Annotated in this window: 62 protein-coding genes and 3 tRNA genes (2 of these 65 only partly in view); 35 read left to right on the forward strand and 30 right to left on the reverse strand. The window is 58.3% G+C overall.

Going from position 1 to position 54763, the window contains the following annotated elements; genetic code table 11:
• Positions 1–976: the 5' portion of a glutathione-disulfide reductase gene (gene gor, locus ACXAH8_RS09550; protein ID WP_475218091.1), read on the reverse strand. Its footprint begins 383 nt before the window's first position; 976 of the gene's 1359 nt are visible here — the first part of the coding sequence; the start codon lies at positions 974–976; its stop codon lies beyond the left edge, outside the window.
• A gap of 124 nt (positions 977–1100) precedes the next feature.
• Positions 1101–1889: a ribose-5-phosphate isomerase RpiA gene (gene rpiA / locus ACXAH8_RS09555; protein ID WP_475217852.1), complete on the reverse strand. Its 789-nt coding sequence runs from the start codon at positions 1887–1889 to the stop codon at positions 1101–1103.
• A 169-nt stretch (positions 1890–2058) separates the two neighbouring features.
• Here rpiA and ACXAH8_RS09560 point away from each other — a divergent pair, with 169 nt between their 5' ends.
• Genes ACXAH8_RS09560 through ACXAH8_RS09575 form a run of 4 tightly spaced genes read left to right on the forward strand, consistent with a single transcriptional unit; the run spans position 2059 to position 5533 of the window.
• A complete protein-coding gene (locus tag ACXAH8_RS09560; protein WP_475218093.1) occupies positions 2059–2760 on the forward strand; it encodes a glutathione S-transferase family protein in 702 nt (233 codons plus the stop codon).
• A gap of 1 nt (position 2761) precedes the next feature.
• On the forward strand, positions 2762–4135 hold the full coding sequence (locus tag ACXAH8_RS09565; protein WP_170665369.1) for an L-serine ammonia-lyase: 1374 nt from the start codon (positions 2762–2764) through the stop codon (positions 4133–4135).
• A 21-nt stretch (positions 4136–4156) separates the two neighbouring features.
• Positions 4157–4573, forward strand: a complete 417-nt coding sequence (locus tag ACXAH8_RS09570) for a GFA family protein (protein WP_475217855.1) — start codon at positions 4157–4159, stop codon at positions 4571–4573.
• A gap of 45 nt (positions 4574–4618) precedes the next feature.
• Complete coding sequence (locus ACXAH8_RS09575) at positions 4619–5533, forward strand: DMT family transporter (RefSeq protein ID WP_475217857.1); 915 nt, start codon at positions 4619–4621, stop codon at positions 5531–5533.
• Here ACXAH8_RS09575 and ACXAH8_RS09580 read toward each other — a convergent pair.
• Positions 5478–6185, reverse strand: coding sequence for a thiamine diphosphokinase (locus tag ACXAH8_RS09580; RefSeq protein WP_475217859.1), 708 nt, complete (start codon positions 6183–6185; stop codon positions 5478–5480). The two genes, ACXAH8_RS09575 and ACXAH8_RS09580, sit on opposite strands and share 56 nt — an antisense overlap.
• Positions 6186–6308: 123 nt before the next feature.
• On the opposite strand from ACXAH8_RS09580, the gene ACXAH8_RS09585 reads away from it, so the two are divergent.
• Together ACXAH8_RS09585 and ACXAH8_RS09590 are read left to right on the forward strand one after the other, a co-directional pair.
• Positions 6309–7922 (forward strand): hypothetical protein, encoded by a 1614-nt coding sequence (locus ACXAH8_RS09585; protein WP_475217861.1) that lies wholly within the window; start codon positions 6309–6311, stop codon positions 7920–7922.
• Between the two features lie 176 nt (positions 7923–8098).
• Positions 8099–8659: an N-acetyltransferase family protein gene (locus tag ACXAH8_RS09590; protein ID WP_475217863.1), complete on the forward strand. Its 561-nt coding sequence runs from the start codon at positions 8099–8101 to the stop codon at positions 8657–8659.
• 151 nt (positions 8660–8810) lie between these two features.
• Here ACXAH8_RS09590 and ACXAH8_RS09595 read toward each other — a convergent pair whose 3' ends face one another.
• The 5 genes from ACXAH8_RS09595 to nthA form a co-directional block, all read right to left on the reverse strand.
• Positions 8811–9053, reverse strand: a complete 243-nt coding sequence (locus ACXAH8_RS09595) for a DUF2842 domain-containing protein (protein WP_170718223.1) — start codon at positions 9051–9053, stop codon at positions 8811–8813.
• Positions 9053–10348 (reverse strand): adenylosuccinate synthase, encoded by a 1296-nt coding sequence (locus tag ACXAH8_RS09600; RefSeq protein ID WP_475217865.1) that lies wholly within the window; start codon positions 10346–10348, stop codon positions 9053–9055. The genes ACXAH8_RS09595 and ACXAH8_RS09600 overlap by 1 nt, the downstream gene beginning before the upstream one ends.
• A gap of 219 nt (positions 10349–10567) precedes the next feature.
• Positions 10568–10897: a nitrile hydratase accessory protein gene (locus tag ACXAH8_RS09605; RefSeq protein WP_475217867.1), complete on the reverse strand. Its 330-nt coding sequence runs from the start codon at positions 10895–10897 to the stop codon at positions 10568–10570.
• Positions 10894–11571: a nitrile hydratase subunit beta gene (gene nthB / locus ACXAH8_RS09610; RefSeq protein WP_475217868.1), complete on the reverse strand. Its 678-nt coding sequence runs from the start codon at positions 11569–11571 to the stop codon at positions 10894–10896. The genes ACXAH8_RS09605 and nthB overlap by 4 nt, the downstream gene beginning before the upstream one ends.
• A complete protein-coding gene (nthA, locus tag ACXAH8_RS09615; RefSeq protein WP_475217870.1) occupies positions 11568–12182 on the reverse strand; it encodes a nitrile hydratase subunit alpha in 615 nt (204 codons plus the stop codon). Before nthA ends, nthB begins: the two co-directional genes overlap by 4 nt.
• 150 nt (positions 12183–12332) lie before the next feature.
• Here nthA and secG point away from each other — a divergent pair, with 150 nt between their 5' ends.
• From secG to ACXAH8_RS09670, 11 genes are all read left to right on the forward strand, one after another.
• Positions 12333–12698: a preprotein translocase subunit SecG gene (gene secG / locus ACXAH8_RS09620; RefSeq protein WP_170376300.1), complete on the forward strand. Its 366-nt coding sequence runs from the start codon at positions 12333–12335 to the stop codon at positions 12696–12698.
• 160 nt (positions 12699–12858) lie between these two features.
• Positions 12859–14502: a CTP synthase gene (locus tag ACXAH8_RS09625; RefSeq protein ID WP_170487733.1), complete on the forward strand. Its 1644-nt coding sequence runs from the start codon at positions 12859–12861 to the stop codon at positions 14500–14502.
• 97 nt (positions 14503–14599) lie between these two features.
• Positions 14600–15376: an isocitrate lyase/PEP mutase family protein gene (locus ACXAH8_RS09630; protein WP_475217874.1), complete on the forward strand. Its 777-nt coding sequence runs from the start codon at positions 14600–14602 to the stop codon at positions 15374–15376.
• Between the two features lie 62 nt (positions 15377–15438).
• Complete coding sequence (locus ACXAH8_RS09635; RefSeq protein WP_475217876.1) at positions 15439–15732, forward strand: DUF1330 domain-containing protein; 294 nt, start codon at positions 15439–15441, stop codon at positions 15730–15732.
• 42 nt (positions 15733–15774) lie between these two features.
• Positions 15775–16224, forward strand: a complete 450-nt coding sequence (locus ACXAH8_RS09640) for a tellurite resistance TerB family protein (RefSeq protein WP_170470193.1) — start codon at positions 15775–15777, stop codon at positions 16222–16224.
• 20 nt (positions 16225–16244) lie between these two features.
• On the forward strand, positions 16245–16682 hold the full coding sequence (locus ACXAH8_RS09645; protein ID WP_170487737.1) for a tellurite resistance TerB family protein: 438 nt from the start codon (positions 16245–16247) through the stop codon (positions 16680–16682).
• Between the two features lie 5 nt (positions 16683–16687).
• Entirely contained in the window at positions 16688–17431 is a 744-nt protein-coding gene (locus ACXAH8_RS09650; RefSeq protein ID WP_475218095.1) for a phosphate/phosphite/phosphonate ABC transporter substrate-binding protein, read from the forward strand.
• Between the two features lie 125 nt (positions 17432–17556).
• Entirely contained in the window at positions 17557–18333 is a 777-nt protein-coding gene (locus ACXAH8_RS09655; RefSeq protein WP_475217879.1) for an ABC transporter ATP-binding protein, read from the forward strand.
• A gap of 34 nt (positions 18334–18367) precedes the next feature.
• Entirely contained in the window at positions 18368–19117 is a 750-nt protein-coding gene (locus tag ACXAH8_RS09660) for a transporter substrate-binding domain-containing protein (protein WP_170551634.1), read from the forward strand.
• A gap of 81 nt (positions 19118–19198) precedes the next feature.
• Entirely contained in the window at positions 19199–20086 is an 888-nt protein-coding gene (locus ACXAH8_RS09665) for an ABC transporter permease (protein WP_170376284.1), read from the forward strand.
• Positions 20083–20889, forward strand: a complete 807-nt coding sequence (locus ACXAH8_RS09670) for an ABC transporter permease (RefSeq protein ID WP_475217886.1) — start codon at positions 20083–20085, stop codon at positions 20887–20889. Before ACXAH8_RS09665 ends, ACXAH8_RS09670 begins: the two co-directional genes overlap by 4 nt.
• A gap of 80 nt (positions 20890–20969) precedes the next feature.
• Here the strand turns inward: ACXAH8_RS09670 and ACXAH8_RS09675 are convergent.
• Both ACXAH8_RS09675 and ACXAH8_RS09680 read right to left on the reverse strand, forming a co-directional pair.
• Positions 20970–21046 (reverse strand) — tRNA-His (locus ACXAH8_RS09675).
• 47 nt (positions 21047–21093) lie between these two features.
• Entirely contained in the window at positions 21094–21576 is a 483-nt protein-coding gene (locus ACXAH8_RS09680) for an N-acetyltransferase family protein (protein WP_475217890.1), read from the reverse strand.
• Between the two features lie 78 nt (positions 21577–21654).
• Here ACXAH8_RS09680 and ACXAH8_RS09685 point away from each other — a divergent pair, with 78 nt between their 5' ends.
• Positions 21655–21843, forward strand: coding sequence for a DUF6324 family protein (locus ACXAH8_RS09685; RefSeq protein ID WP_170376278.1), 189 nt, complete (start codon positions 21655–21657; stop codon positions 21841–21843).
• Between the two features lie 6 nt (positions 21844–21849).
• Here the strand turns inward: ACXAH8_RS09685 and ACXAH8_RS09690 are convergent, their stop codons facing one another.
• Positions 21850–22281, reverse strand: a complete 432-nt coding sequence (locus tag ACXAH8_RS09690) for an MmcB family DNA repair protein (protein ID WP_475217892.1) — start codon at positions 22279–22281, stop codon at positions 21850–21852.
• A 115-nt stretch (positions 22282–22396) separates the two neighbouring features.
• Between ACXAH8_RS09690 and ACXAH8_RS09695 the strand changes: the two genes are divergently transcribed.
• Both ACXAH8_RS09695 and ACXAH8_RS09700 read left to right on the forward strand, forming a co-directional pair.
• The gene (locus tag ACXAH8_RS09695) at positions 22397–22717 is read left to right on the forward strand and encodes an ArsR/SmtB family transcription factor (protein ID WP_170376274.1); all 321 of its coding nucleotides are present in this window, start codon (positions 22397–22399) and stop codon (positions 22715–22717) included.
• Complete coding sequence (locus ACXAH8_RS09700; RefSeq protein WP_170639002.1) at positions 22714–23139, forward strand: SRPBCC family protein; 426 nt, start codon at positions 22714–22716, stop codon at positions 23137–23139. Before ACXAH8_RS09695 ends, ACXAH8_RS09700 begins: the two co-directional genes overlap by 4 nt.
• A gap of 213 nt (positions 23140–23352) precedes the next feature.
• Here the strand turns inward: ACXAH8_RS09700 and ACXAH8_RS09705 are convergent, their stop codons facing one another.
• The 5 genes from ACXAH8_RS09705 to ACXAH8_RS09725 form a co-directional block, all read right to left on the reverse strand.
• The gene (locus ACXAH8_RS09705; protein WP_170470220.1) at positions 23353–23658 is read right to left on the reverse strand and encodes a hypothetical protein; all 306 of its coding nucleotides are present in this window, start codon (positions 23656–23658) and stop codon (positions 23353–23355) included.
• 59 nt (positions 23659–23717) lie between these two features.
• Positions 23718–24200 (reverse strand): transcription antitermination factor NusB, encoded by a 483-nt coding sequence (gene nusB, locus ACXAH8_RS09710; RefSeq protein ID WP_170478264.1) that lies wholly within the window; start codon positions 24198–24200, stop codon positions 23718–23720.
• Positions 24197–24748 (reverse strand): 6,7-dimethyl-8-ribityllumazine synthase, encoded by a 552-nt coding sequence (locus tag ACXAH8_RS09715; RefSeq protein ID WP_170551662.1) that lies wholly within the window; start codon positions 24746–24748, stop codon positions 24197–24199. Before ACXAH8_RS09715 ends, nusB begins: the two co-directional genes overlap by 4 nt.
• Before the next feature lie 2 nt (positions 24749–24750).
• Entirely contained in the window at positions 24751–25872 is a 1122-nt protein-coding gene (gene ribB, locus ACXAH8_RS09720; protein ID WP_475217896.1) for a 3,4-dihydroxy-2-butanone-4-phosphate synthase, read from the reverse strand.
• Positions 25873–25981: 109 nt separating this feature from the next.
• On the reverse strand, positions 25982–26569 hold the full coding sequence (locus tag ACXAH8_RS09725) for a riboflavin synthase (protein WP_475217898.1): 588 nt from the start codon (positions 26567–26569) through the stop codon (positions 25982–25984).
• Between the two features lie 140 nt (positions 26570–26709).
• Here ACXAH8_RS09725 and ACXAH8_RS09730 point away from each other — a divergent pair, with 140 nt between their 5' ends.
• The 3 genes from ACXAH8_RS09730 (at position 26710) to ACXAH8_RS09740 (ending at position 31228) form a co-directional block, all read left to right on the forward strand.
• On the forward strand, positions 26710–28008 hold the full coding sequence (locus tag ACXAH8_RS09730; RefSeq protein ID WP_475217900.1) for a capsule biosynthesis protein: 1299 nt from the start codon (positions 26710–26712) through the stop codon (positions 28006–28008).
• A 79-nt stretch (positions 28009–28087) separates the two neighbouring features.
• On the forward strand, positions 28088–29221 hold the full coding sequence (locus ACXAH8_RS09735) for a polysaccharide biosynthesis/export family protein (protein WP_475217902.1): 1134 nt from the start codon (positions 28088–28090) through the stop codon (positions 29219–29221).
• 3 nt (positions 29222–29224) lie between these two features.
• Positions 29225–31228 carry a capsular polysaccharide biosynthesis protein gene (locus ACXAH8_RS09740; RefSeq protein ID WP_475217904.1) on the forward strand — a complete coding sequence of 668 codons (2004 nt, stop codon included), beginning with the start codon at positions 29225–29227 and terminating at the stop codon, positions 31226–31228.
• Here ACXAH8_RS09740 and ribD read toward each other — a convergent pair.
• From ribD to ACXAH8_RS09775, 7 genes are all read right to left on the reverse strand, one after another.
• Positions 31225–32325: a bifunctional diaminohydroxyphosphoribosylaminopyrimidine deaminase/5-amino-6-(5-phosphoribosylamino)uracil reductase RibD gene (gene ribD / locus ACXAH8_RS09745; RefSeq protein ID WP_475217906.1), complete on the reverse strand. Its 1101-nt coding sequence runs from the start codon at positions 32323–32325 to the stop codon at positions 31225–31227. The genes ACXAH8_RS09740 and ribD overlap by 4 nt on opposite strands.
• Complete coding sequence (gene nrdR / locus ACXAH8_RS09750; RefSeq protein ID WP_170376254.1) at positions 32322–32792, reverse strand: transcriptional regulator NrdR; 471 nt, start codon at positions 32790–32792, stop codon at positions 32322–32324. Before nrdR ends, ribD begins: the two co-directional genes overlap by 4 nt.
• Positions 32793–32910: 118 nt before the next feature.
• Positions 32911–33324, reverse strand: coding sequence for a secondary thiamine-phosphate synthase enzyme YjbQ (locus ACXAH8_RS09755; RefSeq protein WP_475217909.1), 414 nt, complete (start codon positions 33322–33324; stop codon positions 32911–32913).
• Between the two features lie 25 nt (positions 33325–33349).
• Entirely contained in the window at positions 33350–33748 is a 399-nt protein-coding gene (locus ACXAH8_RS09760) for a hypothetical protein (RefSeq protein ID WP_475217911.1), read from the reverse strand.
• 76 nt (positions 33749–33824) lie between these two features.
• Positions 33825–34166 carry a DUF4166 domain-containing protein gene (locus ACXAH8_RS09765; RefSeq protein WP_475217913.1) on the reverse strand — a complete coding sequence of 114 codons (342 nt, stop codon included), beginning with the start codon at positions 34164–34166 and terminating at the stop codon, positions 33825–33827.
• Positions 34102–34371 (reverse strand): DUF4166 domain-containing protein, encoded by a 270-nt coding sequence (locus ACXAH8_RS09770; protein WP_475217915.1) that lies wholly within the window; start codon positions 34369–34371, stop codon positions 34102–34104. The genes ACXAH8_RS09765 and ACXAH8_RS09770 overlap by 65 nt, the downstream gene beginning before the upstream one ends.
• Positions 34368–34811 carry a thiol-disulfide oxidoreductase DCC family protein gene (locus tag ACXAH8_RS09775; protein WP_475217918.1) on the reverse strand — a complete coding sequence of 148 codons (444 nt, stop codon included), beginning with the start codon at positions 34809–34811 and terminating at the stop codon, positions 34368–34370. Before ACXAH8_RS09775 ends, ACXAH8_RS09770 begins: the two co-directional genes overlap by 4 nt.
• A gap of 282 nt (positions 34812–35093) precedes the next feature.
• Between ACXAH8_RS09775 and ACXAH8_RS09780 the strand changes: the two genes are divergently transcribed.
• Complete coding sequence (locus ACXAH8_RS09780) at positions 35094–36131, forward strand: helix-turn-helix domain-containing protein (RefSeq protein WP_475217920.1); 1038 nt, start codon at positions 35094–35096, stop codon at positions 36129–36131.
• 153 nt (positions 36132–36284) lie between these two features.
• Here ACXAH8_RS09780 and rpoD read toward each other — a convergent pair whose 3' ends face one another.
• The 4 genes from rpoD to ACXAH8_RS09800 all read right to left on the reverse strand — a co-directional run bounded on the left by rpoD (position 36285) and on the right by ACXAH8_RS09800 (position 42262).
• On the reverse strand, positions 36285–38273 hold the full coding sequence (gene rpoD / locus ACXAH8_RS09785; protein WP_170470263.1) for an RNA polymerase sigma factor RpoD: 1989 nt from the start codon (positions 38271–38273) through the stop codon (positions 36285–36287).
• Between the two features lie 114 nt (positions 38274–38387).
• Positions 38388–40337, reverse strand: a complete 1950-nt coding sequence (dnaG, locus tag ACXAH8_RS09790; RefSeq protein ID WP_475217923.1) for a DNA primase — start codon at positions 40335–40337, stop codon at positions 38388–38390.
• Positions 40338–40417: 80 nt separating this feature from the next.
• The gene (locus tag ACXAH8_RS09795) at positions 40418–40714 is read right to left on the reverse strand and encodes a hypothetical protein (protein WP_475217925.1); all 297 of its coding nucleotides are present in this window, start codon (positions 40712–40714) and stop codon (positions 40418–40420) included.
• A 117-nt stretch (positions 40715–40831) separates the two neighbouring features.
• Positions 40832–42262 carry a Glu/Leu/Phe/Val family dehydrogenase gene (locus ACXAH8_RS09800; RefSeq protein WP_170376235.1) on the reverse strand — a complete coding sequence of 477 codons (1431 nt, stop codon included), beginning with the start codon at positions 42260–42262 and terminating at the stop codon, positions 40832–40834.
• A 426-nt stretch (positions 42263–42688) separates the two neighbouring features.
• Here ACXAH8_RS09800 and ACXAH8_RS09805 point away from each other — a divergent pair, with 426 nt between their 5' ends.
• Genes ACXAH8_RS09805 through ACXAH8_RS09815 form a run of 3 tightly spaced genes read left to right on the forward strand, consistent with a single transcriptional unit; the run spans position 42689 to position 45625 of the window.
• Positions 42689–44377 carry a Tad domain-containing protein gene (locus ACXAH8_RS09805; protein WP_475217927.1) on the forward strand — a complete coding sequence of 563 codons (1689 nt, stop codon included), beginning with the start codon at positions 42689–42691 and terminating at the stop codon, positions 44375–44377.
• Positions 44374–44943: a TadE/TadG family type IV pilus assembly protein gene (locus ACXAH8_RS09810; RefSeq protein WP_170639018.1), complete on the forward strand. Its 570-nt coding sequence runs from the start codon at positions 44374–44376 to the stop codon at positions 44941–44943. Before ACXAH8_RS09805 ends, ACXAH8_RS09810 begins: the two co-directional genes overlap by 4 nt.
• A complete protein-coding gene (locus tag ACXAH8_RS09815) occupies positions 44933–45625 on the forward strand; it encodes a TadE/TadG family type IV pilus assembly protein (protein WP_475217929.1) in 693 nt (230 codons plus the stop codon). The genes ACXAH8_RS09810 and ACXAH8_RS09815 overlap by 11 nt, the downstream gene beginning before the upstream one ends.
• Here ACXAH8_RS09815 and ACXAH8_RS09820 read toward each other — a convergent pair.
• Complete coding sequence (locus tag ACXAH8_RS09820) at positions 45614–46081, reverse strand: hypothetical protein (RefSeq protein ID WP_170376227.1); 468 nt, start codon at positions 46079–46081, stop codon at positions 45614–45616. The two genes, ACXAH8_RS09815 and ACXAH8_RS09820, sit on opposite strands and share 12 nt — an antisense overlap.
• A 158-nt stretch (positions 46082–46239) precedes the next feature.
• On the opposite strand from ACXAH8_RS09820, the gene ACXAH8_RS09825 reads away from it, so the two are divergent.
• Positions 46240–47151 (forward strand): pirin family protein, encoded by a 912-nt coding sequence (locus ACXAH8_RS09825; protein ID WP_475217932.1) that lies wholly within the window; start codon positions 46240–46242, stop codon positions 47149–47151.
• Positions 47152–47175: 24 nt separating this feature from the next.
• Here the strand turns inward: ACXAH8_RS09825 and ACXAH8_RS09830 are convergent, their stop codons facing one another.
• Positions 47176–47763, reverse strand: coding sequence for a TetR/AcrR family transcriptional regulator (locus tag ACXAH8_RS09830; protein ID WP_170487785.1), 588 nt, complete (start codon positions 47761–47763; stop codon positions 47176–47178).
• 84 nt (positions 47764–47847) lie between these two features.
• Between ACXAH8_RS09830 and ACXAH8_RS09835 the strand changes: the two genes are divergently transcribed.
• From ACXAH8_RS09835 to ACXAH8_RS09860, 6 genes are all read left to right on the forward strand, one after another.
• A complete protein-coding gene (locus tag ACXAH8_RS09835) occupies positions 47848–48111 on the forward strand; it encodes a hypothetical protein (RefSeq protein ID WP_425083384.1) in 264 nt (87 codons plus the stop codon).
• Positions 48112–48237: 126 nt separating this feature from the next.
• A complete protein-coding gene (locus ACXAH8_RS09840) occupies positions 48238–49524 on the forward strand; it encodes a homoserine dehydrogenase (protein WP_170376220.1) in 1287 nt (428 codons plus the stop codon).
• Between the two features lie 71 nt (positions 49525–49595).
• Entirely contained in the window at positions 49596–50579 is a 984-nt protein-coding gene (glpX, locus tag ACXAH8_RS09845) for a class II fructose-bisphosphatase (protein WP_170642301.1), read from the forward strand.
• A gap of 92 nt (positions 50580–50671) precedes the next feature.
• Entirely contained in the window at positions 50672–52414 is a 1743-nt protein-coding gene (recJ, locus tag ACXAH8_RS09850; protein ID WP_475217936.1) for a single-stranded-DNA-specific exonuclease RecJ, read from the forward strand.
• Positions 52415–52522: 108 nt separating this feature from the next.
• Positions 52523–52597 (forward strand) — tRNA-Glu (locus ACXAH8_RS09855).
• 26 nt (positions 52598–52623) lie between these two features.
• Positions 52624–52698 (forward strand) — tRNA-Glu (locus ACXAH8_RS09860).
• Between the two features lie 270 nt (positions 52699–52968).
• Here ACXAH8_RS09860 and ACXAH8_RS09865 read toward each other — a convergent pair.
• On the reverse strand, positions 52969–54372 hold the full coding sequence (locus tag ACXAH8_RS09865) for an MATE family efflux transporter (RefSeq protein WP_475217938.1): 1404 nt from the start codon (positions 54370–54372) through the stop codon (positions 52969–52971).
• 314 nt (positions 54373–54686) lie between these two features.
• On the opposite strand from ACXAH8_RS09865, the gene ACXAH8_RS09870 reads away from it, so the two are divergent.
• On the forward strand, positions 54687–54763 hold the start of the coding sequence (locus tag ACXAH8_RS09870; RefSeq protein WP_170376848.1) for a TRAP transporter small permease subunit. The gene runs 484 nt beyond the window's last position; the window shows 77 of its 561 coding nt (coding positions 1–77); the start codon lies at positions 54687–54689; its stop codon lies off the right edge, out of view.

The following is a 54763-nucleotide window of genomic DNA, read 5'->3' on the forward strand; positions in this document are numbered from 1 at the left end:
AGACGGTCTCAACAAAGGCCATGCCTTCGCGGATCGCAACCGGGGTCAGGTTCACGCGGTCGGTCACATCACCAATCGCGTAGATCGAGGGCACGCCAGTCTGACTGTACTCATCCACAACGATCTCACCCTTGCGGCCACGCGAGACGCCCACGTCCTCAAGCCCCAAGTTATCCGCATTCGGAGTGCGCCCGGTGGCATACATGACCACGTCGAAATGATCCTCGGTCCCGTCTGTGGCTTTCACGCGGATCTTGTCACCCTCTTTCGTCATCTCAAGCACATTGGTGCCCAGACGTACGTCGATGCCGTTCTGGCGCATCTCTTCACAGATCAGGCCCCGCGCTTCTTCATCAAAGCCACGCAGGATCTGCGCCCCGCGGTAGAACTGAGTGGTCTTGACGCCCAGCCCGTTCATGATCCCGGCGAATTCACTGGCGATATAGCCACCACCGACGATCAGGATGCTTTCGGGCAGTTTCTCAAGGTGGAAGATTTCATTCGAGGTGATCGCCAGATCCGAACCGGGGAAGTCCGGCACAACCGGACGGCCACCCGTCGCAATCAGGATATGCTTTGCGGTTTTGCGCGTACCGTCGGCCAGTTCAACCGTATGCGGATCGACCATATGGGCACGCTGATCAAAGCTTTCGACACCGTTGTTTTTCAGGATGTTGCGGTAGATACCTTCCAGCCGATCAAGTTCCGTCACCAGCTTGCCATGAAAGGTGTTCCAGTTGAACGCTCCGGGCTGAATGTCCCAACCATAGGCTTGCGCGTCACCGACCATCCCCGAATATTCGCTGGCGAAGACCATAAGTTTCTTTGGAACGCAGCCGCGGATAACGCATGTGCCGCCGTATCGATCCTCTTCCGCCAGAGCCACTTTGGCACCGTTTTCACCCGCCGCTACGCGCGCCGCGCGGACCCCACCCGAGCCTCCGCCGATTACGAAGAGATCATAGTCAAAGCTCATGCTGGGTTCCTTCATTCAGCTTGCAAAATTCTTTGGATATCTGGGCGCGAAAACCGCCCTGCCAACCCCCAAAGGCGTAAATTTCCAGTATATTCCAACACGTCCTTGGGATGGCGCCTTCCACTCAGTCCGAAAAATCCGAAAACAGGTTGTCCTTGGCGCCATCAAGGAACTGGTCCAATTCAACGGTTCCGGCATTGATATCGCGCAGCTCGACCCGACCGTCGCCGTAGCCCACAACGACCTTGTCGCAGATATCTATGAACAGCCCGTTCTCGACGACACCCGGCACCTGGTTCAAAACCAGCGCCATCTGCCGGGCATTGCCGATCCGCTGCAGATGCAGGTCGAGGATATGGTTACCCTCATCGGTCACAAATGGGGCCTCACCATTCATGCGAAGGGCTGAATTGGTGCCAAGCACATCCATCGTATCCAGAACTTCTTCGATCAGCGTTCGAGTGGTCTGCCAGCCAAATGGGATCACCTCGACCGGCAGCGGGAATGCGCCGAGCGTTTCGACCTCTTTCCCGGCATCAGCGATCACCACCATCTGGTCGCTGGCAGTTGCCACGATTTTTTCCTGTAGATGCGCGCCGCCACCGCCTTTGATCAGGTTCAGATCACCGTCGAACTCATCCGCGCCGTCAATCGTCAGGTCCAACCATCCGGCCTGATCCAGCGACACGACCTCGATCCCGACTTCACGCGCCAGTTGCGCGGTTCGGGTTGAGGTTGGTACGCCCTTGATGCGCAGGCCTTCTTGCTGGACACGCTCGCCCAGACGGCGAACAAGCCAGGCGGCGGTCGAGCCGGTGCCCAGCCCCACCCGCATTCCGCCTTCGACCATGTCGGCCGCGCGGTACGCCGCAACGTATTTGGCTGTGTCGATTGGCGACAAATCCGCGGTCATTGGCAGTCTTCCCCAAATAGTCTGCAAGACTTATATGCAATGCTCCACCCAACTTCGAGACCCAATTCACGTCGCCCGGATGCGAAAGATGTCGCTCAATTGCGCGTTTCCTATCGGAAACGTCGCAAACAAGGCTTTTCAGGTTTCGGTTGCTGTATATCTAGTCCGTATGATGACGCCCTATCGCCTGCACTATGCCCCTGATAACGCCTCGCTGGTGATCCGGCTGGTGCTGGACGAAATGAGCCAGCCCTATGAGACAGTGCTGGTTGATCGTAGTCAGAACGCGCAAGACAGCGCAGCCTACCGAGCGTTGAACCCGAACGGGCTGATCCCGGTTCTCGAAACCCCTCATGGGCCGGTATTCGAAACGGCTGCCATTCTGCTGTGGCTGTCCGACAGCCATGGGCAACTTGCACCCGCGTCGTCCAGCCCTGACCGGGCCGCCTTTCTGAAATGGCTGTTTTTCGCGTCAAACACGCTCCATGCCGATCTGCGCATCCTGTTTTATGCCGAGAAATACATAGCCACGGAACAGGCCGAGACCCTGCGGGTCGGAATACGCCCAAGGCTGCGCACTCATCTGCAAAATCTGGACGCGGTCGCCGCGCAGGCACCGGAATGGCTCAGCGCTGATCAGCCGTCAGTACTGACATATTATATCGGCTGCATGATGCGATGGATGGCGCTTTACCCATCCAACGCGGACCGCAGCTGGTACCAACTCGCCGATACGCCCTATCTTCAGCGCATCCTAACACAGCTAGAGATGCGTCCCGCAACGCGAACGGCCATCGCCGCCGAAGGTCTTGGGGCCACGCCGTTCACATCACCCATTTATGCCAACCCTCCTGAAGGCTCAGCTATCTGACATGTTCCTCTCTGTCTTCGATATGTTCAAAGTGGGCATCGGCCCGTCCTCCTCCCACACCATGGGCCCCATGGTGGCCGCCGCGCGTTTTCTGGACATGATGCGCGCGTCGCCATTTGAATTTGCCGGGCTGCGCGGCTCACTACACGGCTCACTGGCCTTTACTGGGGTCGGTCACGCCACCGACCGCGCCACCATTCTTGGCCTCGCTGGGTTCGTGCCGGACACATATGACAACGACAAGGCCGAGGCCGCGCTGGCAGCGATTGCTGAGACGCACACCGTAACGCCCGAGGGGCTGCCGACTCTGGCCTTCAACCCCAAGACCGATCTGGTCTTTGACTACGACCACAATCTGCCCGGCCATGCCAACGGTATGATCCTGATGGCAACCGACGCGCAGGGCGATGTGATACTGCGGCAGGTCTTCTACTCGATCGGCGGCGGCTTTGTTCTGACCGAAGAGGAACTGGCCGCTGGCAAGGCCACAGACGAAGGCGCTCCAGTGCCCTTCCCCTTCAAATCGGCTGTCGAGATGTTGGAGATGGCCAAGTCCAGCGGCAAGTCCATTGCCGAAATGAAACGTGCCAACGAAATCGCACGTGGCTGCGCGGATAGCTTTGCCAAAGGCTCTGCCCGGCTGTGGCAGGTGATGAACGACTGTATCGAGCGTGGTCTGACCACCGACGGCATCCTGCCCGGCGGCCTCAGCGTGCGTCGCCGCGCAAAGGGTATCTATGATGCGCTGATGGCCGAGCGCGGTATGAACTTGACCGCGCCGCACACCATCAACGATTGGATGAGCGTCTATGCCATGGCCGTGAACGAGGAAAATGCGGCCGGAGGCCAGGTGGTCACCGCGCCAACCAACGGCGCGGCAGGTGTTCTGCCTGCAGTGCTGCGCTATTACCTCGATCACGTGCCCGGCGCATCCGAAAGCCATATTGAGGATTTCCTTCTGACCGCAGCTGCCATTGGGGGGTTGGTGAAATTCAACGCCTCGATCTCAGGGGCTGAGGCTGGATGTCAGGCCGAAGTTGGCAGTGCCTCGGCGATGGCTGCGGCTGGACTTTGCGCCGTGATGGGTGGCACGCCCGAGCAGGTCGAGAACGCCGCAGAAATCGCGCTGGAGCATCATCTGGGCATGACCTGCGATCCGGTTGCAGGGCTGGTTCAGGTGCCGTGCATCGAGCGCAATGGTCTTGGCGCGATCAAGGCGGTTTCGGCCGCGTCTCTTGCATTGCGCGGGGATGGGCAGCATTTTGTACCTCTGGACGCAGTGATCGAAACCATGCGTCAGACCGGGCATGATATGCATGAAAAGTACAAAGAAACCTCATTAGGTGGTTTGGCCGTAAACGTCCCGAACTGCTGAAGTCAGACAGGAGGTAGCGAAATGCGAGGACATTGTTTGTGTGGCAAGGTTGCGTATGAAGTTAATCCTCCGGTCTTGTCCTGTGTCTCCTGTCATTGCGACAGTTGCCGCCGCCAGTGTGCCGCTCCGATGACGACCTATTTCGGGGTGCGCGACGGCCAATGGCGCTGGACCGGAGAAGAACCGAAGCGCTTCAACTCTTCGCCAGGAGTTGAGCGGAGCTTCTGCCCACATTGCGGAACACCGATCTCATTTCGGTCAACCAAGATGTCGGACGTTCTTCACCTCTATGTCGCGACTCTAGAGAACCCTGAAGCCTTGGAGCCAACTCTTCATGTGTCACACGAAGAAAAGCTGACCTGGCTGAAACTGGGCGATGATTTGCCCACCTGCATCGGCCCGGACTACACCAAGGTTCAACCCCTTCCGGAGGCTTGAGAACAGAGCTTTTCTCGGCCCCGGGAAACCGCTAGCGTCGCGGCCATGACTCAGGATCGTCCCGTATTCGGCATCGTGTTGATGCTTGGTTTCTGTGTGCTCGCCCCGATGGGGGATGCGCTGGCAAAGCTGTTGGGGGAAACAACCCCACTGGCGCTGTTGGTCTTCGTGCGTTTTGCCATTCAGGCGGCGATCCTTGTGCCCTTGGTCGCGATGACCGGCAGGCCATGGCGCATGCGGGGTCGTATTCTGCGACTGACCGTGATCCGCACGCTTTTGCACATCGCAGGCATCACCGCGATGTTCTCGGCATTGCAGTTCCTGCCCTTAGCGGACGCGGTCGCCATCGCCTTCGTGATGCCCTTCATCATGCTGCTGCTCGGGAAATACATACTGAACGAAGAGGTCGGGCACCGCCGCATTGCGGCCTGTATCGTCGGGTTCGCCGGAACCCTTCTGGTCATTCAGCCCAGCTTTGCCGAAGTCGGGCTCCCCGCGCTTTTGCCCCTGATCGTCGCAGTTGTCTTTGCCTTATTCATGCTGGTCACGCGCCAGATCGCCAAAGAGACCGACCCGATGTCGCTACAGGCCGTCTCGGGCGTGTTTGCCACGATCATGCTTCTGCCGCTTCTGATCTGGGGAATGCAGTCTGATATCTGGGAGTTGTCGTTCACCCTCCCCTCGGGTAGCGAACACTGGCTGCTTCTGTCGATCGGGATATTGGGTACTGTCGCCCATCTGCTGATGACATGGTCGCTGCGCTATGCGCCCTCGGCCACGCTGGCACCGATGCAGTATCTTGAGATCCCCGTCGCCACCCTGATCGGCTGGCTGATCTTTCACGACCTGCCGAACGGTCTGGCTGCGTTTGGCATCCTGATCACGATCGCCGCAGGGCTCTATGTTATTCTGCGTGAGAGGGCCACGGCGCGCTCTGCCCCGACAGAAACGCCTGCATGACCTGATCCAGAGCGCTACGAGGCACCATCACCAACATGCCCGGGCCGTCCATCTGAAGCTCAAGCCTTGAAATGACACGGTTCGAGGTGCCCACCTGCCCGCTCGGATCAAATTGAAGTCCCTCGATCGGCCACTCCAACCCGCGGCTGCGCCCGGTGACTTGTTTCAGAGGAAAGAGAGAAACAACCGCGCCCGGCGTCAGATCCAACACGATGCGGGGCGGTACGTGGAACACGACCTCATGCGCGCCGATCAGAACGCAGGCCTTGTCCGGATACCGGACCAGAGTGTTCAAGACCGCCAATTGATGGTCTAGCCGCCCTCCCAGAAATCCAGCCCCCAACACGAAAGGAGACTGCACGTTCCGCAGCGCCTTGTCGAAATCCGTGCTGTCCTGTTCCGCAATCGGAAAAAGGCGATCCCGGGGAATACGAGCTCTGATTTCAGGGGACAACGAATCGAAGTCACCAATCACGGCATCCGGAATCCGCCCCGAATCGACCAGCACCGAGGCTCCGCCGTCTGCTGCGACTGCAATTGTGACGCTATTCAGCACCAAATTCAGGTCTTCAGGACCAATCTGCCCCCCTCCAAACAGCCCGATTGGGCCATCTGAACGTACAATAGCCCCATTTTTTCTAAGATTGATCATTTTTCCCGGATTTGGACACATTGAGACCACAAAATGATAGGTTCATGCAGTTAGTTCCGAGTCGATCGGGTTGCCCCTGTCCGGGCGGATCGGCTCAGTTAGTTTGTAAAGGACGCATGTCTGATGGTACAGAACAACAAGGTATTGACCGTTTCCTATGGGACTTTCTCGTGCACTTTGGAAGGGTTCGATGACTCTTTCGAGACTATGAAAGCCATAGCAGAATACTTCCGCGATCTTGCGGCGGAAGACAGATACTTTGGGTCTGAACCCCCGCAACCTGACGCCGAAATGCTGACGCGAATTGCACAGCGCGACAACGCGCAACAGGTAGAAGCGCGCCCAAGCGATACCGGCCTGCTCCTGCGCGCCACGGAAACACCCCCCCGTACTGAAACGCCCCCCTCCCCTGAAGCGACCCCGCCACAGGATAACGCCATGCCCCAATCGCCCGATCTGAATGTTGTCCAGCCGACCCCCTCTGCGACACCTGAAACAGACACTGCCGCGTCGTTCTTTTCCAAGGCTGCGCCGGTCGATGCCGACGCGGACCCGGCGCCCGATAGCCTGGCCGCCAAGCTGCAACGCATCCGCGCGGTTGTTTCCCATTCGGACGTGGATACGGACAACTATGCCGAGGAAGAGGTCGCCCCCCTAACGGCCGACGCCCCCGCGCCGATGGACGCTGTCTCAGCCGCCTTTGCAGCAGGTTCGCTGAGCCCCGAAGATCTGGCCCCTCAGGCCCCGGCCCCTACCGAGGCACCTGCAGTAGAAGCTATTGAAGAGGCACACGCGCCGGAACTGCGGGATGCGCCAGCCATGGAATCGGCGCCGCTCGATTTGCTAGATGAGACCCCAATGCAAATCGAGTTTAAAGACGCAGAGGAAGAAGAGACCCCCGAGGTGATCTTTGACGAAGATGCCGAGATGGCGACCAATGACAGCGATGAGGTTGAGAATATCCTCAGCCCTGCAGACGAAGCAGAAGACGACCAGCAAGGTGTTCTGACCGCTGAGGATGAAGAAAGCCTGCTCCTCGAGATTGACGAGATCGAAAAGGAAATGGATGCGCAAGAGACCATGGCGTCCTCGGATCTGGATCAGGATGTCTCGCGCCTGATGGCAAAAGCAGATGAGCAGATGGACGACCCGGCCGCTAGCGGCACGCGTGAGGCCTATTCCCATCTGCGTACGGCCGTTGCTGCAACCTCGGCGGAAGACGTGGCCAATCAGGCTGCGACTGATGAAGAGTATCGTGGCGATTTGGCCTCGGTCGTCAGCCCCCGCCGTCCGGATGATGTTCACGTTACCAGCAAACGCCCTGATACAGACATGGCGGCCCCTCTGAAACTGGTCGCCGAGCAGCGTATTGACACCCCCAACGCAGATACAGGCCCGGTGACCCCCCGCCGTGTCACCTCGGATCAGTCCGAGGACGCGTCAGAAGAAAGCGGCTTTGCACAATTCGCACAGGATCAGGGCGCGCAGTCTCTGTCCGACCTTCTCGAAGCGGCTGCGGCGTACTTGTCCTTCATCGAAGGGCAGGAACAGTTCTCGCGCCCGCAATTGATGAACAAGGTCCGCTCGCTGAAACAGGATGAGTTCAATCGCGAAGAAAGCCTGAAGTCCTTCGGGCAGCTTCTACGCGACGGCAAAATCGAAAAAGCTGGCGGAGGGCGCTTTGCGGCCTCAAGTGACATCGGTTTTCGCCCGGAAGGTGAACGCGCCGTAGGCTGATATCCTCTATTTCGCTACCGAGAGTGGGTCGGAGATTTCTTCGACCCATTTTTCTTGCACTAACGCTATGGAATCTCGATGCGGACATGATGTCGCTATGCTGCATTGCAGAAAAATGATATTATCTGAGTAAAGGTAACAAATCTTTCAGTTCGTGTTCAAATCAAGGCTCCGCCATGTATGAACTACCTATTCGACGCCTCAGAGCATTCGACAAGCCCAAAATAGAAAGCCATTTCAAGAGCCTCGATGCAGAAGCACTGACATCTCGATTTGGCGTACCGGTCAGCCCGGCCTTTGTTGAGAAGTACCTCTCAGGCATATTCAAAAATTCTGCGCTGGTATTTGGCGCGTTCCCCGATTCCTGCCTGCGCGGTGTCGGTGAATTACGCGCCGTTCCGGACAGCCCTAGCCATGTGGCTGAACTGGCCTTTACCGTTGAAACAGTCTGGCAGGACTTGGGGATCGGCGATGCACTGCTGTCGCGGATAGTCACTGCAGCCCGCAATCGTGGATTTCGCGAAATACATATGTTGTGCCTTGCCACCAATCAAAAAATGCGTCGGCTGGCTGCAAAACATGAGGCCGAGCTGAAACTGACGACAGGACAGATCGAGGCGACCCTGACGGCGCCCTGGCCCACCCCCTTCAGTGTCGCCGAAGAAATCTCGGGCGAGTATCATGCCATGGCCCGAGCGATACTAAGTTGGTCGGGAAACGATCGACGAACCGGCTAAGAACAGACCTAGACGCGCAGCGCCTATGACGGCCAACTGCACTCGTAGAACCGGACAGCCCGAAGCTGAAACTTCGGACTTGCCCTCATCTCACTGTCTCGGTGTTGCGCAGGGAAATGAAGCAAGCCTGTGACCCAAGCAGAGATACTGATCAGTCGGGCTTCTGGTCAGGATCTTCTTTCCCGACGCCCTTGAACACGAACTTGAAGGGCAAAGCCCACAGAATGCCCAGCGCCACGTAAACCAACAGCTCAAGCCAGATCGGAGGACGGTCCAGCCAGTTCACTACCGTGACCACGGCGACAATATAGACAGGCAGGCCGATCACAAGAATGAACAGAGACCAACGCCTGCGCGCCTTGTAGCTGAGGCCGGGTGTCTTACCGTCCGACATCAGTCTTCAAACGGGTCGGTCACCAGGATGGTGTCGTCCCGCTCCGGGCTGGTGGACAGCAGCGCCACTGGGCATTCGATCAGCTCTTCGACCCGGCGCACGTATTTGATCGCGTTTGCGGGCAGATCCGCCCAGCTACGCGCGCCTTCGGTGGATTCGCTCCAACCGGGCATCTCTTCGTAGATGGGCGTGCAGCGCGCCTGCTGATCGGCTGCGGTCGGCAGATAGTCCAGACGCTCGCCATCCAACTCGTAGCCGGTGCAGATCTTCAGCGTTTCGAACCCGTCCAACACATCCAGCTTGGTCAGAGAGATCCCATTCACTCCGCTCGTCGCGCAGGTCTGGCGCACCAGACAGGCATCAAACCAGCCGCAGCGACGCTGACGACCCGTGGTCGTTCCGAATTCGTGGCCACGCTCGCCCAGTCGCTGACCATCAGCGTCCTCAAGCTCGGTCGGGAACGGCCCCTCTCCTACACGGGTGGTGTAGGCTTTGACGATCCCCAGCACGAAGTCGATCGAGCCCGGCCCGATCCCCACGCCTGTCGCCGCTTGACCGGCAATCACGTTCGAGGACGTCACGAAAGGATAGGTACCAAAGTCAATATCCAGCAGCGCACCTTGCGCGCCTTCGAACAGGATACGTTTGCCCGCCTTGCGCTTTTCGTTGAGAACCTTCCAAACCGGAGCCGCAAAAGGCAAAATTTCTGACGCAATTTCTTTCAGTTGCGCCAAGAGAGCATCGCGGTCAACAGGTTCAATCCCCAGACCTTTGCGCAAAGGATCGTGATGCTGCAACGCGCGATCAACACGGGCTTCCAGCGTCGCCTCGTCGGCAAGATCGGCAACACGCACCGAACGTCGTCCGACCTTGTCTTCGTATGCGGGGCCAATCCCGCGCCCCGTGGTACCAATCTTTGTCCCTTTGCTCGCTGCTTCCTCGCGCGCGCGGTCCAGCTCACCATGGATCGGCAGAATCAGAGGGGTGTTCTCGGCAATCATCAGCGTCTCGGGCGTGATCTCAACGCCCTGAGCGCGGACAGTCGCGATTTCTTTGACCAGATGCCACGGGTCCAGCACCACGCCATTGCCGATCACGCTGAGCTTACCGCCGCGTACTACGCCCGAGGGCAACGCATGCAGTTTGTAAACCTCGCCATCAACAACCAGAGTGTGGCCGGCATTGTGCCCGCCCTGAAAACGCGCGATCACGTCTGCCCGCTCGCTGAGCCAGTCGACGATCTTGCCTTTTCCTTCGTCACCCCATTGGGCGCCGACAACAACCACGTTGGCCATATCCGGTCCTTTTCGCGAAAAGATATCAAACTCGGCTGATATAACGAGGCTCAGACGGTAGGGAAACCGATATTTCGCCGCATCTGCAAATCGCGCTGTGCGCGATGCCTCCGGCGGGGATATTTTTAGCCAGATGAAGTACGGATCCCCTGCTTCATCTGGCCGAAAATATCCCGGGGGAGTCGCCACAGGCGACGGGGGCAGCGCCCCCAACTCGCTTTACGGCAAACGGACCGGATTACCATGAGGCGTGGTCAGATAAGCCTCTTCCCAAGCTCCCTGCAGCAAGGTGACCTCATCCGAGCGTGCATCTCCTTGTTCAGCCAACAGGGCTTCAAGGGTTTCAAGCCATGCGTGGAAGTAGTCATCCCCGCCATCCAGTTCTTTGTTCAGACCGTTCCGTTTCAACGTGTTCGAAAACCGGGCGGCCCAGTCGGGCCAGTCAAAACGCCCAGCCTCGTTCAAGGCGACAGTTACCGCAAAGACCTGCGCATGCCAGGGTTCCGAGAACACAGGCTCTGGCGCGGTGACTGTGATGCAGTTGCTCATGCAGGCTCCAGATAGGATTGCCACAGGTCCAGTACCACTTCGTCCTTGGGGTGTTCCGGATTGACCCATAGCTCGGACGCCAGGAAAGATACGGCATAGAGAGGTTCTGGGGCCTCTCCCAGCCCGTGGGCATTGGAATCGGGTAGAACATGCGTTCCGTGCAGGCGTACGATCCGCCCTCGGGCCCCAGCGGCATAGTTCGGCAAACGTGTGTGCCCACCATCCACCAAACGGTTCGCGGAGGGTCGCACTGTTTTCACCATCTGCCCGACCTCGAACTGCGCCGCGATGTTCGAGTTGCGGTCCGCAGGTCCGCCTTTGGACAACGCAGCTGCGACGGCTTGCGCTTTCAACATGCGGTCCGCCAGTGAATGATCCCCGACCGAGGTTCCCCCGCGCAGGTCTTCGAAGGTCAGCACCCCTTTGGCGACCAACAGATCGGCCAGCCCAGAGATCCATTTCTCATAGTAGGAAAACCGGGTGTAGTCCTTCGGCGACAGCTGCTCACGCGCATGGCGCGATGTATCAATGTTCCATTGCCCCAAAAAGCCCGAGGCCAGCGTTACGGCCAAGGCCCGCGCGTGCCAGTCCTCGGCAAAGATGGGTGCGTCTTCAGCTTCCGGGTTGATCGGGCCGTCGCCGAACCGCCCTCCCATATCGTGAACGCGCGTCATGACGCCTCCTTGGGCAGGCCAGTACCGATCATGCTATCGCGCGTGACTAAAGCCGCGAGTTCCTCTTCGCCCAACCCTTCTGTCCCCTCGGGGCGCATGGGCAGCACAAGGTAGCGAATCTCGGCCGTAGAGTCCCAGACGCGTACCGCTGTACCTTCGGTTAGCGTCACACCAAACTCGGCCAGAACCTTGCGCGGCTCGCGCACGGCGCGTGCGCGGTAGGCGTCAGATTTATACCAGCCCGGCGGAATGCCCAGCAGCGGCCACGGGTAGCAACTGCACAGCGTACAAACGACCATGTTGTGTTGCTCCGGCGTATTTTCGACCACCACCATATGTTCGCCCTGACGACCATAGTAGCCAAGCTCAGCCACGACTGGTGTCGCATCTTCTAGCAATGCAGCCTTAAACGCAGGATCGCTCCAAGCCTTGGCGACAACGTGCGCGCCGTTCTGCGGGCCGATCTTGTTCTGGTAGGTGTCGATGATTTCATCCAGCGCCGCCGGGTCAATCAAACCTTTCCGAGTCAGAATCGTTTCGAGAGCTTTGACGCGCAGCGCGGGTTCGGGGGGCAACAAGGCGTGCGGGTGGTCAGAATGGTCATGAGGCATGGCCGCAGGGTGCGCCAAGCTTGACCGATCTGTCCAGTCCCTTTGGCGTGATGTGCAACATCATCAACTGTGATGCCAACTCGTGACTTGCCCCCAGAACCAAACTTGCATAAGTACCACGCGATACACGCCACGCTGTACAGGACCACCATGGAAAACGTCGTTCTCATCATCCATCTTCTTCTGGCTCTGGGCCTGATCGCCGTCGTTCTGATGCAGCGGTCCGAGGGTGGCGGTCTTGGCATGGGTGGCGGTGGCGGCGGCGCCATGACAGGCCGCGCGGCTGCGACGGCCCTGGGCAAAGTGACCTGGATCCTGGCCGCCTGCTTTATCGTCACCTCGATCACCTTGACGATTCTGGCAGCGCAGAAGTCCTCGGGCAGCTCGGTCATCGACCGTTTGGGCGTTCCGGCCCCGGCCGCGACTGAAGAAAGCGCACCTGCGGTTCCGTCTGCAGATGACCTGCTGCCTCCGGCGCAGGGCGACAACGCTCCGCTGATCCCGCAGGCCGACTAAGCCACAAAACCTAGAAACCTGAAAGAGAACTGCAACAGCATCTTGCGGTTCTCTTGCGCTATTGGCGCGAATCCTTTATATGTAAAGTCCCGTGATGCAGCGGTTTTTCGGAACCGTCGGGCAGCTGATTTTGACGTCTCACGGGAGCAGCCGAAAAAACATGGCGCGTTTTATTTTCATCACTGGTGGTGTGGTTTCGTCCTTGGGTAAAGGGCTGGCCTCGGCGGCTCTGGGATCGCTTTTGCAGGCCCGGGGATACTCGGTGCGTCTGCGCAAGCTGGACCCCTATCTGAACGTCGATCCTGGCACAATGTCGCCTTTCGAGCATGGCGAAGTTTTCGTCACTGATGATGGCGCCGAAACCGATCTGGACCTTGGTCACTATGAACGCTTCACCGGTGTGGCCGCACGCAAGACCGACTCGGTCAGCTCGGGGCGGATCTATTCCAACGTGTTGGAGAAAGAACGCCGCGGAGACTACCTCGGCAAGACCATTCAGGTGATCCCACACGTCACCAATGAGATCAAAGATTTCATCGCGATCGGTGAGGATGAGGTCGATTTCATGCTGTGTGAGATCGGCGGCACCGTGGGCGATATCGAAGGCTTGCCCTTCTTTGAAGCCATCCGTCAGTTCAGCCAGGACAAGCCCCGCGGTCAGTGTATCTTTATGCACCTGACGCTCCTGCCCTACATCAAGGCCTCGGGTGAGCTGAAAACCAAGCCGACCCAGCACTCGGTGAAAGAGCTGCGCTCGATCGGCCTGGCCCCCGATATTCTGGTTTGCCGGTCCGAAGGGCCGATCCCCACGAAAGAACGTGAAAAGCTGGCCCTGTTCTGCAATGTGCGCCCTGATAGCGTGATCGCGGCGCAGGACCTGTCCACCATCTACGACGCGCCTCTGGCCTATCATAAGGAAGGTTTGGATCAGGCGGTTCTAGACGCGTTCCAGATCAGCCCTGCCCCCAAGCCCGATCTGGCCAAATGGGAGGACGTCAGCGACCGTATCCACAACGCCGAAGGCGAGGTGAAGGTTGCGATTGTAGGTAAATACACCCAGCTTGAAGACGCCTATAAGTCGATTGCCGAGGCGCTGACCCATGGCGGCATGGCGAACCGCGTCAGAGTCAAGATCGAATGGGTCGATGCTGAGGTGTTCGACCACGAAGATGCCGCCCCCTATCTGGAGGGCTACCACGCAATCCTCGTTCCCGGCGGTTTCGGCGAACGTGGCACCGAAGGCAAGATCAAGGCCGCGCAATACGCGCGCGAGCACAAGGTGCCCTATCTGGGCATCTGTCTTGGAATGCAGATGGCTGTGATCGAAGCCGCGCGCAATGCGGCTGGTATCACCGAGGCGGGCTCGGAAGAGTTCGACCACGAGGCAGGTAAGAAACGGTTTGAACCGGTGGTCTATCATCTCAAGGAATGGGTGCAGGGCAACCACAAGGTCGAACGCAAAGTGGGCGACGACAAGGGCGGCACCATGCGCCTTGGCGCCTACAACGCGGTTCTCGCCGAAGGGTCGAAAGTTGCGAATGTCTATGGCGGCACCCAGATCGAGGAACGCCACCGCCATCGCTATGAGGTCGACATCAAATATCGCGAGCAGCTTGAAAAAGCGGGTCTAAACTTCTCGGGCATGTCCCCCGATGGCCGCCTGCCCGAGATTGTCGAATGGTCGGATCACCCGTGGTTCATCGGCGTTCAGTATCACCCCGAGCTAAAATCCAAGCCGTTCGACCCGCATCCCCTGTTCCGCGACTTCGTACGCGCGGCCAAGGACAGCTCTCGACTGGTCTGATCCGGTCGCTGCAACGTGATGTACCGACACAATTAAGCGCTTAGGATTCTGGCGTCATGGGATTAACTGTTGAACGAGTTTCGACAGGAGATACCCCATGACGACCCAAGCCCAACGTGCTGAAACCTTCACGCGCCTGCATGTCAAAGGCGACCCGGTCATCCTGTTCAACATCTGGGACGCGGGCAGCGCCGCCGCGGTGCGCGATGCAGGCGCGCAGGCGATCGCAACGGGCAGCGCTCCGGTCGCGATGGCGCAAGGCTATGCGGACGGGCAGCACATCCCGCTGGAAGCCGCGCTGGACAACGCAAAGCGCATCGTCAGCGCTGTTGATCTGCCCGTCACCCTGGACTTTGAAGGCGCCTATGCCGTCGATCCTACTGGCATCACCGACAATACGGCACGGGCGTTGGATTGCGGTGTTGTTGGCTTCAACTTCGAAGATCAGATCGTCGGCGGAGACGGCCTTCACACCATTCCCGATCAAGCCGCGCGAATCGAGGCGATGCGCAAGGCCTGCGACGCGGCCGGTATTCCCGCCTATATCAACGCCCGCACGGACATCTTCCTGAAAGCACCGGCCGACACGCATGATTCTACGATGCTTGAAGATGCCATAGCCCGCGCTTCGGCCTTCCAATCCGCAGGAGCCAGCGGGTTCTTTGCCCCGGGCCTGAAAGATGAGGCCATGATCCGACGGCTCTGTGAGGCCACCGAGTTACCGGTCAACATCATCGCTCTGCCAGGCACGCCTGATTCAGCGACTCTCGCCAAGCTCGGCGTGGCGCGTATCAGCTACGGCCCGGTGCCCTATCGCCAGATGATCGCATGGCTAACCGAACAGGCGCGAAAGGCCATCGGCTACGCCGAATAAGCGCAGCTTGCAATTTAGAAGCAAACTTCGCACCTTGCCCTAAACCAAAACGAGAGAGTTCCATGAGCAAAGGCTACTGGGTGGCCCATGTCGATGTCGACGATATGGAAACATACAAGAACTACATCACAGCGAATGCTGAACCTTTCTCCGCCTATGGCGCCCGCTTTCTGGTGCGCGGTGGCTCGCGAGAGGTCAGAGAGGGCGCAGCGCGAGCAAGAACGGTTGTGATCGAGTTTCCCAGCTACGAACAAGCCCTCGCCTGTTACGAAAGCGAAGGCTACCAAAAGGCCAAAGCGCTGCGCGATCCTGTCGCGCTCGGCGATCTTGTGATCATTGAGGGCTATGACGGGTAGTCTCAACTTGGCGCGCCACAAAATATGGATTAGATTGGCCTCATGTTGAAAAAATTCTTCCAAGCGTTTCGACCGCCACAGACAGAACACCTGCCCGACCCCGACGCCGAACTGGCGCTGGGTGCATTGATGGTGCGTGTTGCGCAAGCGGACCGGGACTACAAACTGGAAGAGATCAGCCTGATTGATCGCATTCTGGCCCGCCTCTATCAGCACAACGCGATCGAGGCCGCCAAAGTCCGCGCCACCTGCGAGAAACTGCATGCAGCAGCACCGGAGACCGATACGTTTGGCAAACTGATCCGCGAAACCACCGACCTGAACGAACGCCTCGCCGCGCTGGACGCGCTGTGGGAAGTTGTGTTGGCCGATGGTGACACGGATGAGGGTGAGATCAAGATCGTTGAAGAGGCCCGCATGGCGATGGGGCTCAGCTTCAACGACAGCAAATCCGCCCGTGAACGCGTGCAAAGCCGCTTGGAAGCTCACTAACCTGCCTCTATATCTGTCTCATGTTTCGTGATTTTCTGTCCCGGCTGACACAGCCTGACCCCGACCCTCTGGCCGAAGACGATGCCCGTCTTGCGCTGACGGCGCTTTTGGTGCGCATCGCCCGGTCCGACAATGACTACGCCGACTCGGAAATGGCCCGAATCGACAAGGTCTCGGTCGAACGCTATGGCCTTTCGCCTTTTGAGGCCGCAGGCCTGCGCGCCCGCGCTGAAGACCTTGAGGCCGAAGCGCCCGATACCGTCCGCTTCACCCGCGCCATCAAAGAAGCCGTCGCGTACGATGATCGCCTGGCCGTTGTGCAGGCCATGTGGTCGGTCGCCCTCGCAGATGGGCAAAGAACCGGCGAGGAGGATTCGCTGCTACGCCTTGTGGTCAGCCTGCTGGGTGTCAGCGATGTGGATTCGGCCCTTGCCCGTCAGAAGGCAGCCAAAGCGTGACAGCGATGCTGGGCATGTATGACATGCCCGCCCTGTACGGCTCCAACGATCGCTTCTGGGATTTGATCAGGACGCATTTGGGGTTCGGTCCCGCAAGTCTGGAGCGGTCGCGCGATTTCTGGGCAATTTGGCACGATCCCGATCTGATCTTTGCCCAAACCTGCGGCATGCCCTACCGAACGCAGCTTCATGAAGTTGTGCAACTGATCGGCACGCCGGACTATGGTCTGCCCGGCTGTCCAGAGGGTTACTACAGATCTGTCTTTGTCGCCCGCGCCGATGATCCGCGCAGTCTGGCGGAGCTGACGGACGGGGTCTTTGCCTATAACGAAGCGCTGTCTCAATCCGGCTGGTCCGCTCCGATCACGCATTTGTCCCGGATGGGGCTTGCACCGAAGCACCTGCAGCAGACCGGAGCGCATGCCAATTCGGCCCAATCCGTGGCCGAGGGCATTAGCGATTTCGCCGCGCTCGACGCGCTGACCTGGGAGCTTCTTAAGGAGCATACCGATCTGGGAGACGCATTGCGCGACGTTGCCGAAACGGAACCGACCCCCGGGCTGCCCTACATCACTTCGAAATCGCAGGATGCGCCTCGGATCGCACGCGCGGTTCAGGCCGCCATTGATGATCTGGCGGATGAAGATAGAGGCAACCTGCGCATCCGTGGGTTGATCAAACTTCCCGCAAGCGCGTACCTCGCTATTCCAACTGCGCCTTCGCCCGAAGCACAGTTGCGCAGCAGCTAACCAATTTGATCACGACCTTTGGTCATTTTGATTGATTCCCCGCTCGAATCTGTGTTTTGCGCATTGCATTGCGCCGGATTTTCCGCCCTATTACCGCACCAACACCACTCATGACTGGAGCTTCCGTGACAGACGCCTCTGCCGTAATCGAGATCAAGGACCTTCACAAAAGCTTCGGTAATCTCGAGGTGCTCAAGGGCGTGGATATCACTGCGAGACGTGGCGATGTGGTCTCGCTTATCGGGTCTTCTGGCTCGGGAAAATCCACTTTACTGCGGTGCTGCAACCTTCTGGAAGACAGCCAGCAGGGGGAAATCACGTTCAAGGGTGAACCTGTGAAATGGAACGGTTCGGGCAGCGCTCGCCGACCTGCTGATCCCAAACAGGTCCTACGCATTCGCACCAATCTGTCCATGGTGTTCCAGCAATTCAATTTGTGGGCACATATGACCATTTTGCAAAATGTCATGGAGGCCCCGGTAACCGTTTTGGGCCGTGACAAGGCCGAAGTGGAAGACAGCGCGCGCAAATACCTGGAAAAGGTCGGCATCGGCGACAAATGCGATGTCTACCCAGCGCAGCTGTCCGGTGGTCAGCAACAACGCGCCGCCATCGCGCGCGGCCTGTGCATGGAGCCCGAAGCTCTGCTCTTCGACGAACCCACCTCGGCGCTCGACCCCGAGCTGGAGCAGGAAGTGATCAAGGTGATCAAGGATCTCGCCGCCGAGGGCAGGACGATGATCATCGTGACCCATGACATGAAGATGGCCGCCGATATCTCAAGCCACGTGGTGTTCCTGCATCAGGGCCGGATCGAAGAGGAAGGCAGCGCCGAGGATATCTTTACCGCGCCTGAATCCGAACGGCTTCGGGGCTTTCTTTCCGCCACTCAGGCGGCATAAGTTTCAGAAACAGAACCAAACTGGGGAGTAACCAATGAAAAACCTGATTCTATCCACCGCAGCACTGGCGCTGACCGCCGGTATCGCCATGGCCGACACCGTCCGCATGGGCACCGAGGGCGCCTACCCTCCGTACAACTTCATCAATGACGCCGGCGAAATCGACGGGTTCGAGCGTGAAGTGGGCGACGAGCTGTGTAAGCGCGCAAACCTGGAATGCGAGTGGGTCAAGAACGACTGGGACTCGATCATTCCGAACCTGGTCTCGGGTAACTACGATACCATCATCGCAGGCATGTCGATCACCGACGAGCGTGATGAAGTTATTGATTTCACTCAAAACTACTTCCCTCCTGCGGCGTCGGCCTATGTTGGCGCATCGGACGGAGTTGACGTAGGCGGCGGCATCGTTGCGGCTCAGACTGCAACCATTCAAGCTGGTCACGTAGCTGAATCCGGCGCGACTCTGGTCGAGTTCGCGACCCCCGAAGAAACCATCGCAGCCGTGCGCAACGGTGAAGCAGACGCCGTGTTTGCCGACAAGGACTTCCTTGTGCCGATCGTCGAAGAATCGGCTGGTGAGCTGGTCTTCGTAGGCGATGACGTTCCGTTGGGCGGCGGTATCGGCCTTGGTATCCGTGAATCCGACGGCGAACTGCGCGGCAAGTTCGACGAAGCGATCACTTCAATGAAAGCAGATGGTTCGCTGAACGAACTGATCGTTAAATGGTTCGGCGAAGGCGTTCCGACCTACAACGCCGACGGCTCTGTCGTTTCCAACTGATCTGCACTAAAAGGTTCGGCGTCTTGAATGCGCCGAACCTGCCCCGGCCTTGCGCCGGAATTGACGTTCGAAAGACGCCACATGTTTTCCTATTGCGCTGATCCCGACACGCTGGGCACGTTCCGCTGGTTCTCGTGCTATTTAACCAACGGCGTGCATTGGTCGTTCTACCTGTCCTTCCTCAAGGTGCTTGGCTTACTTGCCGTGACCGCTCCGGTCGCGCTGAGCTTTGGCTTTGCGGGCGCGATGGCTGCCAGGTCACATGTCGCGCCGCTCAGCTGGCTGGGCAAAGGGTACATCGCCATCGTGCGCGGCGTCCCGGACATCGCATTTTTCCTGTTTTTCGTCATCGCCCTGGACCAGGCCTTTGAGTGGACACGCCACCAGGTCATGTGTCCCGAATGGACAGATCCGGTCCGTCAAGGCAATGATTTCATCGTCTGTCAGGCTGCCAAACTGCCCTTGGGCAGCGCCCCGGAATGGGTTCACGAGACCTATGGGTTCTTCTTGGCCGTTGTCACCTTTTCCATCGTCTTTGGCGCGTTCGCGGCCAACGTTCTTTTCGGCGGTATGCGAGCCGTGCCGCATGCTCAGCTTGAAACGGCCGAGGCCTATGGCATGACCCGCCGCCAGACATTCTGGCGCATTCTGGTACCGCAGATGTGGGTCTATGCCCTGCCCGGCCTGTCCAACCTGTGGATGGTGTTGATCAAAGCCACCCCGCTTCTGTTCCTGCTGGGCATCGAAGATATCGTCTATTGGGCGCGTGAGTTGGGTGGCACCAAGACGTCACGCTTCACCGATTACCCCCATGGCGATTGGCGCATGTGGTATTTCCTGTTCCTGCTGATCTTCTATCTCGGCATGACCCGCGTCTCGGAAATCGTGCTTGAAAAGCTGATGCGCCGCTTGTCACACGGTCAGGCCACATCCGGCGGAGAGTTGCTACGCAAGGAGACGACGGCATGAGCTGCATCCAGACGATCCAGGACTACGCCCTGCGCTCTGTCGGCCTTGGTGAACGCCTGCTACCCAAGTCTGACTTTACCCTGTGCGAACAGTTCACCCTGATCGGCTCGGGTATGATCTGGAATGTCTACTTCGGCATCATGGCCCTCGCGACTGGCTTCTTCCTGGCCACCGCGCTGGCCGTCGGCAAGGCATCTCCGAACAAATGGGTGCGCAAACCTTCGGAATGGTTCATCTTTCTGTTCAGAGGTTCTCCGCTGTTCATCCAGTTCTTCTTTGCCTATTTCTTCTTCCTGTCGCTGAAGAAGCCCTATCCGATGTTCGACGCCCTGACGTCGGCCTGGTTGGGGGCGCTGATCGTGTTGTTCCTCAACACAGCCGCGTATACGGGTGAGATCTTCTATGGCGCCCTTCGCTCAATCCCCAAGGGCGATATCGAGGCCGCAGATGCCTATGGCATGACCGGCTGGGCCCGCTTCCGCCGGATTGTCTGGCCGACCATGCTGCGACTGGCTTGGCCCGCCTACACTAACGAGGCAATCTTTCTGTTCCACGCGACAACGCTGGTCTTTTTCTCAGCCTTCCCGGCATGGCAGCAGCGCGGAGACGCATTGTATTACGCCAGTTATTTCGCGGACAAGACCTTCAACCCGTTCATCCCCTATCCGATTCTGGCCTTCTATTTCATCCTGCTGACACTGGTCATCATCTGGGGCTTTGGACTGGTCAACAAGCGACTGAACAGGCACCTACCCGCGGCTCGGAAAAGCAAGATGAAGTTGCGGCTGAACCTGGCGCGCTGACCTACAGCGCGCTACAGCATCGAAATTGAACACTCTACGCCGCGCTTCCAGCGCGGTTTTTTGTTCGAAAACTTGGGAAATGGTACCGCCTCCCTGGCTTGAACAGGGGACCTCTGGATCCACAATCCAGCGCTCTAACCAACTGAGCTAAGGCGGCACTTGTGAGGGGCGATTTACCGAACACGCCACGGGAATGCAAGAGGATTAAAGCCTAATTTTCCAGCTTTGTTCGACAAGGTCGACGCCGAAAGAATGCACCGGCTTGCTGTCCACCAGCTGCCATCCGGTGGACTGGTACAAGGCGCAGGCGGCCTTGTGGCTTTCATGCGTCCATAGCTGCATTTGATGGTACCCAGCCGCCTTGGCAAAGCCCATACAGGTACTCAGAAGCCGCTTTCCCAGCCCCAGACCGCGCGCCTCGGGCACAAGAAGAAAAAGGCGCAGTTTTGCGGTCTGCGTGTCCAGTTTGACGCAAAAGATACTCCCCAGTCTTTGGCCTTCTGCCTCGGCGATCCAGCCGTTCTCACACGCTGGGTTATGATCGGCAATAAAACCATCCAGAATGCGCGCGACCAGCGGGGCGAAGCTGTCATCAAACCCCTCATCGCGAGCATAGAGGGCTCCATGGCGCTCGACCAACCAAGGCGCATCCTGGGGCTGAAAGGGTCTGATCCTTACATTCTCCATACCGTATCAGAGCGCAAAGGCGGCTTGATTCTCAACCCCGTGCGCGCTAGCAGGAACGCTCAGTCCCCGGAGGCGAGTATGGGTATCAACACCGAACGCGACATTCAGGCCAACCTTCAGATCGGCCCTACCGATCAGGGTATGGTACGTCTGTTTATCGAGGCCGATGGCCTTGAGATTCCGATGGATTTCGATCCCGAGGAAGCCGAAGAGATCGCAGACGAGCTGCGTGCCGCCGCACAAGCTGCCCTGGCCGTCAAAGGCTGATCTGCGTCACAGCCGCGGGTCGCGCAACGCCTGCAATCGACGTGCAGCATCTGTGGCGAATTTCTGGATCATCTTTTTACGCCGGGCCGGAGCCAGCTTGTCCTCGGGTGCCATGCGAATGATCTCGGCATCATAAGCATCCGCGATGATCAGACCGGTTTCCTGAGGCAAAAGGTCCGTTGGGAACTCGGTATCGACAGCCCAAAAGAATCGGTCACACCACTCCAGATAGCCTTGCCACTTCGAATCTGACTGATAGTCGGCACGGCTGGATTTGCATTCGATCACCCAAAGCTCGCCCTTTGGACCTAGCCCCATCACATCAACGCGCAGCCCGCGCGCCGGCACAAATTCTTCAACGGAAACAAAACCGTGGGCGGTTAGATGGCGAGCGACGCCGCGCGCAAGTTTCTGTCCGGGCTGTAAATCCAGTGTCATGCTGAAAATGTGAACAATTAGCGAACAAATGTAAAGCCTTCACTCGACACTTGACATGATACCAAATGGTATCTCATTAATATGATACCAAATGGTATCTTTACCGAGGCGACAAATGCAAACCCTTACCCAAAACGCGTTCCGTGCGCTTGCAGACCCAACCCGTCGGGACATCATCAAACTGCTTGCCTCTCAGGACATGACGATCGGGCAGCTGACGAACCGGTTCGACATGACGAGGGCTGCCGTCAAAAAGCACCTGACGGTCTTGTCTGATGGCGGGCTTATTACGGTGGAAGCACGCGGCAGAGAACGCATCAACCGCATTGAACCACAGGGCATGGCCCCGATCTTGGATTGGCTCAGCTACTTTGACCAGTTCTGGGATGAACGCCTCAACTCTCTTAAGGAAGCTATTGAAAGGAAAAAAGAATGACGAATGCCGTATTGCAAAAGACGATCTTTCTACGGGCCGATCCAGATACCGTCTGGGCTTATCTGACTGAACCCGAACGGCTGGCAGAGTGGTTTCACAAGCCGGAACGCACGTTGACCAAGGGAAGCAAACTGCAAATGTTCGGGACCACCAGCGGCGACCTGCTGATCTGGGGCGAGGTACGGGAAGCACGTGCCCCTGAATATCTTGAATACACGTTCACTGTGAAACCAATGGGAGATGCGGTCAGTCTAGTCAAATGGACGTTGACCCCCGTCGCAGGCGGTACAAAGCTTAGCCTTCAACATGAAGGTTTGCCCCAGGGTGCAGATGCGTTCGGCCTGATCCTTGCGCTCGACAATGGCTGGGATGAGCATTTCGGCAAGATGCGCACGGCGCTGCACGAAACTGTTGATGCTTGACCCCTTGTGTAAACCCGCCGGACGCCCTACGTAGGCGCTTGGCGGGTTCTGCCCTTCTTGTGACTGGTAGCATTCTGGTGGCCTTAAGCAATTCCGAGGGGGCTGGCTCTGTTCAGGTCCTGGCCTGATTACCTGGCGCCCACCTGTACATACAGGTCCTCGGGAATCACACCGCACGGTTGACTGGTGGTCCCGCCACATTTTCCATTAAATTCAGCGCTCTGCGCGGGCTTCCTGCTTGGCCAATGCAGGCTTGAAGCTATCGACCACAGGCGAGCCGCGACGGGGTCCTCCGGGTTTTTCTGCCATGCTCATGATCTTGTAGCCGAACTGGACGCCTGCAAACACGATCCCGTTCATGAACCAGATCATCACAAGGGCGACCAGACCGATTTCAGAACTGGTGATCAAATGACGGAGGTTTGCCACGTTAAATGCCAGAAGCACCCCGACAAACACGGCCGAGATAACGAAACCCCAGGCGACTTGCGTGATATACAGGCGGATCAGTTTGGGCATGGCGAACCTCATTGCGCTATGACATTCAGGTTAGCGCATGTTTGGTTCGAGTAAAGGCGTCAGAATGCCTCGGGCTGTGCCTCACGGGCCATGTGATCCAGAACGGCGTTGACAAATTTCGGCTCTTTGCCTTCAGGGAAGAAGGCGCGTGCAACGTCAACGAACTCGGTTATGACCACTTTGGGCGGCGTGTCGCTTTGCGTCAGCTCAGCCCCGGCGGCACGGAACAGCGCCCGCAGGGTTGGGTCGATGCGTGAGATTGGCCATTTGGCGACCAGAGCGCGGTCTGTCATCTGGTCGATCGGCGCCTGATAGTTCACTGCATTGTCGACCAGCGACCGGAAGACGCTGATGTCGCCGTCCAGCATTTCTTCGCCCTCATAGACGGCACCGAACCGGTGATCCAGAAACTCATTCACGACCGCTTCGGTCGTCTGCCCCGATTGCTCCATCTGGAACAGTGCCTGCACGGCATAAAGCCGAGCGGCGGATTTCATCAGGCGTTTCTGGTTGGCCGGTTTCGGCGCGTCTGTCTGGGTCATGCTGTCGTGGATCCGTTGCTGTCGCCCGCCACAAGGATGGACTCGGACGGCGGCTTGAAACCCACGCCCTTTTTGGAAGAGCCCCACTTACGGCTGAGTGCGATCAGATGCAAGGCCGCAGCGGCTGCTCCGCCACCTTTATTCATCTTTTCGGGATTTGCGCGGACTTCGGCCTGATCGTCATTCTCAACGGTCAGGATGCCGTTGCCAATGCAAAGCCCCTGCAGGCCCATCAATTGGATCGCACGGCTGGAGTCGTTGCAGACGGTCTCATAGTGTGTGGTCTCGCCGCGAATGACACAGCCCAGCGCAACATAGCCGTCGAAGTCGCACTGACGGTCGGCCATAGCGATAGCGGTTGGGATCTCAAGCGCGCCGGGAACTTCGACGACTTCGCAGGTCCCGCCCACCGCTTCGATCTCGGCCTTCGCACCTGCGATCAGGTTGTCGGCAATCGCGCGGTAGAACGGCGCCGCGACGATCAGCAGCTTTACCGGTTTGTCGAAGCTGGGTGTCGGCAGAATGCCATGTTTGTCTTGTTCAGCCATGATCAGTCTTCCTTCAGGATCGGGCGGGTGCCAACGATGGACAGCCCAAACGCGTCCAGCCCCAGATATACGGTTTCGGGCGAGTCGGTCAGCAGGACCAGCTCTTGAATGCCCAGTTTGGACAGGATCTGAGATCCCAGACCGGTTTGCTTGATGGTCCGCGGGCCTTCATCTTCAGCCGCATAGAGAGAGTTGCGCGGCTGGCGGAACAGACAGACGACCCCCCGGCCCTCTTCCGCGATCTTTTCCATCGCGCGCGGCAATTCGCGAGAGGACTTTGGACCGAGGCCCAAGATATCCGGCGCTTCGTGCAGCGCGTGGGTACGGGTCAGGACAGGCTCGGGCGTCGTGATATCGCCTTTGATCATGACGACATGTTCGATGCCGTGAAGCTGATCGGTGAACAGACGCATTTCCCATTCGCCGCCATATTCCGACGAGACCATCTCGCGCGAGGTTTCGACCACGAGGTTATCATTGCGCGAGCGGTAGGTGATCAGGTCGCTGATCGTACCGATCCTCATGTCATGGGCTTTGGCGAACTCGACGAGATCGGGCAGACGCGCCATGGTGCCGTCGGGCTTCATGATCTCACAGATCACGCCCGAGGGGTTCAGCCCGGCCAGGCGTGAGATATCCACGGCAGCCTCGGTGTGGCCTGCGCGAACCAGCACCCCACCCCGCTTGGCGCGCAAGGGGAAGATGTGACCTGGTGTTGCGATATGGGCCATGGTGTTTTGTTCATTGATCGCCGTCGCAACAGTCAGCGCGCGATCTGCGGCGGAAATACCGGTCGACACGCCCTCACGCGCTTCGATCGAAACCGTGAACGCCGTCTCATGGCGGGAAGAGTTGTTCACCGCCATCATCGGCAGGGCCAGTGCTTCGACCCTTTCAGCCGTCATCGGCAGGCAGATCAAGCCGCGCCCATGGGTAGCCATGAAATTGATCGCCTCGGCATCGGCAAATTCTGCGGCAATGACCAGATCGCCTTCGTTTTCGCGATCCTCGTGATCAACGAGGATATACATCCGGCCTGCGCGGGCCTCTTCGATGATGTCCTCGATCGGGCTGATCGCATCGCGCAGCTGGGCCTCGACCGGGCCGGGGGTTTCAAAGCTCATGGGGCAGCCTTTCACAAGAGCATTTCTGCAAGGCGGGATAGACCACCCCGCATCCAAAAGCCAGAGCACAAACGGCCTGAGCGGGCTCAGACGCGACGTATTCTAACGCTCAGACGGTCTCGGCCAGACGGGCGACGTAGCGGGCAAGAGTGTCGATTTCCAGATTCACCCGATCCCCAACGGCGACATCACCCCAAGTGGTAACCTCTTTGGTGTGAGGGATGAAGTTGATGCCGAAATCGCAGCCCTTTACATCATTCACGGTCAGAGACGTCCCATTCAACGCAACCGATCCTTTGGGAGCAATAAAACGCGCCAAGTCCTTGGGCGCACGCAAGGTAACGCGGGTGCTGTCGCCTTCGTCGCGCAGATCGACAACTTCGGCGACGCCATCCACATGTCCCGATACGATGTGACCGCCCAGTTCGTCGCCAACTTTCAACGCCCGCTCAAGGTTGACACGCTTGCCCAACGCCCAGCTGTTCAGGTTGGTTTTCGAGACGGTCTCGGCGCTGATCTGAACGTCATACCAATAATCGCCCAGCGCAATCACGGTCAGACAAACGCCATCGCTTGCAATCGATGCGCCAATGTCAATTGAGGCCGTGTCATAGCTCGTCTGGATGCGCGCACGCAGGTCGCCTTGCTGGTCCAGCTCGGTCACTGTTCCAATATCGGTCACGATCCCTGTAAACATTCCGTCAACCCTCGCGTTCTACCCTGTCTCAGACTATCAGGGCCGAGGTAAGCTGATCCGCGCCGCCCGGCAAGCCCAACCTTGCCGAGAAATCCTTAGGCAGGCATAGTTTCGACAAGAATATTGGCTAAATCGCGCAGATGCACCACTCAGACCCAAACTTCGACCCGCGGGTCTTTCTGTTCCTACAAGGCCCGCATGGCCCGTTTTTCAACGCGTTGGGCCGGATGCTGCGGGCCTCGGGGGCGCAGACATGGCGTGTTGGCTTCAACGCGGGCGATCAGGCGTTCTGGTTCGACAGGAAAAGCTACATCCCCTATCGCGATGCGCCAGAAGACTGGCCTGAGGTGTTACAGGCGTTGATCCCCGAGAAACAAGTGACAGACATCGTTCTATACGGTGACACCCGCCCGATTCACGCAAACGCCGTCAGGATCGCCAAGACACAAGGCATCACCGTGCATGTGTTCGAGGAAGGCTACCTGCGCCCATGGTGGGTCACCTATGAGCGTGACGGCTCAAACGGCAACTCGCGGCTGATGTCTCTGGATCTGGACCAAATGGCGCAGGCACTGTCGCATTCGGGCGCGCATGCGCCGCCGCCACCGTCCCATTGGGGAGACATGCAACAACACATCTTCTACGGCGCGCTCTATCACTGGTTCGTGCTGTTTCTGAACGGGCGCTATCGCAATTTCAAACCGCACCGCGCGTTGACGGTCTCGAAAGAGTTTCGCCTGTATTTCAAACGCCTTATGCTGATGCCCTTCCACAGGCTGCAACGAAGTCTGGCCACGGCGCGGGTACGTAGCGGGGCCTTTCCTTATCACCTTGTGCTGTTGCAACTGGGTCATGACAGCTCGGTCCAATCCCATTCAGACTATTCGGGGATGTGCGCTTTTTTAGAACAAATGATGGAGGGCTTCGCCAAAGGCGCCCTTGCACATCATCATCTGGTCATCAAGGAACATCCACTTGAGAACCACCGTGAACCCCTCCGCCGACGTGTTCGGGATTTGGCGCTCAGATTCGGGATCAAAGGCCGGGTGCATTACGTCCCCGGCGGCAAACTGGCGAAACTGCTGGACGACGCCAACTCGGCCGTGACCATCAACTCGACCGCCGGGCAGCAGGTGCTGTGGCGCGGCATCCCTCTGCGGATTTTTGGTCGTGCGGTCTATGACAAGCCGGAACTTGTGTCACAACAAGAGGTTAGCCGTTTCTTCGCCAACCCAGAAAAACGCGATATTGAAGCTTACCAACTCTATCGGCGCTTTCTGCTGGAAACCAGTCAGGTTCCGGGCGGCTACTACTCCAGACGCGGACGTCGGCAATTGCTGCGCCGCGCTGTCGACATGATGCTGAGTGCTGATGATCCCTATCAGGTCACGCTGTCCGACGACGCGACCCCAGAGCCACAGTTGAAAATCGTTGAGTAGACCCGGCCATCCTTCTCTGGAAGTTGTAGCGGTAAAAGAGTAGTTTGCCGAAAAACAAGTAGAACTGAGGTTATCGGCAGTGCATCGCTTTCCAATCCGTTGGGTACGGGGGGTCGCCCTTGTGACCTCGCTTGTCATGCTGAGTGCATGTCAGTTGCCCAAGGCGGGCCCAAACAAGAACGAGATTCTGGCCGGCTCCGTCAACAATGGCGGCAATGCGTTTGTGGTGGAAGTCGATGACCGCGTGTCTCGGGCCACATCGTCCGTGCCACAGTTCGGGTTCTCTTCCTCCTTTACCTCAGCCCCGTCACTAACCGCAGACACCGTGCGCCCAGGGGATGTTTTGGGCCTGACAATCTGGGAGAACGTCGATGACGGTCTGCTGGCTGGCGAAGTCGGTTCCTCGACCGCTCTGGAACAGGTTCAGGTCGACAGCGAAGGCTTTATTTTCGTCCCCTATGCAGGTCGTTTGCGCGCCGCTGGCAACACTCCGGAAGAGCTCCGCGGGTTGATCACCGATGAGCTGGAAGAGCAGACTCCTGACCCTCAAGTCGAAGTACGCCGCCTGGCAGGAGACGGGTCGACCGTTTCGCTGACGGGCACCATCGGCGCTCCTGGTATTTATCCAATCGAACGCCCGACCCGCACTCTGCTTGGCATGCTGTCTCAGGCCGGAGGGGTTTCAGTGGCCTCCGATATCGCGCTGGTCACCCTGATCCGAGGCGATCAACGTGGGACAGTCTGGTACGAAGACCTATTCCGAAATCCCAAGCTGGATGTTGCGCTGCGCGGCGGTGACCGCATTCTGGTCGAGGAAGACAGCCGCTCGTACATCGCACTCGGTGCCGCTGGTACGCAATCGCGCGTCGCTTTCGACAGTCAGGACCTGTCCGCACTTGAGGCTCTGGCGCAGGTTGGCGGCTTGGTATCCGTCTCATCCGATCCAACTGGTATCTTCGTCCTGCGCCGTGAGCGTCAAGACATCGCTCGCCAGGTGATGGGCCGTTCAGATCTCCAAGGCGACCAGCGCATGATCTATCTGCTGAACCTGACTGCGCCCAATGGCCTGTTCATTGCGCGTGATTTCGTGATCCGCGACGATGACACAATCTACGTGACCGAGGCACCGTATGCGCAATGGACCAAGTCGATCTCTCTGATCGCCGGGGGCCTGACGCCGGTTGCGAATGTCGCCACCCTGACCGGCAACTAAACCATGACCCATGGGGACCCCACCGCAACTGGCGCGGCGCGGTCCCGGGCATTTGTCTACAATGGCGGGTTTCTGACCAACCGGCGCCTCGGGCGCATTCTATCCCTTTCGGGATATGACATCCGGCTGGGCCTGCCCCGACCCGAAGACACCGTCGCCATTTGGGGCAACAGCCCTACCGCCCATCGCGGGCGACGTATCGCTCAGGAGCGGGGCACCCCTTTGCTGCGAGTCGAGGACGCCTTTCTACGATCTCTCCATCCCGGCCGCGAGGGCGAGCCGCCTTTAGGCCTACTTCTGGATCGCTCGGGCCTGCACTTTGACCCGGCCCAACCGTCGGATCTGGAAACGCTTCTAGCGACACATCCGCTGGATGATACCGCGCTTCTGAACCGGGCGCGTGGCGCGATTGAGCGCTTGAAGGAATTGAACCTCAGCAAATATTCCGCCTTCGACCCCGACGCGCCGATCCCCGACCCCGGTTACGTGCTGGTGATTGATCAGACGGTCGGCGATGCCTCGGTCACGGCCAGCCGAGGGGACCGTGCCCGGTTTCTTGAGATGCTGGTGATCGCACAAGAAGAAAATCCCGGGATGCCGGTTCTGATCAAGACCCATCCCGAAACACTGGCTGGTCACCGCACCGGGCACTACACGGAACAGAACCTCTCGGAACGCGTTTCCTTCGTTGCGGATAACATCAGCCCTTGGCCGCTGTTGGACGGCGCGGTCAGTGTCTATACGCTCTCGTCGCAAATGGGGTTCGAAGCCATTCTCGCCGGTCACAAACCCCGCGTGTTCGGGCAGCCGTTCTATGCAGGATGGGGTTTGACGCAGGACGAAAACCCCGTTCAACGCAGACAACGCAATTTGACGCGCGCGCAGCTCTTTGCTGCAACCATGATGCTTTATCCCGTTTGGTATGATCCCTATCGGGACCAATTGTGTGAGCTAGAAGTCGTGCTGGACACGCTTGAGGCTCAGACCCGTGCGTGGCAGCAAGATCGTTTGGGATGGACCGCGTCGGGCATGCGGATGTGGAAGCGTAATCATCTGCAAGCCATGTTTGGCCAGCACCAGAAGATACGGTTTTTGCCGTCACCTCCGGCCTCATCCACCCGGCCCCACATGGTCTGGGCCAATCAATCCCGCGAGGCCGAGAGCGTCACCCGTATCGAGGACGGCTTTCTCCGCTCACGCGGATTGGGGGCCGATCTTGTACCGCCCCTGTCGCTGGTCACGGATGATCTGGGGATCTACTACGACCCGACCCAAGCCAGCCGTTTAGAAGAGTGGATATCCAAGCGTGAAACGCTGCGCCCTGATCAAGAGTACCGGGCCGAGCGGGTGATCTCAGCCCTCGCGTCCGAAGGGCTGAGCAAATACAACACCGGCGGCGCCGCGCCAGCTTTGCCCAAAGGGCACCGCATTCTGGTGCCGGGGCAGGTCGAGGATGACGCCTCCATCCTGTTTGGCACCAGCAGCATCTGCACCAATCTAGACCTGCTGCACGAGGTTCGGGCTGCCAATCCCGATGCCGTGGTGATTTACAAACCCCATCCGGATGTCGAGGCTGGCCTGCGCTCGGGCCGGATCGACGCCGAAGATTTGGCAGATGTGATCACGACTGAGACCGACCCATCGACCTTGCTGTCCGAGGTGCAAGAGGTCTGGACCATGACCTCGCTTCTGGGGTTCGAGGCGCTGCTGCGCGGCATTCCGGTGACCACCTATGGCGCTCCGTTCTACGCTGGGTGGGGCCTGACCACGGATCTGGGCAGCGTCCCGGCCCGTCGCGGCGCGCGTCCGTCCCTGCTGGGTTTGGTGCATGCCAGCCTGATCGACTATCCCCGCTATCTGGACCCGGTGACCGGCGCCCCCTGCCCTGTCGAGGTCGCCATTGAACGGCTGGCCCAAGGTCAGCCCGCCAAACGCGGGCCGCTGAATCGCGCCTTGTCAAAGCTACAGGGCGCTTTTTCCACCCATGCCCATCTCTGGCGACGTTAATGCGTTGTTCGGGTCCAACGGTGCAATACGTCACCACCGACCGGGCGCGCCTCGATCAACTCGAACCGAGGGGCGCTGTCCAGTTTTTCCAGCCCTAGTGCGCCAATCGCCGAAAGGCCTTCGGCACCGATGGTCAAACCAGCAGTGAAACCGACAAGCTCATCGACCAGATCCTGCGTCAGCAGAGACGCCGCCAGAGCCGAGCCGCCTTCGCAGAAAACACTTGTCAGACCTTCCTGACCCAGCTGCTGTAACAGGTCGCGCGCATCAACCTGATGGTCGTGCAACGCACAAGGCAACAGCCTCGCGCCCAACCCCTCCCACGTGCGGGCGCGCTCGGCGTCGGGATGCGGACCATGACATAGCCAGACAGGTGTTTTTGAGGCCGTGCGTGCCAATTGCCCCATTAAGGGCAGATCCAGATGACGCGAGACAACCACGCGCACCGGCTGACGCTCTATCCCCAGATCCCGAACCGTAAGCGAGGGATCATCCGCGCGCGCCGTGCCTGCGCCGACCATGACGGCATCGTGTCGGGCGCGCATCGCGTGAACCTCGCGTCGCGCAGTTGATCCGGTGATCCACTGGCTATGTCCGGTGGAAGTGGCAATCCGCCCGTCAAAGCTGTTGGCCAGTTTCAACGTCACAAACGGACGGCCCTGTTCGGTTTTCAGAAAGAAGCCGGCCAGATCACGCTCGGCCTCTTGCGCCAGCACGCCGGTTTCAACCTCGATCCCGGCCTCGCGCAGCATGGCAAAGCCCTGCCCGGAAACGCGAGGATCGCTATCTTCAATCGCCGCAACAACGCGGGCCACACCGGCCGAGATCAACGCTTCGGCACAGGGCGGCGTCATGCCGTAGTGGGCGCATGGCTCCAGCGAGACATAGGCCGTGGCCCCTTTTGCCTGCGCACCTGCTTGCGCCAAAGCCTCAGGCTCTGCATGGGGACGTCCGCCGGGTTGAGTCCACCCTCGCCCAACGATCCTCCCGTTGCGCACAATCACGCACCCGACGGCCGGGTTGGGCCAACACGACCCTTGACCGCGCCGACCCAAAGACAAAGCCAGCGCCATAAATCGCTTATCTGTTTCGCTCACTCGTCCGTCGAAGGCTGCGGCGGGCGCAGTTCGTGGACAAACTCCTCGAAATCATCGGCCGCCTGGAAATTCTTGTACACACTCGCAAAGCGAACATAGGCGACGGTGTCGATCCGCGCCAGAGCTTCCATGACGATCTCGCCAATTCTGTTGGACGGAATATCCGTGTCGCCCATGCTTTCCAGACGCCGCACAATTCCCGAGATCATCTGATCAATCCGTTCAGGATCAACCGGGCGTTTCTGCATCGAGATACGGATCGAACGTTCCAGCTTGTCGCGGTCAAAATCTTCGCGTTTTCCGTTGGTTTTGATAACTACCAGATCGCGCAACTGAACCCGTTCATAGGTCGTAAAACGCCCTCCACAGGCCGGGCAAAACCGACGTCGGCGTATTGCAACGTGATCCTCTGCCGGGCGTGAATCTTTCACCTGAGTGTCGATATTTCCGCAAAACGGGCAGCGCATCCGCCGTCTCCTCGTCCCTAGCTGGCCTCTTTTGTAAGCGCTTTGGCTTACTTATCCACAACTATAGGGCAGCCGCTAGGATTTGGGTAGTCGGAATTTCGCACCCCAAAATAAAGGGTCAGGACAGATGTGCCGCGACCAGCCGCCGATGCGGGGCGCGGCGGTGTTCAAACAGGTAAATCCCCTGCCATGTGCCTAAAACCATCCGCCCCTGACGGACAGGAATGGACAAGGATACCGGCATCATCGCTGCTTTGATATGGGCAGGCATGTCATCCGGCCCTTCATAGGTATGGCGCAGGTAAGACATTGAGGGATGATCAGACGGGGGCACCAGACGCTCAAAAAATGCATGCAAATCCGTCTGCACTTCAGGGTCCGCGTTCTCCTGCACCAGCAAAGAACAGGAGGTGTGCCTGACGAACAACGTCAGGACACCATCCCGTTCAAGGGAACTAAGCCATTCTGCAATCTGGGACGTGAATTCATACAAGCCGGGTCCAATGGTCTGGAGCGCGAATTCCGTCTGCATTGCGTTTTGGCCTTTGCTTTAGTTGTTAGAAAATCTGCCGGCGACCACACCGCGCATTTGCACCCTGCACGGATATGCTGGAGCCGACAACGAAGGGGCCCTGTACGCCACCGGTTTGTGCCGGAGCATCAGCCGGAGGCGGTTTCAGCGAAAACTGAACCGCTGTTACCCGCCCAGTTGTTACACTAGGTCCATAGCCGCGCAACACATAGATGGGGTCCTGCCAACCTGCCCCGAGACTGCGGCGCGCGAAATCTGCCGCCTCGCACCAATACCCGTCTGTGTCATCCCTTGTGCGGGGAATGACTTCGAAGTCAGTGCTATTGATTGCATTGGCTTGAAAACCCAAACGCGCCGCTTCCGCCGTTACCGGAACACTCAGGGCAAACACCGCTAAAGCGGCGCAATATTGTAACTGTTTCATAATACTCTTTCCTCACTTGCTGCTCCCCTTAGTTTAGAGGTCATCGCGCCCGCGGAAAGCAGGTCTCACAATCATTTCAACCAACTTGCGCCTTAACGTGAAGCGGCGTGAGCCAGCCGTGGTAGCGGATCAGCAGGCCCAATCCCGGCATCGAGGCCGCCACATCAAACCGAAAGCGCCCCAAATCATCCTGCCATTCACTGGTTGACGATTGCGGCAGCAAAAACTGAAGGAGTGGCACGCCGAAAACCGTCAAGCGATGGATACGAACCTCCAGCCCACGTTTCGACGCTGAAGGCCTTAGCCAGACCGAAAGAGGCCCGAAACGCTCATGAACATCGCCCGTATTTGCGTCAAACCTCAGCTCTGACGTCGTTTTGTGCCCCCCCAAAGTCTCGCAGCCAACTGTGGCCATCATCTTGATGCTGGATCACCAGCCGAACGGGCACATGCCGGCCCGCAGGGGGAAATCGTCCCAATTTAAGCGCGAGTTGGATGAGAATACCCTTGCCACGTTCGATATAGCATTCGCCGACATATTCACCTGGGCTGTGATGCAGGTCTCGCACGGATTGGGGGAGAACACTTGGGTCCGCCAAAGCCTGAAGAAACGGATCCGTCACGCGTCAAACCCCTTCTCGGCAAAACGCTCAAGGAGAGCAGCATCCAGCATCATACAGGTATCGTACCGACCGAAAAGAGCATACCGATTGCGGGCGATCGAGAAATACAGCGGGTCTTTCACAGCCCTCGGCAGCAACCGTACCAGTGATAGAAAAGGCCACACCCCCGGCAGCGCGCGCACAGCCGCCGCAAAGGCATCAAGTCGTTGAAAAACCTTGCCATCTACGATCACGAGGTTGGTTTCAAAATCTGCAACGGGCAGATTCAGCGCCTTGTACATCCTTTGACCAAGCGGAGACTGCGCTGTTGCAAATTCAAAGCGGCGGGTTTTGTCGCGCTTCAGCATGAACCGGAAAAAGCCTGAGCACAGCACGCATTCTCCGTCAAAGACGATCAGGTTGCGTCCGTCGAACAGATCGGTTGTGTCAATCCCTGCCATGGCGCCGCTACCTACCCAAGCTTGCACAAACAGCGTGACATAGGGCCACTATGTGGACAATGCGACAAGAAGGAAGGTGTGCCGGGGAACCCGGTGACCGGTTGGTAAGACCGGCGGTGGCTCTGACCTCATCCCCAACAAGGTACTGACCCGGCAACGAAAAGGATATAGGCAGGAAAGATTGACCAAGCTTGTGGCCAGCTGCCAAATCCATTCGAATTTCTGACAGAAAAGCAGTATGCTGGAACGGCCCCGGTCCAGAGAAAGGAAGGCTTCGCTGCGATGAATGTGGATATTGACCGCCTTCACTTTCTGCGCGAGGCGCTCGACGCGCGATTGGAAAAACAGAACACCTTGGAGGTGCTGGATCGCAGCGGACTTGGCCCGCGCGATCTACCGGAGGATGCGACCTCCTTTTGCGCCCACAAAGAGGCGCTGTTTGTCCGCTATGCCTGCGATGCTCTGAACGATATCACCTTTGCGGCAAGTGTCGGGCTTGGCGTCACGTCCTCATCGACCTTGACGGCCTACATCAGCAAATACTCACGAGACCTGGAGCAGGTTATTGAAAACACGTCTCATTTCCACGACATGATCGACCCTGCTATCGCCTTCAGCCTGCGCGTTTCGGGGAATTTCGCCGCGTTAGAGGCCCGATGGAAAGACGCCAGCTTTGCTCGCTATCACCGCCGAACTGAGTTCTTGATGTTTGCCGCCGTCGCCCGAATGCGCAACCTGACACAGACCGATTTCCACCCTATTGAAATACGGTTTCAACATGAGGTTGGGGATCATATCCATGCCTTCCAGCAACTGGCAGGTTTTCCGGTTGTTTTCGGCTCTGAAAGCCTCGAAATCGTCCTGTCCCCGTCCTCGCTGAACCTGCCCGTCCCGACCTACGACCCCAGCTTGCGCGCCCACCTACTAGAATACGGGGAACGCGTTCTAGCCGAGCGTCGCTTGCCGAAGCAATTGACTCGCGCCAAAGTCGAAGGGCTGATCACTCGCTCGCTGCCGGGCAAAATCCTCAGCGCAGATGATGTCGCGGCAAAACTCGGAATGAGCGCCCGCACCTTTGCCCGCCGGTTGCAAAGCGAAGGCACCAGCTACCGCGACATCACCGAGGATTTGCGCTGCGATCTGGCCCAGACCTTCATCACCAATGGAATGAACCTATCCGAGATCGCTTATTCACTGGGATACGCCGATCAATCCGCGTTTTCCACGGCGTTCAAGCGTTGGACAGGTCAACCGCCGAGCGCCTTCAAAACGCGGGTCAAACATCCGCTGACGCTTGGAAGCCGGGGGTCATCAGCTTAGCCGCCTCGCCCCGGCCCGCCCCATGAGTGGACCAGACGGATATAGAAACGGACACGCCACAACACATGTGAAGTCGCGCCAATGTGTTTGGCAAATCTGCCAATGTGAACGGTGAAACGAAAAAAGGCGCCTCCGTCCGGGGCGCCTTTGATCTTACTGATCCAGGAAGGATCGCAGTTTCCGCGATCTGCTTGGGTGTTTCAGCTTCCGCAGGGCCTTCGCCTCGATTTGACGGATACGTTCGCGGGTCACGCTGAACTGCTGACCGACCTCTTCCAGAGTGTGGTCGGTGTTCATGCCGATGCCGAAACGCATCCGCAGAACCCGCTCCTCACGTGGAGTGAGCGAGGCGAGAACCCGTGTAGTGGTTTCCTTGAGGTTTTCCTGAATGGCGCTGTCCAGAGGCAGCACGGCATTCTTGTCCTCGATGAAATCACCCAGCTGGCTGTCTTCCTCGTCACCGATTGGCGTCTCAAGGCTGATCGGCTCCTTGGCGATTTTCATCACCTTGCGCACTTTCTCAAGCGGCATCTGCAGCTTTTCGGCCAGTTCCTCCGGCGTCGGCTCGCGGCCAATCTCGTGCAGCATCTGACGACCGGTCCGGACCAGCTTGTTGATCGTTTCGATCATATGCACCGGAATACGGATGGTCCGCGCCTGATCCGCAATCGAACGTGTGATTGCCTGACGGATCCACCAGGTCGCATAGGTCGAGAACTTGTAGCCACGGCGGTATTCAAACTTGTCCACCGCCTTCATCAGGCCGATGTTACCTTCTTGAATAAGATCAAGGAATTGCAGGCCACGGTTCGTGTACTTCTTGGCGATCGAGATCACCAGACGCAGGTTGGCCTCGACCATTTCCTTCTTGGCCTGCCGGGCTTCTTTCTCGCCCTTCTGAACCTGTTGCACGATGCGGCGGAATTCGCTGATATCCAGACCAACATATTGACCGACCTGAGCCATATCGCTGCGCAGTTCCTCAACCTTGTCGGTCGAGCGTTCGATGAACATCTGCCAGCCCCGGCCTGGCTTTTCAGCCATATCCGTCAGCCAGTTCGGGTCCAATTCACGCCCACGATAGGCGTCAATGAATTCCCGACGGTTGATACGAGCCTGGTCGGCCAGTTTCACCATCGAGCTGTCCAGCGACATGACGCGGCGGTTGATACCATAGAGCTGGTCGATCAGCGCCTCGATCCGGTTGTTGTGCAGGTGAAGCCCGTTCACCAGTTCAACAATCTCAGCGCGTAGCTTCTGATAGGTCTCTTCGTCTTTTTCACTGAACGAGCCATCCTCGTTCAGAGTCGCCGAAATCCGGCTGTCCTGCATCTCTGACAGCATCGAGAAATCGGTCGAGATGCGTTCCAGCGTCGTCAGAACCTGATCCTTGAGGGCGGCCTCCATCGCGGCCAGCGACATGTTGGCCTGATCGTCCTCGTCATCATCATCGTCATTGCTCAGCGGGTTGCCATCGGCATCCAGTTCAGGCCCGGTATCTTTGGCAGGTTTGGCCGATTGCACAGCCGAGGTGTCGACGACCGGCTCTTGCACGTCACCATCTTCGTCCATCTGGTTGCCAAAAGTGGTTTCCAGATCAATAACGTCGCGCAGAAGAATGTCTTCGGACAGAAGTTCGTCATGCCAGATGGTGATCGCCTGGAAGGTCAGAGGGCTTTCGCACAGACCTGCAATCATCGTGTTCCGGCCCGCTTCGATCCGCTTGGCGATAGCGATCTCGCCCTCACGGCTCAGCAGTTCGACCGAGCCCATCTCACGCAGATACATGCGGACGGGGTCGTCGGTGCGGTCTAGCTTTTCGGTCGCGGCACCGGCCAGAGCCACCTCACGGTTGTTGTCCGTGGTGGTTAGTTCGGTCGAACCTTTGTTTTCTTCTTCCTCGGCCTCTTCATCTTCGATGATGTTAATGCCCATTTCGGACAGCATCGACATAACGTCTTCGATCTGTTCCGAACTGACCTGATCAGGCGGCAGAACCTGATTGAGCTGGTCGTAAGTGATGTAACCTTTCTCGCGGGCCTCGGCGATCATCTTCTTGACCTGGGCCTGGCTCATGTCCAGCGAGATTTCCTGTTCCTGCTCGTCTGACTTGCGATCTTCTGACGTGTCTTTGGCGGCCATTCAATGCTCCTGCAGGGATGGGTGATTCGTTTGATCCGAATCATTAGCGCGTGAAACTGATTCGGCCACCCGTTTACCTGTTTTTCTTTTCCAGTGCTTTACGAAAACATCACTTCAGCGACGTTTCCGTTCGAAATTGATCCCGGACATGATTGCCTTGAACGCATCCTTTTCGTCGCGATTGATTCGCGCGCCATTGTCGGCAATGTCGAAAACGGCCCTGTCCTCATTCTGACTGCGGCTTGTGCGGTTACGCTCTTCGGCGGCTTGCGCCAGCCGATACGTCAACGCCTCATCGGCCAGATCAGACAGTTCCTCTGCGGCTTCGGCAATCTCAGCATCCAACCCCCGGAGCGCTTTGATTTTCGCGAGTTCCTCGGCCAGTGTCATTTCGGCCTTTTCAACGTCGCCTGGTTTGAACACACAGGGGATCACTGCGACATGGCGAAGGCTAAGCAGATTTTCAAGGGGTTCGGCCCCCAAAGTTTCAACGATATGGTCCCGAAGGTTTTCAGGATCATCAATCGCATGGCGCAAAATGGCATGACGCAGAGCAGCATGATCAGGATCGTGGCAATCCATCTCTTCCAACTGCGCCTCAAACTGGACCACGACCTGCGGGTTCAGAATCGCAATGGCCAGAATCGCGGCTTCACGCAGATGGATGTCCGCATTGTCCGAAGACGCCAGGAACGAGGCCCGCGCACCCGCGGTCGCAGGCTGTTTCTGCGGCTGCCACTTCCCTTTTGGTTGCCACGCACGGTTTTGTGACTGTCTCTGCGGCCGAAACAATTGCCAGCGCAGATCTTTGATCTCTTGCCCGTAATGGGACCGGATCGAGGGGTCGCGGATCAGCTTGATCTTGTCGCGCAGCACCTTGTCGAGCGCGGCTTTGCGCTCAGGGCTGTCGAAAACCTTTCCCTCGGTCTCGCGCTGCCAAAGCAGCTTCACCATCGGGATAGCCCCTTCCAATACGGCCTGAACAGCCCCTGCTCCGTCAGCCCGCAAAAGGTCGTCCGGGTCGTTACCTTCAGGCATCAGGGCAAAGCGCAGGGACTTTCCGGCCTCAAGTAGCGGCAAGGCCAAATCAACGGCCCGCATCGCCGCGCGCAGGCCCGCGGTGTCGCCATCCAGCGCAATGATCGGCTCATTCGAAATCCGCCAGAGCAGCTGCAACTGGTGTTCGGTAATCGCCGTTCCAAGCGGAGCAACCGACGCGCCGAACCCAGCCTCGGCCAGCGCGATGACGTCCATATAGCCCTCGGCCACGATCAGCGGCTGCCCTTTCCCGGCCGCCTGCCGCGCAGGCCCGTGGTTATATAGGCTGCGGCCCTTGTCGAACAACTCAGTCTCGGGTGAGTTCAGGTATTTGGCGTTGTCATTCGGGTCCATCGCCCGACCGCCGAATGCGATACACCGACCGCGCGGATCACGTATTGGGAACATGATCCGGTTGCGGAACGTGTCATATGGCTTCTTGCTCTTGTTCGACGGCTTGGCCAGACCCGCCCCAAGGATCAGATCTTCGGCCACGTTCTTGCCAGTCAGATGGTCCCACAGCGCCTGCCAGCCGTCCGGTGCAAAACCGATCTCCCATCGCTCCAACGCCTTGGCGTCCAAACCCCGACGGGCCAGATAGTCGCGCGCCGCACTGCCTGCCCCGGTCTTGAGTTGCAGGCGAAAGAACTGAACCGCCTGCTCCATCACCTCGGCCAGTTGCGTGCGGCGGTCTTGTTTCTCTTGCGCTTTGGGGTCGCGCGCTGGCATGGGCATGCCAGCTTCGCGCGCCAGAATTTCAACGGCCTCGATGAACGAGACATTCTCGGTCTCTTTCACGAAGGTGATCGCGTCCCCTTTGGCATGACAGCCAAAGCAGTAGTAGAAACCCTTTTGATCATCTACATGAAAAGACGCCGTTTTTTCGTGGTGAAACGGGCACGGCGCCCACATGTCCCCCTTGCCCTGATTGGATTTTCGCTGATCCCACATGACTTTACGCCCAACAACCTGAGACAGGCTCAGCCGGGTGCGCAGCTCATCGAGAAATCCGGGGGGCAATGACATGGCTCAAACCTGCCAGAAATGAAAACGCGCGCCAAGGGGATGACGCGCGGTTGTCCACAGGGAAATTGCTGAGCTGTGGATTATTGCTGCAAACACAGCTCGAGCCATGCCGCACCAAGATCCTTTTTGCGCACGTCGCGCATCTTTTGCTCATAGACCCAAGGCGTGATCAACGGGATCGCCGCGTTATAGTTCTCGGGCCATGTGGGGCTGGTTTCAGCCACGGCCTCCACAACGTCGCGCTCTTTCACCTTGTCCAGACGCGCTTTCTGGATCGCGGCCACGACATCGGCCTGATACTGGCAGCTTTGTTCCTTGGTTTCGGCGGCGGCCAGAGGCGTTGCAAGCAAGGCTGTAGCGATGGCGATACGCAACATTGAGGTCTCCTGGATTCGTTTGTCTGCGCGCAGCTTACTCGCCAGTACCGTTTTCGCAATCGACGCGCTGCATTCAGTTTGCGCACGGGGCAGAAAAGCCACCCCGTGCGCCAGTTGTCACAGGCCTTTGGCCCGGTAGCTTTTGGCCACGCGATCAATTGCAACGATATAGGCCGCGGTGCGCAGATCCTCGACATCGTCGCGGCTGTGCCAGACCTCGCGCATGGACTGGTAAGCGATCCGCATCGTGTCATCGAGGCCCGAGCGCACCAGCTCCAGCTCATCCGCACCTTTGAGGTACTTGGCCTTGAAGTCCGGCGACATTGACCAGGCATCGCCCAGATAACGATCCAGCCGTTCAAGCTCGCTTACGATCAACTCATGCCGTGCCTCTTCTTGACGGCGCTGCATGCGACCAAATCGAATGTGGCTGAGGTTCTTCACCCATTCGAAATACGAGACCGTCACACCGCCCGCATTGGCATACATATCAGGAATGATGACGGTGCCCTTCTTACGCAGAATTTCATCTGCACCCGCGGTCACCGGTCCATTCGCGGCCTCGATGATCAGCGGCGCCTTGATCCTGTCGGCATTGTCCAGATTGATGACACCTTCAAGAGCCGCCGGGATCAGGATGTCGCAGTCTGCCTCAAGCACCGAAGCGCCATCAGTTGAGTGGGTCGCGTCCGGGAAATCCTTCACGCCACCATGTTTGACGATCCAGTTGCGCACCGCCTCAACGTCGATACCGTCCGGGTTATACAGCGCGCCGTCCCATTCGATGATCCCGATAATACGCGATCCGTCTTCTTCAGCGAGGAACTTGGCCGCGTGGTAGCCCACGTTACCCAACCCCTGTACGACGACACGCTTGCCGTCCAGTTTGCCGGACAAACCGGCCTTGGCGATGTCCTCGGGGTGACGGAAGAACTCGCGTAGTGCGTATTGGATGCCCCGCCCCGTTGCCTCGACCCGACCAGCGATGCCGCCTGCGTTCAACGGTTTGCCCGTCACACATGCGCGCGCGTTGATGTCGGTGGTGTTCATCCGCGCGTATTGGTCAGCCATCCATGCCATCTCACGCTCACCCGTGCCCATGTCAGGGGCCGGAACGTTTTGCGATGGATTGATCAGATCGCGCTTCGCCAGCTCATAAGCAAAGCGTCGAGTGATCTGCTCCATCTCATGTTCTTCGTATTTGCGCGGATCAATACACAGCCCACCTTTCGAGCCGCCAAACGGCGTCTCAACCAAGGCGCATTTGTAGGTCATTAGCGCAGCAAGCGCCTCAACCTCGTCTTGGTTCACCGCCAACGCATAACGGATACCGCCCTTGACCGGCTCCATATGCTCGGAATGGACGGAACGGTAGCCGGTGAAGGTATGAATCTCACCGCGCAGACGCACCCCGAAACGAACCGTGTAGGTGGCATTACAGACCCGGATTTTCTGCTCAAGACCGGGCGGCAGATCCATCAGAGACGCCGCCCTGTTGAACATCAGATCCACACTTTCGCGAAAGCTCGGTTCCTTGGTGCTGGTCATTAATCCCTCCGTACCGGTGAATGACGAACGTTATGGCGTTTTGTCGCACCACTGGCCCAAAGCTGCAATCTTTTATGATGAAAATTTCATCACTTTAAAAACGGGTGATAAAAACCTTCCTACTGAGTCGCCTTGGAAATTTTCGTGGCCACCATTGTCGACACGACAGAAACAAAGCGCCCGCGATCCTGCCAAATGCAGCGGTTTGCCGTTCAATCCCAGCAGCATAGTGGCAAAGTCGCCCAAATCTCGCCATGTTCGCCGACTAAATTCTTAAAGTTGATATGACCCGCCTTCCGTGCGCCGGATTACCTGCAGGGACTAGATATGAGAAAAGTGTTTAGGAATTCTGAACCCAGACGAACTGAGCAATCCAGCCGCTCCGACAAAGGTACTGCGTCGTTCCTGCGCTCGGAGCGCGGGACCATGACTATCCTGTCGTTGGGCCTAATCCTTGTCATCTTCACTGTGGGTGGATTTGCCGTCGACATGATGCGCTACGATCACGAAAGAGCGCGTCTTCAATATTCGTTGGACCGCGCCGTTTTGGCCGCTGCAGACCTCCAACAGAACCTTTGCCCAAAAGACGTTGTACAGGACTACTTGGTCAAGGAAAACTTGGACCAGTTTCTGGATGGAGAAGTTATAGTCACCCCGAGGTCTTGCGATGATGACGGCAACAAGTTGATCGTCGGACAGCGCCGCGTCGAAGCGAGAGCAACGATGCCGGTCGGTATGCATTTCATGCAATGGTGGGACGTCGACTCGATTGACGTGAACGTCGTCAGCGTCGCCGAAGAGTCCATCGGCAACGTCGAAATCGCTATGGTTCTGGATGTTTCAGGCTCCATGAGAGGGTCGCGCCTGACCAACCTGAAAGGTGCGGCCAAGAGCTTTGTCACCAAAATGTATGAGAACACGAGTTCTGACAAACTCTCGATCTCGATCATTCCTTACGCAACGCAGGTGGGTGTCCCTTCTGCCGTCATGAACCAGCTTACGACCGCTGGCTCCAATAGATTTGCCAACTGTATCGACTTTGAAACGTCGGATTTGGCGGCAGGCGCGTTCGATCTGACGAAAACCTACAACCAATCGCTGTATTATTCTCGTTACGGCGGGGATCAGCGCCCGTCAGGTGGGTTCAGTTCACCACGCATCGACGAACGGTGCCGTTCTGAGGCCAGCCGTCAGCTTGTTGTTCACCAGAACAACGAAACGAACCTGCACACTTACATCGACTCGTTTTATGCGCGCGACAACACATCTATCAACGTTGGTATGAAATGGGCACTGACGCTGTTGGACGAAAACTTCCGCCCCGTTGTCACCAACATGATCGCAAACGGCCAGATACCGGCAGATTTTGCAGGTCGCCCCGCCGACAGCGTCGGTAGTGACACTATGAAAGTTATCGTTCTGATGACTGATGGCGAGAACACCTCTCGCACATGGGTGAAGCCGCCGTACAACGATGGTCAATCGGGTATCTGGTGGAATGGAGACGAAGAAGTCTATTCCGTCAACGTGAACCACTATGACGAAGACGAGGACAGTTTCAGATATGCATGGCTGGGTGTGGACAGGGCATATTGGGACAGCAGTCGCGGTAGATACTGGGTGCGCGACGAGTTTCAGGATCACGCGTACGGAAACGACACTTTCAATGTATACCTTTGCAAAGGAAACTACTACAGCAGCGGCTATTGCGACAACCTCGACAGGAGCGAGGTTCGCCAGCTCGATGAAGATGGGAGTTCCCTATCTCTGACATGGCCCGCCTTGTGGGAACGTACCTCGCGGTACGAAATCTATCAGTTGCTGTATGATTCCGTCGGTTCGAGCGACGCATACAACTGGTACTATGCGGCGACTGAGACCGAAAACCGTTCCAGAAAAGACGGTCAGGTCGAAGCGATGTGCGACTATGCGAAATCCGGTGCAAGAAACATCCTGATCTTCTCGGTCGCCTACGAGGCCACCACCAACGGTCGAAACCTCCTATGGTACTGCAAATCGGATGAAAACGCATATTTCGCGCCGACAGGATCCGAGATTGGCGAAGTCTTCGACGATATCGCGGCGAGCATCCAGAATCTGAGGCTGACCCAATGATCCGACATCTGAAAAAAGTGCTGCGAAGGTTTCGCCGCGAAGAAAAGGGAATGGCCACAATCGAATTTGTAATGTGGTTCCCGATCTTCATGATAACCACCTATTCTGGAATTGAGATCGGGATTGTGGCCTGGAACCATGCCAACTTAGAGCGCGCCCTGGATGCCACGATCCAAGATGTGCGCATGAACCGAATTGACCTCTATGAGGGCGAAACAGCCTGGACACATGATCTTCTCAAACGGATCATCTGCGAAGAGGCCGGCGCCATTCCAGATTGTCAGGACAATCTTGCTGTCGAGATGACAAGGGTCAATCATTTCGACAGCAGTGCAGTTCTTACTGGCAATTTTGATCGGCCATTTTGTGTGGACACACCTGAAGAGATTCGCGGCAAAGATGATCAGATCTTTACGCCTGGAACAGCTAACGAGCTGATGATCATACGCGCGTGCGTAGAAATCACTCCTTTGTTCTTCGGTACAACACTTGGTCGGCTCGCTCGGCAAGATCCCGACGGACAATACGAACTTCATGCAACGACGGTGTTTGTACATGAACCTTAAATCTTTCATTCAAAAACACTTTGCCGGTGTGACATCACGCTTTCTAGAGAGAGAAGATGGTGTCGTTAGCATCGAAGCCATTATGACGTTTCCCCTACTGTTCTGGTCGGTCTGGACGGCGTATACCTATTTCGACGGATACCGTCAGGGTGCTAGCAACCTGAAAGCGGCCTACGCTGTCGCTGATATTCTTTCCCGAGAGAAAGACACGGTAACGGACCAGTACATTACATCCATGTATGATCTACAAAGATACATGATTAGTGAAGGCAACGGATTGTCGTTGCGGATCTCTTTCGTACGATGGGACACTGGCGACGAAAGCACAGACACTGATGATCGTCACTTTGTCGAATGGTCCTGCGCACGCGGTGAAGGGCTGACGCGGTGGTCCAACGAAACAGTTGATCAAGTCTCGGATCGCATTCCAATAATGGCAGATAACGCCACGATGATCTTGGTCGAGACACGGCATCACTACGTGCGTCCGTTCAAAATCGGATTCGGCAGCAACGAGTTCTTCATCGACAAATTCATCTTCACGCAACCCCGCGGATACACCTTCATCCAAGGGCCAGACTCTTGCAAGGACGCCAACAACGTGGACGGCGGCACTGTTGATAGCGGACATGACGACAGTACTCCGGAAGATAACACCACCGTGGAACCGTCAACGCTGTAACACCATAGCCGAGAGTATCTCGGACATGAACTTGGCCTCGGCGGATGCTGTCATGCCGCCGACGCCAACCCGGCGGCCCAGCCGCCACCACAGACCGGGGGCCCAGACATTGCTGGCCTTTTCGCGCGTTCGCACCAGAAACCCATTGGACGGTTTGAACGCGAAAACACCTCGGTCCACAGCTTCAATCTCATCGACCCGCGCAATCACCTGCCCCGATCCGGTGCGCAGCTCTGACGCAGTCAGCTCGATCCTGTCCTGAGTGGCCATCCAAACGCGATAGGCCAACCATAAGGACGACGCGCCAACCGCCAATAAAAACACCTGCCAGACGAGTTCGGGCGGAGAAGCCAGCGCCACGTAAATCACCAAAACACCTACGCTGCCCAGCATAGCAACACCGGCCACCCGTCTTGGGGATGATGCCTCGATCGTTGCCAGCACTTCGTCCTGCATGACTGCCTCCTGTCTGTCTGCTGTCTCGTGTATCCGCTTTGCGCAGAAATAAACAGGCCCTCCCCTGCCCTACATTTGCGCACATTCATGGTGCCTCTGCGCAAATTGACCTGTTACAGGCGGGGCATACATCCTGCGAACAAATGAAGGAGGTTGCCATGTCCCTCAGACCCACATTGGAAACACGCAAGGCCGTACCGACGATGGAAGGTGCAGGCGTCAAGCTGCATCGCGCCTTCGGGTTTCAGGACCCGTCAGAATTGGACCCGTTTCTGTTGTTCGACGACTTCCGCAACGAGCGCCCGCAAGATTATCAGGCCGGCTTTCCCTGGCATCCGCACCGCGGGATCGAGACGATCACCTATGTGCTGTCCGGTACGGTCGAGCATTCGGATTCGCTGGGCAACAGCGGGACGCTTGGTGCGGGTGATGTGCAATGGATGACGGCGGGGTCGGGCATTCTGCATCAGGAAATGCCGCACGGGAATGCCTCGGGCCAGATGCACGGGTTTCAGCTCTGGGGCAACCTGCCCTCGGATCAGAAAATGACCGCTCCGCGCTATCAGGATGTTCAGGCCAAAGAGATTCCCGAGGTCATCGACGATGACGGTACAACAGTGCGTGTTATCGTGGGTGACTTCTGGGGCAAAACCGGCCCGGTGGACGGTATTGCAGCAGATCCCCAATATCTGGACGTGGAGATCCCGGCCGGTGTCAAAAAGACCTTCAAGATCGACACCTACCGCCGCGCCTTTGCATATGTGTTCCAAGGTCAGGCGGCCTTTGCCGATGCGTCCCAGCCGACCGGAGTTTTGTTGGAAAAGGAAGTCGCCGGGCAAGAGGTCAACATCCGCGACATGTCCGGAGACCGCACTCTGGTGCGGTTCGGCACCGGGGATGAGATCACGGTTCAGGCCGGGCCCGAAGGTGTTCGCTTTCTGCTGATCTCGGGCGCTCCGATTGATGAGCCTGTGGCGTGGCACGGACCCATCGTCATGAACACGCGAGCAGAGTTGGAACAGGCATTTCGTGAGCTGCGCAATGGAACCTTCATTCGCCCTGCCCACTAAGGCTAAGCCTGACCCGATTATGGGTCAGGCCATCACTGCGCGGCGAACCATGTCCCAATAGATCTGCTCGACCTCGTCCAACGAAAGTCGTCCACCCGAGCGATACCAGGTCATCACACCATTCAGCATCGCAATCACGGCCAGCGTAGCGATCTTGGTGTCTGAGATCGCGAAGTGACCGGCTTTCTGGCCCTCACTCAAGATACGCTCCAGAGAATCCTCGTAGGCGCGGCGCAGATCCTCGATCTCTGCGAAGTTGTCCGGCGTCAGGTTGCGCAACTCCATATAGGCGATGAAAACCTCGTCGGGGCGTTCCAGATGAAACCGGATGTGGAACCCGACAAAGCGGCGCAGAGCCTCTTGTGCGTCGCCGGTTTCACCAAGCGCATCATAGGCTTGCTGCAACTCCTGCATGTGGTCGCGCATCAGGCGAAACAACAGGCTTTGCTTGTCGGGCGTGTAGTTATACAGCGCCCCGGCCTGAACGCCGACCTCTTTGGCGATCTGGCGCATCGAAACGGCGGCATAGCCATGGCGCGCAAAAAGACCCAACGCTGCCTTGCGGATGCGCGGGCCGGTTATGTCCGAATGTGATCCCTGTGTACGAGCCATGGACCGACACTATCTGAACGTATGTTCAGATAGAACCCCGCTTGAACAGATCGGGTAAAAGAGGCATCACAAGACCAGTCCTTTGTGAAAGCACCTGTTATGAAGCGCCTGCCCGTTCTGGTTCTGATCCTGACCCTTGCCGGATGCACCAACTTCCCCGAGTTGGAGGGTAGCGAATCCCGTGCGGTCAAGACGGCGCCTTACCCCAAGCTTTTGCCCCTACCCAACGTTCTGGGCGCGCCTGCCGATCCGGTCAGCGAAGCCTCTGCCGTTGAGCAGGACCTGACTGCCCGGAGCGAGGCTTTGGCAAAGAAAGCCGAGGCGCTGCAAGACGCGCAGATCAACTAAAGATCGGCTTTTCCCAGCCCCGGCTGACGCGTGACGGATTGCGCCCGTGCCCTGAACCGGCTAAGGCAGCGCTGAACGGGCAAAAGGCCCGAAATCAGACTGGTACGAGCGAAAGGAACCCACGGGATGACACAGGCGCTGCGGCTTGGAATTGCGGGCTTGGGAACTGTTGGCGTGGGTGTTGTCCGGATTGTCCGGCGTCATGCCGATCTACTGCAGGCACGCACCGGACGCCCGATTGAAATCGTCGCCGTGTCGGCCCGCGATTCAAGCAAAGACCGGGGCGTGAACCTGTCGGACTATGCGTGGGAAACCGATCCCGTAGCCTTGGCAAAACGCGATGACGTGGACGTATTTGTCGAGTTGATGGGCGGTGAAAACGGCCCAGCCAAAGCCTCGGTCGAGGCGGCGCTGGCCAGCGGCAAGGATGTTGTCACGGCCAACAAGGCCCTGCTGGCAATCCATGGTCAGGAACTGGCCGAGAAGGCCGAAGCCGCAGGCCGCGTGATCCGGTTCGAGGCCGCCGTCGCCGGAGGCATCCCGGTGATCAAATCCCTCACCGAAGGTCTGGCTGGAAACGAGATCACCCGCGTGATGGGCGTGATGAACGGCACCTGCAACTACATCCTGACCCGCATGCAATCGCAGGAAAAAGGCTATAACGCGCTGTTCGACGAATGCGCCGAACTGGGCTACCTCGAAGCGGATCCGAACCTGGATGTGGGCGGCATTGACGCGGCGCATAAACTGGCCCTGCTGTCATCGATCGCGTTTGGCACGAAACCGAATTTCGACGGGATCGAGATTGAAGGTATCCAGCAAATCAGCCTCGACGACATTCATCAGGCCCACGACATGGGTTACCGGATCAAGCTGCTGGGTCTGGCGCAGCGTACTGCGCGCGGCCTGGAGCAGCGTATGCAGCCCTGCCTCGTGCCTAGCGACTCGCCGCTTGGTCAGCTCGAAGGCGGCACCAATATGGTGGTGATCGAAGGTGACGCGGTTGAACAGGTCGTACTACGCGGCCCCGGAGCGGGCGAAGGACCAACTGCAAGCGCGGTGATGGGCGATGTTTGCGATCTGGCACGGGGTCTGAAAATCTCGACCTTCGGGCGCCCTGCGTCCAGCCTTGAAGACGCCACCCCAGCCATCACAGGCCTGCCTGCGCCCTATTACCTGCGTCTGGGCTTGCTGGACAAACCCGGAGCGCTGGCCAAGGTTGCGGCCATTCTGGGGGACGCGGGCGTGTCGATTGACCGGATGCGCCAGTACGGCCACAGCGACAGCACAGCCCCCGTCCTGATTGTCACGCACAAGACCACTCGGGCCACTCTGGACGTGGCGCTGGACGGGTTCCGCACAACTGATGTTGTCGCGGGTGAGCCTGTCGCGCTTCGGATTGAACAGGTCTGAACCCTTGCAGCCTGCGCCATCCGCAGGCTATGCCAGACGAAACGCCATTGCCTGCCAAAGGAATACAACGCATGAACGCTGCCAAAATCGACTTTAACGACCGCCTGCTGTCCTTGGGCCTTGCGCGGGTTGCGGAACAGGCCGCGCTTGCCTCGGCCTCGCTGGTGGGGCGTGGTGATGAGAAAGCCGCCGACCAGGCCGCCGTGAACGCGATGCGCGAGCAGTTGAACCTGCTGGATATCGCAGGCGTTGTGGTCATCGGCGAAGGCGAGCGTGACGAAGCGCCGATGCTCTATATCGGCGAAGAGGTTGGCACCGGCGAAGGCCCCGGCGTGGATATCGCTCTGGACCCGCTGGAAGGCACCACGCTGACCGCGAAGGACATGCCAAACGCACTGACCGTGATCGCCATGGGCCCGCGCGGCTCGATGCTGCATGCGCCGGATGTGTATATGGACAAGCTGGCCGTTGGCCCCGGCTATCCCGAAGGCGTCGTCTCGCTCGACATGAGCCCGCGCGAACGTGTTGAGGCACTGGCCAAAGCCAAGGGCTGTGAGCCGGCCGATATTACCGTTTGCATTCTGGAACGTCCGCGCCACGAGGCCATGATCGCCGAGGTGCGCGAAACCGGTGCCTCGATCCGTCTGATCACTGATGGTGACGTGGCCGGTGTCATGCACTGCGCAGAAAGCGAAACCACCGGCATCGACATGTATATGGGCCAGGGCGGCGCGCCCGAGGGCGTTCTGGCCGCCGCTGCTCTGAAATGCATGGGTGGTCAAATTTTTGGCCGTTTGTTGTTCCGCAACGATGACGAACGTGGCCGCGCCGCCAAGGCGGGCATCACCGATCTTGACCGTGTCTATGCACGTGACGAGATGGTGACGGCCGATGTGATCTTTGCCGCAACCGGCGTAACCGGTGGCTCTCTGTTGCCGCGCATCAAGCGCGAGCCGGGCTGGGTTGAAACCACCACCCTTCTGATGCGCTCGAAAACCGGATCGGTTCGCCGCATGTCCTACCGCACGCCAATGTGGTCGCACGACGAAGCCTAAGCGGCTTGCGCCGATACCTTCGGCGGGAGTATCTGTGAAAAGATGAAGAGGCCGGGTCCAAATGGGTCCGGCCTTGGCATATGAGAGGCGCGATGAGTTTTCTTGGGGTTGAGCAATCTTTGACAGGCCGGCGCTGGGTAGGGCCCGCGCCCGAAGTTGAGCGCGCGACTGAAATGCTGGTGCAGCAGGCCGGTTTGCCGCGTGCCGTTTGCCAAGTGCTGGCGCGGCGGGGCGTCCCTCCGATGGAGGCTGCTGGTTTTCTGGAGCCAAAGCTGAAAGAGCTTTTGCCCGACCCGCGCAGAATGAAAGATATGGAAGCCGCTGCGACCCGGTTTCTGAAAGCAGTGCGCGAAAAGCAGCGGATCGCAGTCTTTGCGGATTATGATGTGGATGGAGGCAGTTCGGCGGCGTTGCTGGTGATCTGGCTGCGTCAGATGGGTCTGCAGGCGACGCTTTATGTGCCGGACCGCATCGACGAAGGCTATGGGCCGAACGTGCCTGCGATGCAATCGCTGGCAGCGGCGCATGACCTGATCATCTGCGTGGATTGCGGCACGCTGAGCCATGATCCGATCGCTGCAGCAAAAGGGGCTGATGTGATCGTGCTGGATCACCATCTGGGCGGTGAGACTTTGCCGGATTGCGTGGCCGTGGTGAACCCGAACCGGCAGGATGAAAGCGGCGATCTGGGCTATCTCTGTGCGGCAGGCGTTGTCTTCCTGATGCTGGTCGAGGCTGGGCGGCAAATGCGGGAGGCTGGCGCCAAAGGACCGGATCTGGTGCCTCTACTGGATTTGGTCGCGCTGGCGACTGTCGCCGATGTTGCCCCGCTGATTGAAGCGAACCGCGCTTTGGTCCGACAAGGTTTGAAGGTCATGGCAGGTCGTCAGCGCCCCGGTCTTGTCGCGCTATCGGATGTAGCACGCATGGATGCCGCGCCAAACAGCCATCACCTCGGGTTTCTGTTGGGACCTAGGGTGAACGCCGGGGGACGCATCGGACAAGCCGATCTTGGAGCGCGACTGCTCAGCTCTGACTCTTTGCACGAAGCGCAGGCCCTTTCCGAGCGGCTCGATGCGCTGAACACTGAACGGCGCGATATCGAAAACGCCGTGAGGGCCGCCGCGCTTGAGCAGGCGGAGGAGCGTGGTTTGGACGCACCCTTGGTCTGGGCCGCTGGCGAAGGGTGGCATCCGGGCGTTGTCGGTATCGTCGCCTCGCGCCTGAAGGAAAACGCCAACCGCCCGGCGATTGTGATCGGCTTTGACGGGGACGAAGGCAAAGGATCAGGGCGGTCGGTCTCGGGCGTTGATCTAGGGGCCTCGATCCAGCGGCTAGCGGCTGAGGGGTTGTTGGTCAAAGGTGGCGGTCACAAGATGGCGTCGGGGCTGACCGTGATGCGCGACCAGCTGGAACCGGCCATGAAGCGCCTGTCAGAACTGCTGGAAAAACAAGGCGCAGGGCAAGGTGGTCCGGCGGACATGAAGCTCGACGGGGCGTTGATGCCCGGCGCCGCGACAGTGGATCTGATTGAACAAATTGAGAAAGCCGGGCCTTTTGGGGCCAGCGCCCCTGCTCCGCGCTACGCCCTGCCCGACCTACAGGTGCGGTTTGCCAAACGGGTGGGCGAGTCGCATCTAAAGCTCTCGCTTGCGGATGGTCTTGGCGGCGGGCTGGACGCGATCGCATTCGGAGCCTTCGACGGGCCGATGGGCGAAAAGCTCTCAAATCACGGCGGCGCGCGCTTTCATTTCGCCGGTCGGCTTGAGGTGAACACATGGGGTGGTCGCCAAAACGTACAGCTACGTCTTGAGGACGCGGCCGAGGCGAAATGACCAGTTTCAAGGCAACAGCAGGACAGGTCAAAAAACTTTCGCATCCCTGCATTTTTCGGCTTGCGGGGGTCGGGGTGAAACCGTAAAAGGCCCTCCACAAGCTAGCGTGGCCCGTTCGTCTATCGGTTAGGACGCCAGGTTTTCAACCTGGAAAGAGGGGTTCGATTCCCCTACGGGCTGCCATTTTTGCTTGTGAGCCAAGGCTCAGTGGCCCGTTCGTCTATCGGTTAGGACGCCAGGTTTTCAACCTGGAAAGAGGGGTTCGATTCCCCTACGGGCTGCCACTTCACCAGTATTCAATATTTAAAAGAAAATCAGAAGTCTGGCTTCAATCTTGCATTGTTTTGTCTTTGTTGCCTCTCGCTGTAGCTTCTATTGATGCGTTTCCAGTTGTGGTTGCTACAGTTCAATTCGTGCAAAACACTCTGGCAACCTTTCGTTCCAGAACCCCAAACCTCCGCCAGCGTGTTACGCCCTTCGACCGTTTCGACCACAAACTGATCATTGAACCTATGGCAGTCGCAGAGCCATGGTTCACCGGCACCTGCCTCGTGCTACCAGCCGCGACGGCCAAACAGAGAATGCAAGCGGTTCTGACCTGCAAACGGGTCGATCTCCTGCGCGCGTTCTAAGCTAGACACAACACGGCCGACCAAATTCCAACTGATCGCGGCGAAGATGATGCCGCCGAAAGCCTGCCCCAAAAGAACTCCGGACGCCCCGGCCAGTGCCGATCCAATTGAGGCGAAGACCCAAGTGCCCACGGTATGGCGGCCCCAGTTGATCCATGTGGAATAGACCGGGTGGCCAAGGTTGTTGAAGCTGGCATTGGCGACGAAGATGACACCGTTGAAGAAAGACGCCAGCGCCAGAGGCCCGCAGAACAGGTAGATCAGCACGCGGGTCTCGCCCTCGGCCGCGAACAGATCCGCGATTGGTGCGCGCAACAGGAAAAGGACCGCCGCCATCCCAAGAACGTAGATCGCAGTAAATTTGATGCCGGCCAGAAAGGCCTCGCGCACGCGGGTGAACTGCTCGGCCCCGAAGTTTTGCCCGATGATGGGGCCGATTGCCCCAGACAGCGCAAAGATGACCGAGAACGCCACCGGCAAAAGTCGCCCGATCACAGCCATTCCGGCCACGGCATCCGTTCCGTACTCGGCAATCTCACGAACCACGATGGCATTGCCGATCGGGGTTGCCACATTGGTCAGCACGGCCGGGATCGCGATGGCCCGGACTGGTTTTAGATCGGATGCGACTTGCCCCAGCGATGGGCGGGCAAAGCCTCGGTGGACGCGCAGGGCGGGCCAAAGCGCAGCGGCGAGCATGCAGATCCGCGCCAGCACCGATGCAATCGCTGCACCGTCGAGCCCCAAACCAACCCCGAAAATCAGGATCGGGTCGAGAACCGCATTCACCACGCCGCCATAGATGGTGGCCATCATGGATCGCCGCGCATCCCCATGCGCCCGCAGAACCGCCATTGCAACCATTGCAATCGCCATCACCCACATGGTCGGCAAAATGATCGATACATAACGTGTGGCGAGCATCAACACCTCGCCTTCAGCCCCCAATAACGACAACAACGCGCTGAGGTTCCAAAGCACCAGCACCGGGGTTACCAGCCCGACGCACAGACCCAGCGTTGCAACGCTGGAGGCATATTTTCGCGCCTCCTCCGGCCGCCCTGCCCCCAAGGCCCGTGCCGTTAACGCTCCGGACGAGATCGACAGGCCGATATTGATCGCATTGGTGAAAAACAGCAGCGTTCCGGCATATCCCACGGCGGCAGCCAACGCGTCATTGCCAAGCATCGAGATGAATACCATGTCGACGAAATCGACCGCAAAAATCGCCATCAGACCGATGCTGGTCGTCAGAGACATGCGCGTGACATGTCGCATTAGGCTGCCACTCAGGAAAACGGCTTCGCTTTGGGATTGATTGGCCATGTTCTACCTGCTCTGCGACAGCGTTTGGGTTCTGTCACCTTCTCAGATGGCGGCGCAGCGTCAACTGTTTCGTTTCGCCCAAAAGGTGGGCCATTTTCGGGCAATCACCACTGAGACGGGTTTTGCAAGCCCTGAGCCGAAGCCGCGCTTGACAGAATCCAACCATCTCGTTCTGATACCAGCGTGAGCAAAAACACTGAATCAAACCAATGCATTGCCCGGATCACGCGCTGCTGTCAGCAGCGTTCTCGGCATGGTTGCGTTCGGTCTGATGACCCAAAGCGCCTGAAAGTCTGCCTCTCGTGACAGGACCCATGATGACTTATGTGCGGTTCATCGACCGCGCCAACCGGATGCTGGGTCGCGTGATCATGTATGGCATCTTCGTGAT

This window comes from Ruegeria sp. ABV3_008 (assembly GCF_056161185.1).

Excerpts from the sequence above, each read along its gene's own strand:
- ACXAH8_RS09680 (WP_475217890.1), bottom strand. The coding sequence starts at position 21,576 with ATGGAGAATGTAAGGATCAGACCCTTTCAGCCCCAGGATGCGCCTTGG.
- ACXAH8_RS09805 (WP_475217927.1), top strand. The coding sequence starts at position 42,689 with ATGACTATCCTGTCGTTGGGCCTAATCCTTGTCATCTTCACTGTGGGT.
- nthB (WP_475217868.1), bottom strand. The coding sequence starts at position 11,571 with ATGACGCGCGTTCACGATATGGGAGGGCGGTTCGGCGACGGCCCGATC.
- ACXAH8_RS09780 (WP_475217920.1), top strand. The coding sequence starts at position 35,094 with ATGAATGTGGATATTGACCGCCTTCACTTTCTGCGCGAGGCGCTCGAC.
- rpiA (WP_475217852.1), bottom strand. The coding sequence starts at position 1,889 with ATGACCGCGGATTTGTCGCCAATCGACACAGCCAAATACGTTGCGGCG.
- ACXAH8_RS09810 (WP_170639018.1), top strand. The coding sequence starts at position 44,374 with ATGATCCGACATCTGAAAAAAGTGCTGCGAAGGTTTCGCCGCGAAGAA.
- ACXAH8_RS09820 (WP_170376227.1), bottom strand. The coding sequence starts at position 46,081 with ATGCAGGACGAAGTGCTGGCAACGATCGAGGCATCATCCCCAAGACGG.
- nthA (WP_475217870.1), bottom strand. The coding sequence starts at position 12,182 with ATGCCTCATGACCATTCTGACCACCCGCACGCCTTGTTGCCCCCCGAA.
- ACXAH8_RS09705 (WP_170470220.1), bottom strand. The coding sequence starts at position 23,658 with ATGCCCAAACTGATCCGCCTGTATATCACGCAAGTCGCCTGGGGTTTC.
- dnaG (WP_475217923.1), bottom strand. The coding sequence starts at position 40,337 with ATGTCATTGCCCCCCGGATTTCTCGATGAGCTGCGCACCCGGCTGAGC.
- ACXAH8_RS09665 (WP_170376284.1), top strand. The coding sequence starts at position 19,199 with ATGTTTTCCTATTGCGCTGATCCCGACACGCTGGGCACGTTCCGCTGG.
- ACXAH8_RS09690 (WP_475217892.1), bottom strand. The coding sequence starts at position 22,281 with ATGACACTGGATTTACAGCCCGGACAGAAACTTGCGCGCGGCGTCGCT.
- ACXAH8_RS09740 (WP_475217904.1), top strand. The coding sequence starts at position 29,225 with ATGACCCATGGGGACCCCACCGCAACTGGCGCGGCGCGGTCCCGGGCA.
- nusB (WP_170478264.1), bottom strand. The coding sequence starts at position 24,200 with ATGACCCAGACAGACGCGCCGAAACCGGCCAACCAGAAACGCCTGATG.
- ACXAH8_RS09800 (WP_170376235.1), bottom strand. The coding sequence starts at position 42,262 with ATGACCAGCACCAAGGAACCGAGCTTTCGCGAAAGTGTGGATCTGATG.
- ACXAH8_RS09865 (WP_475217938.1), bottom strand. The coding sequence starts at position 54,372 with ATGGCCAATCAATCCCAAAGCGAAGCCGTTTTCCTGAGTGGCAGCCTA.
- secG (WP_170376300.1), top strand. The coding sequence starts at position 12,333 with ATGGAAAACGTCGTTCTCATCATCCATCTTCTTCTGGCTCTGGGCCTG.
- ACXAH8_RS09560 (WP_475218093.1), top strand. The coding sequence starts at position 2,059 with ATGATGACGCCCTATCGCCTGCACTATGCCCCTGATAACGCCTCGCTG.
- ACXAH8_RS09590 (WP_475217863.1), top strand. The coding sequence starts at position 8,099 with ATGTATGAACTACCTATTCGACGCCTCAGAGCATTCGACAAGCCCAAA.
- ACXAH8_RS09660 (WP_170551634.1), top strand. The coding sequence starts at position 18,368 with ATGAAAAACCTGATTCTATCCACCGCAGCACTGGCGCTGACCGCCGGT.
- ACXAH8_RS09640 (WP_170470193.1), top strand. The coding sequence starts at position 15,775 with ATGTTGAAAAAATTCTTCCAAGCGTTTCGACCGCCACAGACAGAACAC.
- ACXAH8_RS09670 (WP_475217886.1), top strand. The coding sequence starts at position 20,083 with ATGAGCTGCATCCAGACGATCCAGGACTACGCCCTGCGCTCTGTCGGC.
- ACXAH8_RS09575 (WP_475217857.1), top strand. The coding sequence starts at position 4,619 with ATGACTCAGGATCGTCCCGTATTCGGCATCGTGTTGATGCTTGGTTTC.
- ACXAH8_RS09830 (WP_170487785.1), bottom strand. The coding sequence starts at position 47,763 with ATGGCTCGTACACAGGGATCACATTCGGACATAACCGGCCCGCGCATC.
- ACXAH8_RS09635 (WP_475217876.1), top strand. The coding sequence starts at position 15,439 with ATGAGCAAAGGCTACTGGGTGGCCCATGTCGATGTCGACGATATGGAA.
- ACXAH8_RS09795 (WP_475217925.1), bottom strand. The coding sequence starts at position 40,714 with ATGTTGCGTATCGCCATCGCTACAGCCTTGCTTGCAACGCCTCTGGCC.
- rpoD (WP_170470263.1), bottom strand. The coding sequence starts at position 38,273 with ATGGCCGCCAAAGACACGTCAGAAGATCGCAAGTCAGACGAGCAGGAA.
- ACXAH8_RS09645 (WP_170487737.1), top strand. The coding sequence starts at position 16,245 with ATGTTTCGTGATTTTCTGTCCCGGCTGACACAGCCTGACCCCGACCCT.
- ACXAH8_RS09840 (WP_170376220.1), top strand. The coding sequence starts at position 48,238 with ATGACACAGGCGCTGCGGCTTGGAATTGCGGGCTTGGGAACTGTTGGC.
- ACXAH8_RS09825 (WP_475217932.1), top strand. The coding sequence starts at position 46,240 with ATGTCCCTCAGACCCACATTGGAAACACGCAAGGCCGTACCGACGATG.
- ACXAH8_RS09700 (WP_170639002.1), top strand. The coding sequence starts at position 22,714 with ATGACGAATGCCGTATTGCAAAAGACGATCTTTCTACGGGCCGATCCA.
- ACXAH8_RS09585 (WP_475217861.1), top strand. The coding sequence starts at position 6,309 with ATGGTACAGAACAACAAGGTATTGACCGTTTCCTATGGGACTTTCTCG.
- ACXAH8_RS09695 (WP_170376274.1), top strand. The coding sequence starts at position 22,397 with ATGCAAACCCTTACCCAAAACGCGTTCCGTGCGCTTGCAGACCCAACC.
- ACXAH8_RS09765 (WP_475217913.1), bottom strand. The coding sequence starts at position 34,166 with ATGATGGCCACAGTTGGCTGCGAGACTTTGGGGGGGCACAAAACGACG.
- ACXAH8_RS09570 (WP_475217855.1), top strand. The coding sequence starts at position 4,157 with ATGCGAGGACATTGTTTGTGTGGCAAGGTTGCGTATGAAGTTAATCCT.
- ACXAH8_RS09565 (WP_170665369.1), top strand. The coding sequence starts at position 2,762 with ATGTTCCTCTCTGTCTTCGATATGTTCAAAGTGGGCATCGGCCCGTCC.
- ACXAH8_RS09715 (WP_170551662.1), bottom strand. The coding sequence starts at position 24,748 with ATGGCTGAACAAGACAAACATGGCATTCTGCCGACACCCAGCTTCGAC.
- ACXAH8_RS09755 (WP_475217909.1), bottom strand. The coding sequence starts at position 33,324 with ATGCAGACGGAATTCGCGCTCCAGACCATTGGACCCGGCTTGTATGAA.
- nrdR (WP_170376254.1), bottom strand. The coding sequence starts at position 32,792 with ATGCGCTGCCCGTTTTGCGGAAATATCGACACTCAGGTGAAAGATTCA.
- recJ (WP_475217936.1), top strand. The coding sequence starts at position 50,672 with ATGAGTTTTCTTGGGGTTGAGCAATCTTTGACAGGCCGGCGCTGGGTA.
- glpX (WP_170642301.1), top strand. The coding sequence starts at position 49,596 with ATGAACGCTGCCAAAATCGACTTTAACGACCGCCTGCTGTCCTTGGGC.
- ACXAH8_RS09625 (WP_170487733.1), top strand. The coding sequence starts at position 12,859 with ATGGCGCGTTTTATTTTCATCACTGGTGGTGTGGTTTCGTCCTTGGGT.
- ACXAH8_RS09580 (WP_475217859.1), bottom strand. The coding sequence starts at position 6,185 with ATGATCAATCTTAGAAAAAATGGGGCTATTGTACGTTCAGATGGCCCA.
- ACXAH8_RS09605 (WP_475217867.1), bottom strand. The coding sequence starts at position 10,897 with ATGAGCAACTGCATCACAGTCACCGCGCCAGAGCCTGTGTTCTCGGAA.
- ACXAH8_RS09760 (WP_475217911.1), bottom strand. The coding sequence starts at position 33,748 with ATGAAACAGTTACAATATTGCGCCGCTTTAGCGGTGTTTGCCCTGAGT.
- ACXAH8_RS09630 (WP_475217874.1), top strand. The coding sequence starts at position 14,600 with ATGACGACCCAAGCCCAACGTGCTGAAACCTTCACGCGCCTGCATGTC.
- ACXAH8_RS09595 (WP_170718223.1), bottom strand. The coding sequence starts at position 9,053 with ATGTCGGACGGTAAGACACCCGGCCTCAGCTACAAGGCGCGCAGGCGT.
- ACXAH8_RS09725 (WP_475217898.1), bottom strand. The coding sequence starts at position 26,569 with ATGTTTACAGGGATCGTGACCGATATTGGAACAGTGACCGAGCTGGAC.
- ACXAH8_RS09775 (WP_475217918.1), bottom strand. The coding sequence starts at position 34,811 with ATGGCAGGGATTGACACAACCGATCTGTTCGACGGACGCAACCTGATC.
- ACXAH8_RS09685 (WP_170376278.1), top strand. The coding sequence starts at position 21,655 with ATGGGTATCAACACCGAACGCGACATTCAGGCCAACCTTCAGATCGGC.
- ACXAH8_RS09600 (WP_475217865.1), bottom strand. The coding sequence starts at position 10,348 with ATGGCCAACGTGGTTGTTGTCGGCGCCCAATGGGGTGACGAAGGAAAA.
- ACXAH8_RS09730 (WP_475217900.1), top strand. The coding sequence starts at position 26,710 with ATGCACCACTCAGACCCAAACTTCGACCCGCGGGTCTTTCTGTTCCTA.
- ACXAH8_RS09650 (WP_475218095.1), top strand. The coding sequence starts at position 16,688 with ATGCTGGGCATGTATGACATGCCCGCCCTGTACGGCTCCAACGATCGC.
- ribB (WP_475217896.1), bottom strand. The coding sequence starts at position 25,872 with ATGAGCTTTGAAACCCCCGGCCCGGTCGAGGCCCAGCTGCGCGATGCG.
- ACXAH8_RS09815 (WP_475217929.1), top strand. The coding sequence starts at position 44,933 with ATGAACCTTAAATCTTTCATTCAAAAACACTTTGCCGGTGTGACATCA.